Origin of the sequence: Paenibacillus sp. 1182 (assembly GCF_017833915.1) — a bacterium.
Lineage (GTDB): Bacteria > Bacillota > Bacilli > Paenibacillales > Paenibacillaceae > Paenibacillus > Paenibacillus polymyxa_D.
This window is the reverse complement of record NZ_JAFICR010000010.1, coordinates 1-57,671: the sequence shown is the minus strand read 5'-3', so window position 1 is coordinate 57,671 and position 57,671 is coordinate 1. Positions and strand designations below refer to the sequence as shown.

Annotated in this window: 60 protein-coding genes and 2 tRNA genes (1 of these 62 running past the window's edge); 47 read left to right on the top strand and 15 right to left on the bottom strand. The window is 44.2% G+C overall.

Annotated features, from left to right (window positions below; all coding sequences use genetic code 11):
* The 3 genes from pelA to JOD82_RS19560 form a co-directional block, all read left to right on the top strand.
* On the top strand, window positions 1-182 hold the 3' portion of the coding sequence (gene pelA, locus JOD82_RS19570; protein WP_029516619.1) for a pectate lyase. It extends 1,108 nt beyond the left edge of the window; the window shows 182 of its 1,290 coding nt (coding positions 1,109-1,290); its start codon lies beyond the left edge, outside the window; its stop codon occupies window positions 180-182.
* Window positions 183-316: 134 nt separating this feature from the next.
* Window positions 317-835, top strand: a complete 519-nt coding sequence (locus JOD82_RS19565) for an acyl-CoA thioesterase (protein ID WP_029516620.1) — start codon at window positions 317-319, stop codon at window positions 833-835.
* Window positions 832-1,230, top strand: a complete 399-nt coding sequence (locus JOD82_RS19560) for an FxsA family protein (RefSeq protein WP_013309596.1) — start codon at window positions 832-834, stop codon at window positions 1,228-1,230. The genes JOD82_RS19565 and JOD82_RS19560 overlap by 4 nt, the downstream gene beginning before the upstream one ends.
* Before the next feature lie 29 nt (window positions 1,231-1,259).
* On the opposite strand, the gene ytvI is transcribed toward JOD82_RS19560, so the two are convergent.
* Entirely contained in the window at window positions 1,260-2,378 is a 1,119-nt protein-coding gene (gene ytvI, locus JOD82_RS19555; RefSeq protein WP_039269897.1) for a sporulation integral membrane protein YtvI, read from the bottom strand.
* 345 nt (window positions 2,379-2,723) lie between these two features.
* Here ytvI and citZ point away from each other — a divergent pair, with 345 nt between their 5' ends.
* The 15 genes from citZ to JOD82_RS19480 all read left to right on the top strand — a co-directional run bounded on the left by citZ (window position 2,724) and on the right by JOD82_RS19480 (window position 19,511).
* Window positions 2,724-3,836 (top strand): citrate synthase, encoded by a 1,113-nt coding sequence (gene citZ, locus JOD82_RS19550; RefSeq protein WP_029516623.1) that lies wholly within the window; start codon window positions 2,724-2,726, stop codon window positions 3,834-3,836.
* Window positions 3,837-3,987: 151 nt separating this feature from the next.
* Entirely contained in the window at window positions 3,988-5,283 is a 1,296-nt protein-coding gene (gene icd, locus JOD82_RS19545) for an NADP-dependent isocitrate dehydrogenase (protein WP_029516624.1), read from the top strand.
* A 16-nt stretch (window positions 5,284-5,299) separates the two neighbouring features.
* Window positions 5,300-6,241, top strand: coding sequence for a malate dehydrogenase (mdh, locus tag JOD82_RS19540; RefSeq protein WP_028542892.1), 942 nt, complete (start codon window positions 5,300-5,302; stop codon window positions 6,239-6,241).
* Window positions 6,242-6,555: 314 nt separating this feature from the next.
* Window positions 6,556-6,972 carry a hypothetical protein gene (locus tag JOD82_RS19535; protein ID WP_023987918.1) on the top strand — a complete coding sequence of 139 codons (417 nt, stop codon included), beginning with the start codon at window positions 6,556-6,558 and terminating at the stop codon, window positions 6,970-6,972.
* Window positions 6,973-7,185: 213 nt separating this feature from the next.
* Window positions 7,186-8,055, top strand: a complete 870-nt coding sequence (locus JOD82_RS19530) for an SDR family oxidoreductase (RefSeq protein WP_029516625.1) — start codon at window positions 7,186-7,188, stop codon at window positions 8,053-8,055.
* Between the two features lie 119 nt (window positions 8,056-8,174).
* Complete coding sequence (gene pnpS / locus JOD82_RS19525) at window positions 8,175-9,977, top strand: two-component system histidine kinase PnpS (RefSeq protein ID WP_029516626.1); 1,803 nt, start codon at window positions 8,175-8,177, stop codon at window positions 9,975-9,977.
* Window positions 9,978-10,105: 128 nt separating this feature from the next.
* Complete coding sequence (locus JOD82_RS19520; protein ID WP_013309604.1) at window positions 10,106-10,837, top strand: response regulator transcription factor; 732 nt, start codon at window positions 10,106-10,108, stop codon at window positions 10,835-10,837.
* A gap of 159 nt (window positions 10,838-10,996) precedes the next feature.
* Window positions 10,997-12,121 (top strand): methyl-accepting chemotaxis protein, encoded by a 1,125-nt coding sequence (locus JOD82_RS19515; RefSeq protein ID WP_029516627.1) that lies wholly within the window; start codon window positions 10,997-10,999, stop codon window positions 12,119-12,121.
* Between the two features lie 127 nt (window positions 12,122-12,248).
* A complete protein-coding gene (gene pstB / locus JOD82_RS19510; RefSeq protein ID WP_029516628.1) occupies window positions 12,249-13,007 on the top strand; it encodes a phosphate ABC transporter ATP-binding protein PstB in 759 nt (252 codons plus the stop codon).
* A gap of 39 nt (window positions 13,008-13,046) precedes the next feature.
* Window positions 13,047-13,706, top strand: a complete 660-nt coding sequence (gene phoU, locus JOD82_RS19505) for a phosphate signaling complex protein PhoU (RefSeq protein ID WP_209949833.1) — start codon at window positions 13,047-13,049, stop codon at window positions 13,704-13,706.
* A gap of 177 nt (window positions 13,707-13,883) precedes the next feature.
* Window positions 13,884-16,538 (top strand): DNA polymerase I, encoded by a 2,655-nt coding sequence (gene polA / locus JOD82_RS19500; RefSeq protein ID WP_209949832.1) that lies wholly within the window; start codon window positions 13,884-13,886, stop codon window positions 16,536-16,538.
* Window positions 16,539-16,609: 71 nt separating this feature from the next.
* Window positions 16,610-17,440, top strand: a complete 831-nt coding sequence (gene mutM, locus JOD82_RS19495; RefSeq protein ID WP_069011196.1) for a DNA-formamidopyrimidine glycosylase — start codon at window positions 16,610-16,612, stop codon at window positions 17,438-17,440.
* Between the two features lie 111 nt (window positions 17,441-17,551).
* The gene (locus JOD82_RS19490; protein ID WP_209949831.1) at window positions 17,552-18,343 is read left to right on the top strand and encodes an MntP/YtaF family protein; all 792 of its coding nucleotides are present in this window, start codon (window positions 17,552-17,554) and stop codon (window positions 18,341-18,343) included.
* 11 nt (window positions 18,344-18,354) lie between these two features.
* The gene (coaE, locus tag JOD82_RS19485) at window positions 18,355-18,951 is read left to right on the top strand and encodes a dephospho-CoA kinase (protein ID WP_165145299.1); all 597 of its coding nucleotides are present in this window, start codon (window positions 18,355-18,357) and stop codon (window positions 18,949-18,951) included.
* A complete protein-coding gene (locus JOD82_RS19480; protein WP_029516633.1) occupies window positions 18,948-19,511 on the top strand; it encodes a lytic transglycosylase domain-containing protein in 564 nt (187 codons plus the stop codon). The genes coaE and JOD82_RS19480 overlap by 4 nt, the downstream gene beginning before the upstream one ends.
* Before the next feature lie 116 nt (window positions 19,512-19,627).
* Here JOD82_RS19480 and JOD82_RS19475 read toward each other — a convergent pair whose 3' ends face one another.
* Window positions 19,628-19,852, bottom strand: coding sequence for an alpha/beta-type small acid-soluble spore protein (locus JOD82_RS19475; protein WP_025685069.1), 225 nt, complete (start codon window positions 19,850-19,852; stop codon window positions 19,628-19,630).
* 105 nt (window positions 19,853-19,957) lie between these two features.
* Between JOD82_RS19475 and nrdR the strand changes: the two genes are divergently transcribed.
* From nrdR to JOD82_RS19460, 3 genes are all read left to right on the top strand, one after another.
* Window positions 19,958-20,425, top strand: coding sequence for a transcriptional regulator NrdR (nrdR, locus tag JOD82_RS19470; RefSeq protein WP_013309614.1), 468 nt, complete (start codon window positions 19,958-19,960; stop codon window positions 20,423-20,425).
* Window positions 20,426-20,554: 129 nt separating this feature from the next.
* Window positions 20,555-20,630, top strand: a tRNA-Ala gene (locus JOD82_RS19465).
* A 12-nt stretch (window positions 20,631-20,642) separates the two neighbouring features.
* Window positions 20,643-20,715, top strand: a tRNA-Lys gene (locus JOD82_RS19460).
* Window positions 20,716-21,058: 343 nt separating this feature from the next.
* On the opposite strand, the gene JOD82_RS19455 is transcribed toward JOD82_RS19460, so the two are convergent.
* Genes JOD82_RS19455 through JOD82_RS29305 form a run of 4 tightly spaced genes read right to left on the bottom strand, consistent with a single transcriptional unit; the run spans window position 21,059 to window position 23,487 of the window.
* The gene (locus tag JOD82_RS19455) at window positions 21,059-22,063 is read right to left on the bottom strand and encodes an alpha/beta hydrolase family protein (protein ID WP_209949830.1); all 1,005 of its coding nucleotides are present in this window, start codon (window positions 22,061-22,063) and stop codon (window positions 21,059-21,061) included.
* Entirely contained in the window at window positions 22,060-22,710 is a 651-nt protein-coding gene (locus JOD82_RS19450; RefSeq protein ID WP_209949829.1) for a GNAT family N-acetyltransferase, read from the bottom strand. The genes JOD82_RS19455 and JOD82_RS19450 overlap by 4 nt, the downstream gene beginning before the upstream one ends.
* A 17-nt stretch (window positions 22,711-22,727) precedes the next feature.
* Window positions 22,728-23,360, bottom strand: a complete 633-nt coding sequence (locus tag JOD82_RS19445; protein WP_245249095.1) for a MerR family transcriptional regulator — start codon at window positions 23,358-23,360, stop codon at window positions 22,728-22,730.
* A gap of 16 nt (window positions 23,361-23,376) precedes the next feature.
* Entirely contained in the window at window positions 23,377-23,487 is a 111-nt protein-coding gene (locus JOD82_RS29305) for a MerR family transcriptional regulator (protein WP_245249094.1), read from the bottom strand.
* Window positions 23,488-23,715: 228 nt separating this feature from the next.
* Here JOD82_RS29305 and JOD82_RS19440 point away from each other — a divergent pair, with 228 nt between their 5' ends.
* From JOD82_RS19440 to JOD82_RS29295, 3 genes are all read left to right on the top strand, one after another.
* A complete protein-coding gene (locus tag JOD82_RS19440) occupies window positions 23,716-24,594 on the top strand; it encodes a radical SAM/SPASM domain-containing protein (protein ID WP_049816948.1) in 879 nt (292 codons plus the stop codon).
* A gap of 356 nt (window positions 24,595-24,950) precedes the next feature.
* The gene (locus tag JOD82_RS29300; RefSeq protein WP_245249093.1) at window positions 24,951-25,289 is read left to right on the top strand and encodes a hypothetical protein; all 339 of its coding nucleotides are present in this window, start codon (window positions 24,951-24,953) and stop codon (window positions 25,287-25,289) included.
* Window positions 25,290-25,299: 10 nt separating this feature from the next.
* Window positions 25,300-25,860, top strand: a complete 561-nt coding sequence (locus JOD82_RS29295; RefSeq protein ID WP_245249092.1) for an ABC transporter substrate-binding protein — start codon at window positions 25,300-25,302, stop codon at window positions 25,858-25,860.
* Window positions 25,861-25,987: 127 nt separating this feature from the next.
* On the opposite strand, the gene JOD82_RS19430 is transcribed toward JOD82_RS29295, so the two are convergent.
* The 4 genes from JOD82_RS19430 to JOD82_RS19415 form a co-directional block, all read right to left on the bottom strand.
* Complete coding sequence (locus tag JOD82_RS19430; RefSeq protein ID WP_069012187.1) at window positions 25,988-27,124, bottom strand: hypothetical protein; 1,137 nt, start codon at window positions 27,122-27,124, stop codon at window positions 25,988-25,990.
* A 111-nt stretch (window positions 27,125-27,235) separates the two neighbouring features.
* Entirely contained in the window at window positions 27,236-27,625 is a 390-nt protein-coding gene (locus JOD82_RS19425; RefSeq protein ID WP_245249091.1) for a DUF4183 domain-containing protein, read from the bottom strand.
* Between the two features lie 88 nt (window positions 27,626-27,713).
* Window positions 27,714-28,526, bottom strand: a complete 813-nt coding sequence (locus tag JOD82_RS19420; protein WP_069012186.1) for a DNA alkylation repair protein — start codon at window positions 28,524-28,526, stop codon at window positions 27,714-27,716.
* Window positions 28,527-28,602: 76 nt separating this feature from the next.
* Window positions 28,603-29,277, bottom strand: coding sequence for a Crp/Fnr family transcriptional regulator (locus JOD82_RS19415; RefSeq protein WP_209949828.1), 675 nt, complete (start codon window positions 29,275-29,277; stop codon window positions 28,603-28,605).
* A 201-nt stretch (window positions 29,278-29,478) separates the two neighbouring features.
* On the opposite strand from JOD82_RS19415, the gene JOD82_RS19410 reads away from it, so the two are divergent.
* The 4 genes from JOD82_RS19410 to JOD82_RS19395 all read left to right on the top strand — a co-directional run bounded on the left by JOD82_RS19410 (window position 29,479) and on the right by JOD82_RS19395 (window position 34,625).
* The gene (locus JOD82_RS19410) at window positions 29,479-30,561 is read left to right on the top strand and encodes an ankyrin repeat domain-containing protein (protein WP_209949827.1); all 1,083 of its coding nucleotides are present in this window, start codon (window positions 29,479-29,481) and stop codon (window positions 30,559-30,561) included.
* A gap of 407 nt (window positions 30,562-30,968) precedes the next feature.
* A complete protein-coding gene (locus tag JOD82_RS19405; protein ID WP_209949826.1) occupies window positions 30,969-31,715 on the top strand; it encodes a DeoR/GlpR family DNA-binding transcription regulator in 747 nt (248 codons plus the stop codon).
* 2 nt (window positions 31,716-31,717) lie between these two features.
* A complete protein-coding gene (pfkB, locus tag JOD82_RS19400) occupies window positions 31,718-32,629 on the top strand; it encodes a 1-phosphofructokinase (protein ID WP_039269926.1) in 912 nt (303 codons plus the stop codon).
* Between the two features lie 67 nt (window positions 32,630-32,696).
* A complete protein-coding gene (locus tag JOD82_RS19395; RefSeq protein WP_209949825.1) occupies window positions 32,697-34,625 on the top strand; it encodes a PTS fructose transporter subunit IIABC in 1,929 nt (642 codons plus the stop codon).
* 150 nt (window positions 34,626-34,775) lie between these two features.
* On the opposite strand, the gene JOD82_RS19390 is transcribed toward JOD82_RS19395, so the two are convergent.
* Window positions 34,776-35,651, bottom strand: coding sequence for a LysR family transcriptional regulator (locus tag JOD82_RS19390; protein ID WP_209949824.1), 876 nt, complete (start codon window positions 35,649-35,651; stop codon window positions 34,776-34,778).
* A gap of 111 nt (window positions 35,652-35,762) precedes the next feature.
* Here JOD82_RS19390 and JOD82_RS19385 point away from each other — a divergent pair, with 111 nt between their 5' ends.
* The 10 genes from JOD82_RS19385 (at window position 35,763) to JOD82_RS19340 (ending at window position 45,042) form a co-directional block, all read left to right on the top strand.
* Entirely contained in the window at window positions 35,763-36,149 is a 387-nt protein-coding gene (locus JOD82_RS19385; protein WP_209949823.1) for a tautomerase family protein, read from the top strand.
* Window positions 36,146-36,481 carry a carboxymuconolactone decarboxylase family protein gene (locus JOD82_RS19380; RefSeq protein WP_069012182.1) on the top strand — a complete coding sequence of 112 codons (336 nt, stop codon included), beginning with the start codon at window positions 36,146-36,148 and terminating at the stop codon, window positions 36,479-36,481. Before JOD82_RS19385 ends, JOD82_RS19380 begins: the two co-directional genes overlap by 4 nt.
* A gap of 247 nt (window positions 36,482-36,728) precedes the next feature.
* A complete protein-coding gene (gene licT, locus JOD82_RS19375) occupies window positions 36,729-37,586 on the top strand; it encodes a BglG family transcription antiterminator LicT (protein ID WP_209949822.1) in 858 nt (285 codons plus the stop codon).
* 184 nt (window positions 37,587-37,770) lie between these two features.
* Window positions 37,771-39,651 (top strand): beta-glucoside-specific PTS transporter subunit IIABC, encoded by a 1,881-nt coding sequence (locus JOD82_RS19370; RefSeq protein WP_029516651.1) that lies wholly within the window; start codon window positions 37,771-37,773, stop codon window positions 39,649-39,651.
* A 74-nt stretch (window positions 39,652-39,725) separates the two neighbouring features.
* The gene (locus tag JOD82_RS19365; RefSeq protein WP_209949821.1) at window positions 39,726-41,135 is read left to right on the top strand and encodes a glycoside hydrolase family 1 protein; all 1,410 of its coding nucleotides are present in this window, start codon (window positions 39,726-39,728) and stop codon (window positions 41,133-41,135) included.
* A 138-nt stretch (window positions 41,136-41,273) separates the two neighbouring features.
* Window positions 41,274-42,176, top strand: a complete 903-nt coding sequence (locus tag JOD82_RS19360; protein WP_029516653.1) for a LysR family transcriptional regulator — start codon at window positions 41,274-41,276, stop codon at window positions 42,174-42,176.
* 123 nt (window positions 42,177-42,299) lie between these two features.
* Window positions 42,300-43,439, top strand: coding sequence for a 5-methyltetrahydropteroyltriglutamate--homocysteine S-methyltransferase (locus tag JOD82_RS19355; protein ID WP_025719664.1), 1,140 nt, complete (start codon window positions 42,300-42,302; stop codon window positions 43,437-43,439).
* A gap of 208 nt (window positions 43,440-43,647) precedes the next feature.
* The gene (locus tag JOD82_RS19350; RefSeq protein ID WP_039269943.1) at window positions 43,648-43,902 is read left to right on the top strand and encodes a YciI family protein; all 255 of its coding nucleotides are present in this window, start codon (window positions 43,648-43,650) and stop codon (window positions 43,900-43,902) included.
* Between the two features lie 371 nt (window positions 43,903-44,273).
* Entirely contained in the window at window positions 44,274-44,372 is a 99-nt protein-coding gene (locus tag JOD82_RS19345) for a hypothetical protein (protein ID WP_014599622.1), read from the top strand.
* Window positions 44,373-44,595: 223 nt separating this feature from the next.
* Window positions 44,596-45,042 (top strand): DUF6386 family protein, encoded by a 447-nt coding sequence (locus tag JOD82_RS19340; RefSeq protein ID WP_245249090.1) that lies wholly within the window; start codon window positions 44,596-44,598, stop codon window positions 45,040-45,042.
* Window positions 45,043-45,173: 131 nt separating this feature from the next.
* Here the strand turns inward: JOD82_RS19340 and JOD82_RS19335 are convergent, their stop codons facing one another.
* On the bottom strand, window positions 45,174-46,304 hold the full coding sequence (locus tag JOD82_RS19335; RefSeq protein WP_209949819.1) for a phosphodiester glycosidase family protein: 1,131 nt from the start codon (window positions 46,302-46,304) through the stop codon (window positions 45,174-45,176).
* 133 nt (window positions 46,305-46,437) lie between these two features.
* On the opposite strand from JOD82_RS19335, the gene JOD82_RS19330 reads away from it, so the two are divergent.
* From JOD82_RS19330 to nspC, 7 genes are all read left to right on the top strand, one after another.
* Complete coding sequence (locus JOD82_RS19330) at window positions 46,438-46,911, top strand: DUF7716 domain-containing protein (RefSeq protein ID WP_209949818.1); 474 nt, start codon at window positions 46,438-46,440, stop codon at window positions 46,909-46,911.
* A gap of 50 nt (window positions 46,912-46,961) precedes the next feature.
* Window positions 46,962-48,275: a WD40 repeat domain-containing protein gene (locus JOD82_RS19325; RefSeq protein WP_209949817.1), complete on the top strand. Its 1,314-nt coding sequence runs from the start codon at window positions 46,962-46,964 to the stop codon at window positions 48,273-48,275.
* 155 nt (window positions 48,276-48,430) lie between these two features.
* Window positions 48,431-49,054 carry an SMI1/KNR4 family protein gene (locus JOD82_RS19320; protein WP_209949816.1) on the top strand — a complete coding sequence of 208 codons (624 nt, stop codon included), beginning with the start codon at window positions 48,431-48,433 and terminating at the stop codon, window positions 49,052-49,054.
* 180 nt (window positions 49,055-49,234) lie between these two features.
* Complete coding sequence (gene htpG, locus JOD82_RS19315; protein WP_029516662.1) at window positions 49,235-51,115, top strand: molecular chaperone HtpG; 1,881 nt, start codon at window positions 49,235-49,237, stop codon at window positions 51,113-51,115.
* A gap of 157 nt (window positions 51,116-51,272) precedes the next feature.
* A complete protein-coding gene (locus JOD82_RS19310) occupies window positions 51,273-51,542 on the top strand; it encodes a bacteriocin immunity protein (RefSeq protein ID WP_209949815.1) in 270 nt (89 codons plus the stop codon).
* Window positions 51,543-51,856: 314 nt separating this feature from the next.
* Window positions 51,857-53,056 (top strand): saccharopine dehydrogenase family protein, encoded by a 1,200-nt coding sequence (locus JOD82_RS19305; protein WP_209949814.1) that lies wholly within the window; start codon window positions 51,857-51,859, stop codon window positions 53,054-53,056.
* 8 nt (window positions 53,057-53,064) lie between these two features.
* On the top strand, window positions 53,065-54,204 hold the full coding sequence (gene nspC, locus JOD82_RS19300; protein ID WP_209949813.1) for a carboxynorspermidine decarboxylase: 1,140 nt from the start codon (window positions 53,065-53,067) through the stop codon (window positions 54,202-54,204).
* Window positions 54,205-54,311: 107 nt separating this feature from the next.
* Here nspC and JOD82_RS19295 read toward each other — a convergent pair whose 3' ends face one another.
* Entirely contained in the window at window positions 54,312-54,806 is a 495-nt protein-coding gene (locus JOD82_RS19295) for a hypothetical protein (protein ID WP_069012171.1), read from the bottom strand.
* A 321-nt stretch (window positions 54,807-55,127) separates the two neighbouring features.
* Window positions 55,128-55,646 (bottom strand): hypothetical protein, encoded by a 519-nt coding sequence (locus JOD82_RS19290; protein ID WP_209949812.1) that lies wholly within the window; start codon window positions 55,644-55,646, stop codon window positions 55,128-55,130.
* 297 nt (window positions 55,647-55,943) lie between these two features.
* On the opposite strand from JOD82_RS19290, the gene JOD82_RS19285 reads away from it, so the two are divergent.
* Window positions 55,944-56,459 carry a hypothetical protein gene (locus tag JOD82_RS19285; protein WP_209949811.1) on the top strand — a complete coding sequence of 172 codons (516 nt, stop codon included), beginning with the start codon at window positions 55,944-55,946 and terminating at the stop codon, window positions 56,457-56,459.
* Window positions 56,460-56,529: 70 nt separating this feature from the next.
* On the top strand, window positions 56,530-57,048 hold the full coding sequence (locus JOD82_RS19280) for a GNAT family N-acetyltransferase (RefSeq protein WP_209949810.1): 519 nt from the start codon (window positions 56,530-56,532) through the stop codon (window positions 57,046-57,048).
* Between the two features lie 14 nt (window positions 57,049-57,062).
* Here the strand turns inward: JOD82_RS19280 and JOD82_RS19275 are convergent, their stop codons facing one another.
* On the bottom strand, window positions 57,063-57,503 hold the full coding sequence (locus JOD82_RS19275) for an N-acetyltransferase (protein WP_209949809.1): 441 nt from the start codon (window positions 57,501-57,503) through the stop codon (window positions 57,063-57,065).
* Window positions 57,504-57,671 lie beyond the last annotated feature (168 nt).

Below are 57,671 nucleotides of genomic sequence, written 5' to 3'. Positions count from 1 at the left end.
ATAATGTGGAAGACAATAAATACTTCTTTTCAGACCGGGATGGCAAAAAGTATACCGACATCATGAAAATTAGTGAGGAAAGACGACTCGGTTACGCCTGGGCGGGAAGCCAAGCTAAGAGCTTGCTTAAGCTGGCTTCGGATAGCGGATATTATAAACTGTCCAAGCCGTTGCCACAATAATAAAGGCATTATTATATATGATTTGCGAGGGAGGACCGGTCGGTCTGCCCTCTTTTTGTTCCCGGGCTGTAAATATGGTTTAATGGAGAGAGGGCAAAATAGAGATAAAGATGCACAAAGATAGGAGAGCTTGTATGACTCAAGAGGAGAAACAAACGGAATTACGCTGGTATGGCGCACCGCTACGTGTCCGTTATCAGGAAAGCGACCAGATGGGGGTCGTATATCATGCAAATTATTTGAACTGGTTTGAGATCGGGCGTACCGAAATGATCCGACAGACGGGTTTTAACTATCGGAGCATGGAGGAACGTGGAGTTTTGCTGCCAGTTATTGAAATCAATGCGAAATATGCGAGTCCTGCTCGATATGATGATTTAATTACCGTTTATACCGCAATTACCGACTTCTCCAGACTGCGTCTAAACTATATCTATGAGGTTCGGCGGGTAACGGATGATGAGCATCAAAGGTATCTGGGAAAGGTATGGACCCAGGCAGACACGCTGCCGGGAGAGCTGCTCGTCACTGGGATGACACGTCACGTATGGGTGAACACCGAATGGAAGCCCGTTCGACTGGACCAGGCGCTACCTGAGCTGTACACTGCATTAAGGTTTGCTTTTACAGGCGGGGAGGGACAGAAGTCATGATGATGCGTAAACGTCTGTGGCTGTTGCTGCTGCTCATTCCTTTGGCGGAGCTATACGGGTTTATATGGGTAAGTCACTGGATTGGAGCAGGCAAAACGATTTTACTCATCATTCTGACGACGCTAATCGGGGCTGCCATGATGCAATTTGAAGGTCGTAAGGTGATTGCCGATGCGAAAAATGAAATGAATCGGGGACAAATGCCCGGCCGTAAAATGCTGGATGGATTATGTGTCTTTTTTGGTGGGAGTTTGCTGCTTATCCCCGGATTTTTAACAGATATTATTGGTTTTACGTTGGTGTTCCCTTTAACACGAGCGTTGTACCGACGTTTTTTATTAAAGTGGCTGGAGAAAAAAATGAAAAACGGCAGTATTACGTTTCGGCGGTTTTGACGTGAGCTGCCGTTTTTCCTATCCATGATCTAGCGGACTCTTCCTGCGAGAATATAATTGCGCAAGTCCTGAATGACATTCGCACGATTCAGTGCATCAACGACAATGAGTGATACAGGTCCGATAATGAGTCCTAAAACGCCAAATAGCTTGAGCCCGATGAACATACCGATAAGGGTGGGAAGCGGGTTTAAGCCCACGCTGCTGGCCAGCACCTTAGGCTCCACGATCTGTCGTCCAATCAACAGGATGATATAAAGGATCGACAATCCTACCCCTAGCGCCAAATTACCAGACATATACGCATACAGTATCCACGGAATCATCACAATGCCAACCCCCAAATAAGGTAGCAAGTCCACCAGCCCGATCATTAAACCGATGGTAAAGGCGGATTCCACACGCAATATGAACAGCCCAACAATGACCGTTAATGCCGTAATGGAGATGATAATAAACTGTGCACGCAAATAGCCGTACAGTGCTTTACGTAGATCGTGCCATATATCCGACAATGGCTTGCGAATCGTATCAGGAACCGTGTTTGCGAGCATCCGACTATGTCGGTCCCAATCCTTACTAATAAAAAAAGCTGCTAATACAATAACCATTAGAACTGCTCCCATATTAGGCAGAGAGGTCAGCAAGTTCAAAACCCCATTAAAAAATTGAGCGACTAGCGTAGTGACAGCCGAACTGACGGTTTGAGTTGTTTTATCAATATTACTGTTAATGGTATGTTGGTAATCCGGATTATCCCGGATAAAATGGTTAATTTCAATAATTACATTTTGAATCAAATCGCTTTGTGTCCAATCGATAAACAGGCTTTTAAAACGCTCAATATGCCCGTCAAAAGTCATGGCCAACTTTATAACTTCTCGGACTATGCGGGTGATTGCTGCAGATAGGATAATTGCAATTCCACCTAAATATACAAATAATGAGAACGTGACAGCCGTCCAACGTGGCATACGGGCTTTGTTACGCAGAAAACCAACCAGTGGATTCATGGCATAAGCCACAAGCCAGGCGAATAGGAAAGGATAGACGAGAGGGAAAAGCACATATATGCCCAATAACAGAGCTACAATCACGATTGCCACCCATAGAGCACGAAATATGCGATTCAGGATTAACCGGCTCAAGCTCTCACGACTCCTTTCTTTTACGATAGTATTTCATAAAATAAATGCTCTACTATACATATGCGGGAAAGGGGGGAGACAAGACCTGTGTAAAAAAGTGCAAATGAATCAATATTTTTTGTAAGGGGTTTCAAAAATTTATTTATGGAAGCGATAAAACATTTGAATGTGTTGGAATAGCCCTCAATGTTCACATAAACGACAAAATCCAGTATAGTGAAAGAAGGTTTAAATATTGACATATGGCGTTAACATTACTCGGCTATTTAAAAGGCATATCTTACTTTTGAAAATGTTTACATTGCAAGTCCGTTCACAATGTTTTTACAAAGGAGAGATGTAACGATGACAGCGACTAAAGGTCTGGAAGGGATCGTAGCGACCACTTCCTCCATAAGCTCTATCGTAGATGGCGTTCTCACGTACCGGGGTTATAACATTGATGATTTGGCTGTTAACGCCGATTTTGAAGAGGTAGCTTATTTGTTGTGGTTTGGGAAATTACCTGATAAAGAGCAATTGCAGGAGCTTCGCAACCAGTTAAGCGAATACGCTGCTATTCCGGATGAAATTGTTACTCAATTAAAGTTATATCCGAAAGATTTGAGCACGATGGCTGCCTTGAGATCAGCCGTATCGTCTCTCGCTTTGTATGACCCAGAGGCGGATGATATGTCGAGAGAGTCTAATGTGACCAAAACCGTCAAGCTTCAGGCGCAATTGCCTACCATTGTGGCAGCTATAGCACGTATACGCGAGGGCTTGGAGCCGATTGCGCCTAAAAAAGGTATTTCTATCGCTGAAAACTTTTTGTATCAGCTGACTGGCAAGGATCCAGAGGAGACGGCTATTAAAGCGTTCAATCAGGCTCTCGTGCTGCACGCCGATCATGAATTAAATGCCTCTACCTTTGCTGCGCGTGTAACGGTAGCCACATTGTCGGATATTTATTCCGGAATCACGTCTGCAATTGGAGCTTTAAAAGGACCACTGCATGGTGGAGCCAATGAGGCTGTGGCCAAAACGCTGGAGGAGATTGGTGGTTTGGATCAGTTGGACTCCTATATCCAGGCGAAACTGGATAATCGCGAAAAAATTATGGGCTTTGGACACCGAGTCTATAAAAACGGTGATCCGCGTGCCAAGCACTTGCACAAAATGTCCCGCGAGCTGGGGGAAATGAACGGCGACACAACGTTGTTTGATATGTCAGTTCGAATTGAGGAAATTGTAACAGGACAAAAAGGCTTGAAGCCCAATGTGGATTTTTATTCTGCCTCTGTGTATACCCAACTGGGTATCAAGAGAGACCTGTTTACACCTATTTTTGCTATGAGTCGTGTATCCGGTTGGACAGCGCACATTTTAGAGCAGTATGAAAATAATCGCCTGATTCGTCCTCGCGCCGAATATACAGGTCCAATGGATCAAAAATACGTATCACCAGAGTTGCGCTAACCCCTTGTCGAAGGAAGATTGAGGTTGTATACCCTGAATTTAAAAAATAAGGTACAATAGAGGGGACGACGAGAGATGTACGTTTTTGTCTGTGATAAAGATCATGTCTTTCGTCCTGTACCCATTCATATCTGAGGAGGAAAAGGAACTTATGGCGAAATTTGAAAAGTTTGAGCTCCCAACTGAAGGCGAAAAAATTACGATTGATAACGGTCAACTACAGGTTCCGAACCATCCGGTAATTCCGTTTATCGAAGGTGACGGCACGGGTCGCGATATCTGGAAAGCCTCCAAGCGCGTACTGGACGCAGCTGTAGAAAAAGCATATAACGGCAGCAAAAAGATTGCCTGGTATGAAGTATTCGCTGGTGAGAAAGCTTTCAATACATACGGCGAATGGCTCCCTAACGATACTTTGGAAGCCATCCGTGAGTATATTGTAGCCATTAAAGGTCCGCTTACGACACCTATTGGCGGTGGTATCCGTTCGTTGAATGTGGCATTGCGTCAGGAACTGGATTTATACGTATGTCTGCGTCCTGTTCGTTATTTTAACGGTGTTCCTTCTCCAGTGAAACGTCCTGAATTGGTAGATATGGTTATTTTCCGTGAGAACACAGAAGATATTTACGCGGGGATCGAGTATGCTGAAGGGTCCGAAGACGTGAAAAAGGTTATTCAGTTCCTCCAGCAAGAGCTGGGTGTGAACAAAATCCGTTTCCCTGAAACCTCTGGTATTGGCATTAAGCCAGTTTCTTCCGAGGGTTCAAAGCGTCTGGTACGGGCAGCCATTCAGTATGCAGTTGACCACGGACGCAAGAGTGTAACGCTTGTACACAAAGGTAACATTATGAAATTTACCGAGGGTGCCTTCAAAAACTGGGGTTATGAAGTGGCTGAGGAAGAATTTGCAGATAAAGTATTTACTTGGGCCCAATATGACGTAATCAAGGAAAAAGACGGTGAGGATGCGGCTAATGCAGCTCAAAAAGCAGCTGAAGATGCAGGCAAAATCATTATCAAGGATGCGATTGCTGATATCGCACTTCAGCAAGTACTGACTCGTCCTTCTGAATTTGATGTGATTGCTACGCTCAACCTGAACGGGGACTATCTGTCCGATGCTCTTGCTGCCCAAGTTGGTGGAATTGGTATTGCGCCAGGTGCGAACATTAACTATGTAACAGGGCATGCTATCTTTGAAGCTACACATGGTACAGCACCAAAATACGCCGACAAAGATGTAGTGAACCCTGGTTCCGTCATTCTGTCGGGCGTAATGTTGCTTGAACACTTGGGTTGGAAAGAAGCGGCTGACCTGATTTACAAAGGGCTGGAGACGTCCATTAATAAGAAGATTGTAACTTATGACTTTGCTCGTCTGATGGATGGTGCTACACAAGTGAAATGCTCCGAGTTCGCAGATACCATTATTAGTAACCTGTAAGGAAGGGGAATACCACTTGTCCATTCAACGTAAAAAAATATCCATTGTTGGCGCCGGTTTTACCGGTGCCACTACCGCATTGCTGCTGGCTCAAAAGGAGCTAGGTGATATCGTACTGATCGATATTCCGCAACTAGAGAATCCGACCAAAGGCAAGGCGCTTGATATTTTGGAGGCCGGTCCGGTACAGGGATTTGACAGTCAGATCACGGGCACTTCCAATTACGAGGATGCAGCTAACTCAGATATCGTCATTATTACAGCTGGGATTGCACGCAAGCCGGGTATGAGCCGTGATGATTTGGTAAATACGAACGCAGGAATTGTAAAATCCGTTTGTGAGAACGTGAAGAAGTATGCGCCAGATTCTATTGTTATTATTCTGAGCAATCCGGTAGATGCTATGACCTATACTGCCTACCAAACGCTGGGTTTCCCGAAAAATCGGGTTATTGGCCAATCCGGTGTGCTGGATACAGCGCGATATTGTACCTTTATTGCACAAGAGCTTAACGTTTCCGTCGAAGACGTGCGCGGCTTCGTTATGGGGGGCCACGGTGATGATATGGTGCCCCTGGTACGCTATTCCAGTGTTGGGGGTATACCTATCGAAACTCTGATTTCGCAGGAACGTATCGAAGCGATCGTACAACGTACACGCGGCGGTGGCGGAGAGATCGTCAACCTGTTGGGTAATGGTAGCGCATATTATGCTCCGGCAGCTTCGCTTGCACAGATGACGGAAGCGATTGTAAAAGACAAAAAACGGATTATCCCAGTCATCGCCTATCTGGAGGGAGAGTACGGCTATCAGGATTTATTCCTTGGCGTACCGACACTTCTTGGTGGCAATGGCATCGAAAAAGTGTTCGAGTTGGAATTGACAGCCGAAGAAAAAGCAGCGCTCGATCAATCCGCGGAGTCGGTCCGCAGTGTGATTAAAATAGTTACCGTTTAGATTCAATTTTCTACTAAAACGGTGACTATTACCTGAAGAGGTGTCCCTAAGCCATAGTCATGGCCGCGGGACACCTCTTTTACTCATAAACAGAATATAGGGAATCTATTCGTTTTCTTCCTTATTCCTTTGCTTTGACTCACTTCCCCGGTATAATAGAGTTCATATGCATTGATAGTTACATGAGGACTTTGCAAAATCCTGACATAGAAAAGCATGTCCCAAAACACTGAAAAGATGGTAGACATTCGTTGGAATATGATCGTTCTATGGAAAAAAAGTTTGTAAGAAAACAAAGAAGTGGAGGTTGTAAAATGTTTTTTATTCACATTATTGGATCACTGGCGATGGGTTTTTATTTATTGCTCCCCTTCGTGGTGGGCAAAATCGACAAATTGGCTCCTAGCGTGCAGGAAGGAACGATATCGGCTGTTCAGCTATTGAACCGTTTGGCTCAATTTGCGCTGATCTTAGTGCTTGTTAGCGGTATCTATATGATTTTTCCCTGGGGTTCTTATTCGGTAGCATGGATTGTTGTCGTTTTGCTGTTGTTTCTCGCCATTTCTGGTATTGCGGGAGCCATGGGTAAGCCGTTACGGCTGTCGCTGGAAGCGATTCGTAGCCAACAGCCTATTACGCAATATGCTGGCAAAATGCGAATGTTCAGTACGCTGCTTGCTGTCTTCCTGATTTTAATTACGTTTTTAATGGTATACAGCCATATTATTTAATTATGCATTTAGTGAGAGTCTATAATCGAATGATGACAAATGCTAAATTGAAAAACGGTCTGTGCTGAATAAGCATAGGCCGTTTTTTTTGCGCTCAAATCACTACATTGTTCTTTTTTCGTTTAACGAATAACTTTGTGTGGTAATTCAGGAGTAGAGTGGATGCAAATGTTGCATCCTAAAAAATATCTGATTTTGAAGGGAGAATGTACAATGTCTAAAAGTAATCAACCTCAGCAAACTTTGCCCCCACAGCATCAGGACCAGCAACCGGGGATTGAGTCCAAAATGTCGCCTGCACCCCAATTTGAAAAACCAACTTACAAAGCCGCTGGCAAGCTAACAGGTAAAGTTGCACTTATTACTGGTGGGGACAGTGGAATTGGTCGGGCTGTAGCTGTCACGTATGCCAAAGAAGGTGCGGACGTAGCCATCATCTACTTGAATGAGCATAAGGATGCGGAAGAAACAAAACGTCAGGTGGAACAGGAGGGACGCAAATGCGTGTTGATTCCTGGCGATATCGGAGATGATCAATTTGCCAAAAAAGCGGTTCAACAGACAGTTAACGAACTGGGCAAGCTCGACATCGTTGTGAACAATGCAGCGGAGCAGCATCCACAGCAAAAGCTGGAGGATATCACCAAAGAACAGTTAGAGCGCACGTTCCGAACGAATATTTTCGGTATGTTCTTCTTGACGCAAGCAGCATTGCCGCATTTGAAGAAAGGGAGCACGATCGTCAACACCACATCGATTACCGCGTATGCTGGGAACAAGACACTCATTGATTATTCATCGACCAAAGGGGCAATCACATCCTTTACACGTTCCCTTTCACTCAATTTGGCGGATCAAGGCATTCGGGTGAACGCTGTAGCACCAGGGCCGATCTGGACACCGTTAATCCCGTCTACATTTGATGCTAAGACGGTCAGCGAGTTTGGAGGAGCGCAGCCAATGAAGCGTCCGGGTCAGCCGGAAGAATTGGCGCCAGCCTATGTGTACCTTGCTTCAGATGATTCTTCTTATGTAAGCGGACAGGTTATTCATATCAATGGCGGTGAAGTTATAAACGGATAAAAGGACAAGGAAAAGGTTAGGGCTGTGTTATGCCCTAGCCTTTTTTCTTTTCACAGTGGAACATAATGAAGGTAGCCTGTAGAATGAGACTTAACTTACATAAAGGATGGGCATATTTTATGAAATCGTTTCGTTTCAGGCTTACCCTGATCATGCTGATTTTGATTGGCGTATCTGTCCTTGCTGCTGGAATCACGATGGGACAAATTTTTAAAAATTCGAATATGAAGGTGCTAGAGGAGAACATGGGACGGGAGATCGACCTGCTTCGAGCTACATTCCCTTTTGTTAATGCAGATGCCCTGTCCAGCACGGATTATGTCTCTTATTATTCTCAAAAGGCGAAAGAAATTGCTCGTCTGACGGAATCGCGGGTGACCTTCATTCGCAAGGACGGGACGGTGGTTGGAGATTCGTTAAGCGATCCGCGTAAGATGGAAAATCACGCATCTCGTGAAGAAATTCAGCAAGCTTCAACAGAGAAGATTGGACGCACGATTCGTTACAGCGAAACCTTGCAGCGGAACATGCTATACGTTGCAGAGCCTGTTGTATCGGATAAGGGTTTTGACGGATATATCCGTTTGTCCATGAGTCTGAAAGCGGTGGAGGAGGGAGTGCAGCGCGGCTGGACGGCCATCGGGATTGGTCTAGTGTTGCTGTTTATTGCTGCTGGACTGGTGAGCTATCGTATTGCTCGCAGTCTCACCTCGCCCATTGAACATATTACTGGGGTAGCCAACCGTATATCAGGACTGGATTATGACGCAAGGGTTGGTGTGCAGCGCCGGGACGAGGTAGGGCAACTGGGTGAAGCCATTAATCGTATGGCTGATAGTCTCCAAAACCAAATGAAAACGATACGTGACAATGAGGATCTGCTCCAGAGTGTCATGAGTAATATGACAGGCGGAATTCTAATGATTGATGCAAATGAGTGTATTGCGCTTGTAAACCGTGAGTCTGAGCGAATGCTTGGTGTCGTGGGTAAACGGGTGACAGACAAGCCGTATCATGAGCTGAAGAAGCATTATGAGCTCACAAAGCTAATTGAGGGCAGTATACAAAGCCGAGAAAGGCTGCATGGTGAGGTTCATTTGTACAATCCCGAGGAGAGACTCGTGTTGCTGGACGGTGTTCCGATGTATGAGGATGAGGGCGGATACCGGGGGATGCTGTTCCTTTTACAGGATATTACGGCTATTCGACGGTTGGAAAATATGCGGAGCGAATTTGTGGCTAACGTTTCTCATGAGCTAAAAACGCCGATTGCCGCAGTCAAGGGTTTTGCCGAGACCTTGCTCGGTGGCGGGGTTAAAGATGAGGAGACGGCCCGTTCATTTTTGCAAATTATATATGATGAAAGCGAACGATTGAATCGGTTGATCGGTGATATTCTGGAGCTGTCCAAAATCGAGTCCAAGCGTTCCCCTCTGGAATGCTCGCCGGTGCACGTTTCGTCGTTCATAGAATCATTGCTGGAAAAACTGAACAATGTAGCTGCCAAAAAAAGAATTTCACTACACATGGATATCCCGGATGAGCTGTTTATGGAGGCAGATGAAGATAAGCTTCAGCAGATTTTCCTGAACCTTTTGTCTAATGGCATCAACTATACACTTGATGGTGGCAAGGTAAAGATTAAGGTTCTAACGATACAGCGGGAGAATGACACCGAAAAGGTCGTATTTACAGTCAGTGATACAGGTATTGGAATTCCGAAGAAGGACCTGCCACGTATCTTTGAGCGCTTTTACCGGGTGGACAAAGGTCGCTCGCGTAACTCTGGCGGAACGGGGCTGGGATTGTCGATCGTCAAACACTTGGTCGATTTGCATCATGGCACCCTTTCGGTGGAAAGTGAGCTTGGATTGGGTACCACATTTACAGTTGAATTACCGCTATTGCAACAGGAAGAATGAACTAGACCATTTTTTACATTCTGTTAACAATGCCGTGATAAAATAAACGGGTGTCGCATGAGTATGGAAAAAGTTTCAGGATTTTGACCAATGCGCCTTTAACAGGTAAACAGGAGATGAAGTTATTTATGGGACAACGCTTACTGGTTATTGAGGATGAACCAACGCTTGCCAGATTGCTATCCTACAATTTGATACAAGAAGGCTTCGAAGTGGATACGGAGGATCATGGCAGTGCCGGGTTTGAGAAAGCCTCCAGAGAGTCCTACGATTTGATCCTGCTGGATTTGATGCTGCCGGGAATGAACGGACTGGACATTCTGAGCAGACTTCGCCATCAGGGGCTGACGACGCCTATTATTATCTTAACGGCCAAAAACGGTGAAGCCGAGGTTGTCCAAGGGCTGAAGTCGGGTGCGGATGATTACATCACGAAGCCTTTTGGCGTTTCTGAGCTGTTGGCCCGCGTGACGGCTGTGCTGCGAAGAACTTCCGGTGGGGATGAAGGAGTGTTGTCTGATCAGAAAGATAGCTCCAAAATTCAATTGGGCGAGCTGGAGATTTACCCTGAAAAATATGAAGTCATTCTTGGAGGTCAGTCCATCAGCCTCAGACCCAAGGAATTTGAGGTGCTTCTTTATTTGTCCCGCAAGCCGGGTGTGGTCCTGACCCGGGATGATCTGATGAATGCTGTTTGGGGTTTTGACTATATTGGCGGGCAACGGACCGTGGATGTGCACGTCAGCTCCTTACGTAAAAAGCTGGAGCTTGATCCCGACTCGGTTCATATCGATTCGATCCGTGGAGTGGGGTACAAGCTGGTTGTAAATAAAAAAAGAAGCGCTTCTCATTTATTATAAATGAGGAGCGTTTTTCTTTATTCAGCGCAGTGTCCGGGGACCTTTGTGTCCATTTTGTGATTTTACATTTCATTAACAAAACTAGACGCTAGAATCAACAAATGACCGATATGATGTTCCCGTCACTCCAAGTAGTTAAAAAAAGGGGACTTCAGAACGATGATAACGGAACCAAAGACCCAGCCGAGCTCCACTGCCGTGATTGAACGTGAAGCATACAAGTCGATTACTACCTATGTGCCATGCCGGGAGGTTCCGATCATTGGTACGGATATGTCTTGTAAAGAACTGTTAGCCCTTATGAAAACACAGGAAGATATTCCTTGTGTCATTGTTGTGGATAAAAATGATCTTCCATTGGGCATTATTATGAGAGATGCGTACAATCGCCATTTTACGGGCAGATTTGCTGCGGCGTTGTTCTATGACAAGCCTGCGGCCCTATTTGCCGACCCCGATACATTAATTGTGGATCTGAAAAGCCAGGCATCGGACATTGTGGAACTGGCGATGCTGCGGGAAGATCAGCGTTTTTACGACTGTGTGTTGATTAAGGAAGGAACACGGTTACTCGGTGTACTCACGATTCGTGATATCCTGTCCGTCGTGCAGCGAATGCAAAGAGAAGCGGACGAAGAGCGGGGAGATGTGATTCGGCATAGCTATGACGGAGTCCAGCGTATTCAGCTGACTGTGCTGGATGCAGCTAAAGAGGCCGATGACAGTGTGCGGCTAACCCGCTCAATGAGTGAATTATCCCGTCGTGGCAAAGTAGAACTGGAGGATGTTTTGCTCTCCTATCGTGCGGTTACGGAGCAAATGAAACGCCAGCATGAGCAAATGACGGCGTTGACGCAATCGCTGAATGACATTGCGGGCATGGCTTCATCCATTCGTGCACTGGCAGATCACAGTGGATTGCTGGCGATCAACGCGTCCATTGAAGCGGCACATGCTGGCGAACATGGACGAGGCTTCCAGATTGTGTCTCAGGAGGTGCGGAATATGTCACTCCAGACGAAAGCTTTTTCCACACAGATTACAGGCTTACTCACCCATATCGAGCAAATGCTGCGTGACACCGCTGAACTGACGGATACGAGTATGCAGCAGATTCATACAGGCTCTCAATATATATCTGCCGGAACACAAACTTTTGCCAAACTACTGCAGGCTGTCGATGAAATTGAAGCTAAAAACAGTGAAATGTCCCGTTCCGCAGAGGAAGCAGCTTTGAATGCAGCCGAAATTGCGCAGGAGCTTGAGCTCATGCTAAGTTCTTGATCATTTTACATAACGTTAACAAATCCACCACACTAAATTTACACACAGCTTATATAATCTTCATATTGTGCAAATCAGGTGCAATGCTTGAGGATCATAACTGCAACACGAAGGAGATCATAAATCCATGAATGATTCCGTAATCCGGATTGATAAGCTGAATTTATATTATGAGAAATTTCACGCGCTGAAACATATAAACCTCGATATTCCTGAAAAAACGGTAACTGCCTTTATCGGCCCGTCCGGCTGCGGCAAATCGACCCTGCTGCGTACGCTAAACCGGATGAATGACATGATACCGGGAACACGTATTGAAGGCACCGTGAGTATCGCAGGTCAGGATATATACGGCGATACTATGGAAGTAGAAACTCTGCGGAAGCAGGTGGGAATGGTTTTTCAACAGCCTAACCCGTTTCCCAAATCGATTTATGATAACGTGGCTTACGGCCCGCGTCTGCATGGAGTTCGGCAAAAGGACAAGTTGGACGAATTGGTCGAGCAAAGCCTGCGGCAGGCGGCACTCTGGGAAGAGGTCAAGGACTTTTTGAAGCGTTCAGCTCTGAGCTTGTCCGGTGGACAACAGCAGCGGTTGTGCATTGCCCGGGCGCTTGCTGTACAACCAGATATTTTGCTTATGGACGAGGCGACATCTGCGCTGGATCCGATCTCCACGATGAAAATTGAAGAACTGGTTCAGGAATTGCGAGACACGTATACCATTGTCATGGTGACGCATAACATGCATCAGGCAGCGCGTGTGTCTGGTAGAACTGCGTTCTTTTTGAATGGTGTTGTGGTGGAAGCGGCGGACACACAGACGATGTTTTCCACGCCGCAAGATTCACGTACGGAAGATTATATTTCAGGGCGATTTGGCTAAAGCCTACCAGATGAATATGCCAGAAGGGGTGACTTCGAAATGATACGTAGAAAAGGTTTTGATGAAGGGTTAGACGAACTGAGAGCCGTACTGCGCGAAATGGGTGCACACGTTTCGAAGGCGCTCGATCAGGCCATTGAATGTTTGCAGACCAAAAATACAGAATTGGCTCAGCAGGTGGTCAAAAATGATGCATCCCTCAATACGCTGGAAGAGAATATTCTTGATATGGGTTCCAAGCTCATTATTACCCAGCAGCCGGTAGCGAAGGATTTGCGCCGGATCATTGTTGCATTTAAAATTTCCAGTGATCTGGAACGAATGGGCGATTTGGCGCTTGATATTGCCAAGGTGACACTTCGCTTGGAAGGGCAGCAGATCATTAAGCCGCTGGTGGATATTCCGCACATGGCTGCCATTGTTAAAGAAATGATAGATGATGCGATCAAATCCTATTTGGATGAAAACACAGATCTGGCCTACAAAATGGCCAAAGAGGATGATCGTGTGGATTCCATGTATAGCCACATGATCAGCGATCTGTACGCCTTTATGGTAGAAAAGCCGGCAGAGGCTTCACAAGCTATGCTGCAGTTGCTTGTAGGACGATACATTGAACGAATTGGTGACCATGCTACGAATATCGGTGAAAGCACTGTATATCTCGTGACAGGGGAGAGACCAGATTTGAACCAGTAGAGCTTTCAGGTATATAGCGGTTGTTTCTGACCCAGACTTGTCTTTGAGCAAAAGGCAAATTTGGTTAGGAAGCAGCCGTTTTTTTCTGAAAAAGGAGTCTTGTATGTTAAGATAGGAAGAGGAATGCGTAAAACGTAAGAACGTTACGAATGCATTGATGAACTTGCGAGGTGCTAAATGGATAAACTCATGCTTATAGATGGTAACAGTATCATTTACCGGGCGTTTTTTGCTATGCCACCGTTAACGAATTCGAGCGGGCAACAGACGAACGCGGTATACGGATTTACGACGATGTTATTGCGGCTCTTAGAGGAGCACAAACCAACACATATGCTGGTTGCCTTCGATGCCGGTAAAATAACGTTTCGCCATAAGGGATACGAGGATTACAAAGGTGGACGGGAGAAAACCCCGCCAGAGCTGTCCCAGCAATTTCCGTTGCTGAAAGAGCTATTGACCGCTTTCGGCATTGCCCAGTTTGAATTGGATGGCTATGAGGCGGACGATATTATAGGGACCCTGTCCAAGACAGCGGACGAAGCCGGCTTCAATGTGCTGGTCGTGACCGGGGACAAGGATATGCTTCAATTGGCTTCAGACCATGTCACAGTCGGCTTGACTCGCAAAGGGGTTACTGAGGTGGAGACGTATGGACCTGAGCAAATTCAGGAACGATATGGGCTGAAGCCGCTGCAAATTATTGATCTTAAGGGCCTGATGGGCGATACGTCGGACAATATTCCTGGTATTCCCGGCGTAGGTGAAAAAACAGCGCTCAAGCTGCTGCATCAATACGGTTCAGTCGAAGAAGTGCTGGCGCACACGAATGAGCTGAAGGGCAAAATGAAAGAACGCGTTGAGACACATGCTGACGATGCGCGAATGAGCAAAGATTTGGCGACCATTTATCGGGATGTAACGTTGGACAAGCAGCTGGAAGATGTGGCCTTCGGCGGGCTGCAAGCAGAAACAGCCGGGCCAGCTCTGGCGAAGCTGGAGTTCAAGTCCTTGCTGGAACGTTTATCTTTTTCAGGTGAGGTTGGCAGTACTGGGGTAGACGTAGAGGAAGCCGCGGCTGACGTAACAGTGCTGGATGAGCAGCGGATTAGCGAATTGGTAGAAGTGTTGGATCATGTGGATGTGCTGCATGTTGAGACGCATGGCGATAATCCGCATCATGCTGACATCGTAGGTCTGATATTTGCCGCAACGGGACAGCAGTTTTTTATGACACTGGATGTACTGCAAAGCGATACAGCTACACCTATTCGCGAATGGCTTGCTGACCCTGAACGCAAAAAACGCGGTCATGATCTGCATCGTACGGATTTGGCTTTACACTGGCATGGAATTGAGTTTGCAGGTGCCGAGTTTGATGTGCAATTGGCAGGGTACTTGCTGGACCCAACTGATGCAAACCAGACATTGAGCGGATTGGCAGCCAAATATGGCTTGTCTTCGATCCGTCCTGACGAAGAAGTGTTCGGCAAAGGAGCTAAATATAAAGTTCCTGACGTGGACGTGCTGTCTGATCATGTGGCGCGTAAGGCAGCGGTGATTGAAGCTTTGGTGCCTGTGCAGCAGGCTGAGCTGGAGAAAACGGAAATGCACAAGCTGTTTCATGAGCTGGAGATGCCGTTGTCCCGCATTTTAGCGGATATGGAGAAGCAGGGCATTTTGGTGAACGTAGAAGAACTGCGTGCTTTGGGTAAAGAATTTGAAGCCCAGATCGCAACGTTGGTGAACGAGATCTACAGCATTGCCGGAGTAGAGTTCAATCTGAATTCGCCTAAGCAGTTGGGTGAGATTTTGTTTGATAAACTGGGTTTACCTGTCATTAAAAAGACGAAAACGGGGTACTCGACCGATGCGGAGGTACTGGAAAAGCTGGCCCCCTATCATGATATTGTACAAAACATTTTGCAGTACCGTACCATTGCCAAACTCCAATCGACGTATGTTGAAGGATTGCTTAAAGAAATTTCGGAGAAAACGGGTAAGGTGCATACGTATTTCCGGCAGACAGTTGCAGCAACTGGACGCTTGAGCAGTCAATTTCCGAATTTGCAAAACATTCCGATTCGTCTTGAAGAAGGTCGCAAAATCCGCAAAGTATTTGTTCCGTCCGAACCGGGCTGGTCTATTTTGGCGGCAGACTACTCACAGATTGAGCTGCGGGTGCTGGCTGATATTTCGGATGATGAACGTTTGAAGGAAGCCTTTGTCCACGATATGGACATTCACACCAAGACCGCATCCGATGTGTTCGGTGTAGCAGCGGAAGATGTGGACTCCAATATGCGGCGTTCTGCGAAGGCAGTCAACTTTGGGATTGTCTACGGGATCAGTGATTATGGTCTGTCACAAAATTTGAATATTACGCGGAAGGAAGCGGCTCGCTTTATCGACCAGTATTTTGATGTGTTCCAAGGCGTTCGCCGTTACATGGCTGATATTGTAAAGGATGCGAAGCGGGACGGCTACGTAAAAACGCTGTTGGAACGCAGACGCTATTTGCCGGAGATTAACGCCAGCAATTTCAACCTGCGTTCATTCGCCGAGCGTACAGCGATGAATACGCCGATTCAAGGCACCGCAGCCGATATTATCAAGTTGGCGATGGTACAGATGGATAAAGCGCTACGTGAACGTAATCTTCGTAGCAGAATGCTGCTCCAAGTACATGATGAGCTTGTATTCGAGGTTCCGCCTGAGGAAATGGAAACGATGAAAGAGCTTGTCCCGGCTACCATGGAAGCTGCATTAAAGCTGGCTGTGCCGCTCAAAGCCGAAGTAAGCTATGGCAGCAATTGGTATGAGGCCAAATAAGATATTTCAATGAGTAGATAGTCCCAATTTGACGCTGCTTCCGTTATAATATAGGGTGAGGTGAAGACATCATGCCGGAATTACCGGAAGTAGAAACCATTAAACGAACGCTAAACGAGCTTATCGTTGATAAACATATAGATCATGTCACTGTGAATCTGCCGCGGATCATTCAACGGCCCGATGATATCCACGCTTTTGCGATGGAATTGGCCGATCACCGGATTACAGGGGTGGAGAGACGCGGAAAGTTTCTGCGGATTTTGCTGGACGGGCTGGTGCTGGTCTCCCATCTTCGAATGGAAGGACGATATGGATTATATTCACAACATGATCCTGTGGAAAAGCATACCCATGTCATCTTTCATTTTAAAGATGGTACGGAGTTGCGTTATCAGGATGTGCGCCAGTTTGGCACGATGCACTTATTTCCAGCAGGACAGGATTTGCTGGAAAAGCCGCTGAACAAACTTGGTCTGGAACCGATGGACGAGGCCTTTACACCAGAAATGCTGCGTGCCGCTGTTGGAACTCGTTCGACTTCGATCAAGGCAGCGCTGTTAAACCAGTCATATGTGGTGGGCATCGGGAATATCTATGTAGATGAATCGTTGTTTAAGGCGGGGATTCATCCAGCACAGCCAGCCAAAAGCCTAACGGATAGCCAATTTCATGTCTTGCATGAGGCGATTGTCTCCACGCTAGGTGCGTCCATTCAGGTTGGAGGCTCGTCCATTAAATCGTTCGTGAATGGACAGGGCGAAGCGGGCGACTTCCAGCATCAATTGCAAATCTATGGACGTAACGCGAAGCCTTGCATCAACTGTGGTACATTGATCGAAAAATCTGTCGTAGCCGGACGGGGCACACATCATTGTCCGGTCTGCCAGCCTCTGCGCTAAACAAGCACAGTCACCCCAAGCCCATCCCTCTCATATATTGTTCCAAGTACCAATACTGCGGAGGGTTTCGGTTGTTATAAGGCCCTGCCTTCGCAATGGGAGGGAATTGGAGTGGCTAATCATTGGGGAGCCCTGCTGTTACTGGCATTTGCGCTAAGTTTGGACAGTTTCGGAGTCGGTGTTACATATGGTCTGCGCAAAATGAAAATTCCACTGTTGTCGATTGCTATCATCTCCGTATGTTCAGGTTTGGTGATCGGCATATCCATGCAATTGGGCGCATTACTATCTCGTGTCCTGTCTCCTGTATATACGACCGTTTTCGGTGCTGTCATCCTGATCTGTATTGGCTGTTACTCTTTGATTCAAGCTCTGCACCGCAAAGAGGATTTGCCAGAGGATTCAGTGGAGCCCACTCGGGGTCTGCTTCTTACAAAACAGACTGATCCGGCGAGCAGATCTGTTCTTGGGGAGAAGGAGGGTGTAGAGAATGCTGATACCGAGTCTTTCCCCAGCTCAAGAAAAGATCTGTCGGCAGAAGCTTCTGTGGAGCAGCAGGAACGAACAGTATTTTCTCTGGAGTTTCGCAAATGGGGGCTTGTTATTCGGATTCTTCGAAGCCCGTCTGCTGCGGATATGGACCGTTCCGGCAGTATATCTGCTACCGAAGCGGTTTGGCTGGGTATTGCATTATCGGTCGATGCGTTCGGAGCGGGACTCGGGGCAGCTATGCTTGGTTTTCAGCCACTGTCTACTGCGCTGGCTATTACGTTATTCAGTGGAACATTTTTGATTACAGGGATGAAGGCAGGCTTTTTTCTATCAGCATTTCGATTTATGAAGGCGCTGGGTGTATTGCCGGCATTATTACTGATTATGATGGGCATATTGAAGCTGTTATGAGGTGAAAGAGCATGAATATCGGATTAACCGGAGGTATTGCTACCGGAAAAAGCACCGTGTCGGCTCTTTTGGTCGCCAAAGGTGCGCTGCTGATCGACGCAGATGCCATTGCCCGGGAAGTGATGCTTCCGGGGCATCCGGTGTTGGCGGCGGTCATTCAGCATTTTGGACAAGCTATAGTGAACAGTGACGGAACTCTGCTTCGCAAAAAACTGGGGGAGATTGTATTCGGAGACCCTGCCCAGCGGCAGGCACTTAACGATATTACACATCCTGCTATTCGTGAGGAAATGCGTATGCGCATGGAAGCATTTGAACGGGAACAGCCGGACAAGCTTGTTTTGGCAGATATTCCGTTACTGTACGAGTCGGGGCTTGAGAGCTTGTACGAGGAAATTATGGTTGTGTACGTACCACGTGATATTCAGCTCCAGCGTCTGGTGCTCAGAGACGGTCTGACGGAGGAGCAAGCTGGACTTCGGCTGTCCGCACAAATGGATATTGAGCAAAAGAAAAGCTTGGCCGATATCGTTATTGATAATAGTGGAACACAGACTGAGACGAAGCGACAAATTGATCAATTTTGGCAGCGGAAGGGACTTGCATGAATATTTTGCGAAAGAAAAGAGTCCTGCTCATTTTGTTTGTCGGGTTTGTCCTGATTCTATTCCTTAATTCAAATTGGATGTCCTGGTTCTATCCAATTCAATATAAGGATGAGATTCGGCAGTATTCACAGACGTATGAAGTAGACCCATTTTTGGTGGCGTCTATTATCCGTGTAGAAACCAATTTTAAAACCAGTAAGCAGTCGCATAAGGGGGCGCTAGGGCTGATGCAGATTATGCCGAATACGGCAAATTGGATTATGGACAGCGCCCAGATTCAAAAGGTTCCGCTGGACAGCGTCAAGCACGAGCCTGGCACCAATATTGAGCTGGGAACCTGGTATTTGCATAACCTATCCATAAAGTTTCAGGATAATCCTGTAGCAATCGTAGCTGCTTACAATGCAGGGCCGGGTAAAGTTCAAGAGTGGCTGGATAAGGGAGTGTGGGATGGAAAGGAAGAGTCCATCAAGCAAATCCCTTTTGGTGAGACACGACATTATGTACAGCGGGTCATTTATTACTACAGGCAATACACGAAAATTTATAATGATTTTTAATTCAAAGTTAATGACATGATGAGCTTTTCGCTTTAAAATGAAAAAAGCGTTGGACAGGCTGTTTTTACCAGCCCATCCAGACACTTTTTCTTGTTATTTTTGCATTATTACCGCGATTATTGGTATTGACCTGCCAATTGTTGTTCGGCGATCGTTACGAGGCGTTTTGTGATGTAGCCCCCGATCGAACCGTTCTCATAGGAAGTCATGTTACCTTGGTATCCATCTTGAGGAATGCTGATACCCAACTCTTGAGCGATTTCAAATTTCATTTGCTCCAGAGCGCCGGAGGATCTGCTGACTACCAGATTGTTGGAGTTGCCATTGTTTCCTTGTGCCATTGTTGTTCACCTCCTCGCGATATGGTAAACATATTATGATCTGTTTTGACAAAATTATTACTAAAAGTCTTCGGAAATTTATTGGAAAAAGAAAGTGGTGAGATTATGAAATGTCCGTATTGTGCCTACAATGGCACGAAAGTGCTGGATTCGCGACCTGCGAATGATAACAAGTCCATCCGTCGCCGCCGTGAATGTGAGCAGTGTGCCAGGCGTTTTACCACCTTTGAAATGGTGGAGGAAACCCCTCTCATGGTCATCAAAAAAGACGGCAGCCGTGAAGAGTTTAGTCGTGATAAAATGCTGCGCGGTCTCATTCGAGCCTGCGAGAAGCGTCCAGTATCCGTCGAGCAACTGGATATGATCGTATCCCAGGTGGAGAACGCTATCCGCAACACAGCAGCCACAGAAGTGGATAGCCAGCAGATTGGTGAGCTGGTCATGGAACAGCTTTACCCAGTGGATGAAGTCGCCTACGTACGTTTTGCGTCCGTCTATCGTCAGTTTAAAGACATCAATATGTTTATGAAGGAACTGAAAACACTGTTATCTAAAGATACAGCCAGCGACTGATCGCTGACTGTATCTTTTCTGGGCCATGAAGGGAGAAAATTATATTTTTTTATAAAAGTATTGACACAGGGTTAAATATTTTATATGATATAGAAGTCGCTTGAAACATTGATAAAACTTGCTTATGATGGGGCCTTAGCTCAGCTGGGAGAGCGCATCGCTGGCAGCGATGAGGTCAGGGGTTCGATCCCCCTAGGCTCCACCAAAATTTTATTATGGACTCTTAGCTCAGTTGGTAGAGCAGTTGACTCTTAATCAATTGGTCCAGGGTTCGAGTCCCTGAGAGTCCATCTTTTTAGAAAAAACGGCAGAGATGCCGTTTTTTTGTCGTTTATAGATCTATTCCCAGTCTAACCGGGAACAGTTATGGGTGGAATGAGCGCGTAACTGACTGCACAGAAACCAGATCCTACAGGAAATAGACGTCTTTTTTGAATTGCAACCCATTATTCACGAGTGCAAGGACTAGTTATTTGCAGACATGGGCTGCCCATTGACGAACTCTCAGAACAATGCGGACTGTCTGTAGACCGCATTAAGAAAATCGTATACTCAAAAAAAATGTACCCTTTTATCTTTCGATGGATTTTTTATCAGCATATTCAAAAGAAGTATGAAAAAAAACGTCATTGTTTAACGATCACTGACATAATTGGCAAGAATTTTGAGATACTCGTCATTCACCAATTTTCTTGGGGCGAATACGGCTGTTAAAAAAGTTAGAGATTTTGAACGCGCGATTTTTTCATCCATCATGGAGTGGTCGGCTTCAGGTAAATGAATCACGGACAGTAGCTCTGCGGGGATTTTCTGGCGATAGACTCGCTCGGTATCCTTTACATCAACATTAATATCTTTTCCAGCCAGAACCAAGAGTACAGGAGAATGGAAGTGACTTAATTCTTCGGTGGAATCAGACAGAAAATTTTTGCGTATAAAGCTCCATCTTTCCTTGGAAATCATATCGTCAGGATCAGCTATGCTTAGATATTCTTCATAAGAAGCCTGTTTTTTCAGTAACTGTAGAATCTTTTGATCGTAGTTCAATGTCTTTTGAATTTCTTGCGGAGTAACTCCTTCTCGCTCCAGTTCTTTTCTGGTATTAAATTGTCCTTGGGAAATCCAGTTCACGGCAGGCGATACAAGGATGCTGAATGCAATATCATGCTCCTCTTTAACGATCTTCGGAATGACCCATCCTGCTTGACTGGCTCCCCATAGGCCGATTTTTTGCTTATCAATCATAGGTAAGCTTCTTGCCCAGTCTATTGCATATCGGATCTCCTGTGCGCGGTCCTCCATGCTTTGGGCGAGCCAGTTGCCAGGAGCGCTGTTAATACCGGGCTTATTCAGTGACAAGGAGGCATAACCCTTGGAAGCGAACTTTTCCCACAGTGGTTTGTATCCATCATCATAGGTGTCATTAATAGGACCATCCCCATGGACAAAAACAACCAATCCAACCTTTCCCGAGTAGTTCTTAGGCAAAGTTAATGTACCTGTTAACAGCCCTTTAGGTGTCGTGATTTGTATTTTTTCTTCTGTCATCTTGTAGGAATTTTGATATAGAACAATGAGTACCAAGGCAACAGCCAGAGCTGCCGCAATACCAAAAGTAAGCTTGAGTGTTTTTTTCAATGATGCTCTCTCCTCGAATGCAGGTTCTCTTTCCAACTCATCAGATGCCATACAGGCTCCTTGAACCAAAAATGCCGTAACCCATTATATTTGGATTGTTTTACTTCAAACGCCAGTTGGTGATACAAACGGATAGCCCCTTGGTTCTTATGCGCTACGTGAAGCGTCAATGCATGAAAACCAGATTCAACCGAAAATTGCTGTGCGAAAGCTACAAGATGGCGTCCTATTCCCTGATTACGATGACTTGAACGAATCGCCAAATGATCAATGTAACACTCATTTGCAGCGGGGGTATACTCTAGCGCATGCATACCTGCCAAAAATTTAAATACATTGAAACAACCAAACTGTTTTAGCAGCGGAGTCAAAGAAATGGGGTTTTTTTCAGGAAGTGAAGAGTAGGAGGGTTTCCATTTAAGGGAAAGAACACCGATAAATTCTTCGTTTTCTTTAGCTACAAATTGTTTCATAGATGTAGAATAAGGATTTTGAACCCAAACCTGCATTAACAACTGCTGTATAGCTTGATCCTTTAGTGTAACAAGAGATTGGAATTTTGCTTTAAACGATTCGACTAAAAGACTGCAAACAGCTTCATGGTCTTGTTTTTGGTATGCAACAATGTCAAAAGATTTTGCACTCATGTAACACCCTCCAAGATTTATTCTACTTTGACTTGAATTTCATATTGTAGCTTGTTGTTGTCGAACATCGAAAGATAAGATGTTTCTACTAGAATGATCTTGCTTTGGCAGTTATATTGGTGATGAGCTACATATCGTTCCATTTGTTTGATTTCATAATCAATCTCAGGTTCTTCAATGACGGAAAGATGCTTATAAAGATAGTTGCCTTCTTCCAGAATATAGTCAGCCACATCCGCCGTTTCATAACACAGCTTCAACTGTCCAGCATCAGACAAGTAATGCAGGTCATTTTCAAATAATCGAGGTGGGGCAGGGCGGTGTTCAAATAGGTTTCCGGCAGTGAACTCTTGACCATTCTCCAATGCAAACCATAGCTTTAAATGACGGGGACCTAATCGTTTGACTTGATACTCATCGCCCTGCTGGGTCCGATTATTATATTCTTCTAACACTTTGTGAATAAATTGTTCATGCATCTTTAAGTTAGCTATTTCAGCTTGTACTTTTTGCAACGAATGCTCTAAAAGCTGGTTATAATCATCGGCAGCATAGGAAGTCATACATTCTTGAATCTGACCGACAGGGACATTTAATTTACGTAGTAATAAAATATGCGATAGCTGATAAATCTCATGAAGCCCGTACATCCGATATTGATTTTCTTCAGTATGTGAGTGATGGATAGAGGATTCCCTTTTCTTCAAAATATCGCAGTTGATGTACAGATACATTCATAAGCTGAGCAAGCTGGCTGATCGTAATGTGTTCTTTCAATGAGAGGACTCCTTACTGATATTTGAATAACTCCACTATAAACCTTAGGTCAGACCTAGGGTCAATAGAAAATATCAAACCAATCTTGGATAGGCGTAGGTGTCGAGCATTTGATGCCCACACCAAGGGGGAGACTGGAGAGTTTACCTGTCGGTGATAACCCGTTATAATCATAAGATTAGTGAGCATAAACAAGATGCTCAGGATGAAGGTTAGAATGGGGAAATCATGTTGAAAACTTTTAAAAAGGTATACATTGAGATAACGAGCATTTGCAATCTCGCATGCAGCTTTTGTCCTCAAACACAGCGTGTCAAAAAATTTATTGATCCGGAAGTCTTTCGAAATGTGCTTGATCAGGTCAAACCACATACAGATTATATCTATTTGCATGTAAAAGGAGAGCCGTTGCTCCATCCGAAAATTGATCTTTTACTGGAAAGTGCTCATGAGAAAGGCTTAAAGGTCAATATTACCACTAATGGTACCTTGCTGCCGAAGACCGAACATAAGCTGCTTGGGCAACCAGCGCTGCGTCAGATGAACTTCTCTCTCCATAGTTTTGACGGACATGAAGGCTCCGTGGATCGAGAAGGATATTTGGGTAATATCTTCACGTTTGTAAGAGAAGCGGTGAAACACAATGTCATTATTTCGTTCCGTCTCTGGAACTTGACTGAAGATAATTTGACTAATGTGCAGCGTCAGCGCAACCGGGAAACACTTGAACGACTGGAGCAAGAGTTTGGACTGGACTATCGGATTGAGGAAAAGGTGATACCGGGTAGTGGGGTCAAAATTGCACCAAACGTTTATTTGAATCAGGACCACGAATTTGAATGGCCGAGCCTCAGTGCCCCGGAAGATGACGGAAAAGGCTTTTGCCATGCACTCCGTAGCCAAGCAGCGATATTGGTGGATGGAACGGTGGTCCCTTGCTGTCTGGATGGAGAAGGTGTCATTAATTTAGGTAACGTGCATGAGCAATCTTTTTCCGACATTGTGGAAGGGGAGCGTGCAAACCGTCTGTACTTCGGGTTCTCCAAAAGAGAAGCGGTAGAAGAGTTATGCCGAAAATGCGGGTACCGCAAACGATTTGGAACATAGCCATACAGGTAGAGCTTTAATCGACAGTAGAATGAATCGCAAGAAAGATAGCCCTTTTGCAGGGCTTTTTTACTTATATTTTGATATATACATACATAATTAATGGTTTTAAACTATTCAGAGGAAGTTGGATATATTCGATTGCTTGTGAGATACGATCACATTTTGCTGTGGAATCATGTTTTTATACAGGTGATGGATGTTCGTCATAGGAAGATCGAAAAAGGAGAGGAGCTTCGAGCCTATCGACTTCCTGCCAGTGCGTTCTTATATGCCGTGCGTGGAAGCGCACGGGTACGGTTGGATACAGTATTCACAGGATAGAGCGTTTCCATGTACTGCATGGCGGAAAAGGAATGTGCCTGAGTATCCTAGCGGAGGATGTGCTTGAATATTACATCATTTTGTACAGGACGACGTTGGCCCTGCCTGATCGCAAAGAGATAGCACAATTGCTGGAAAAGGAAAATCCCTTTCAGAATCAGTATGCTTTCGCACCACATTACCCGCTGTCCCTGTACGAGAGAGTGAAGCTGTTGGAGCAAGAATGGCGTGGAGCTTCTGGACTTGGCAAACTGCATGTTAAAGCCTTGTTTCATCAATTTGTATACGAGTTGTTGCAGCAGTTGTATTGGCAGGGCATCGAACCTCTTAAGCCCGACCTTGTATCGCAGGCTCATGCACGGAAGAGTTAAAATAACGGCCATGATGATTATGCTGTGTTTATCATTGATGCTGGGAGCTTGCTCGGCTCCGACGAATACAAATGGAAGTTCGCAAACGAAGGCTAATCATACAGCGACAACATCCAACAGCGATGGACAAGCGGCAGTGCAAGCACTGGATAAATTCCGTAGAATCAGTGAAATCCTTGGCAAGCAGAAAGAAGCCGAGCAGTGGATTACTGAATACGAGAAGAAAGCTGCAGAGGCCAGAATGAAAATTCAAGGTATCGTTAAGGACGGAGAGACGGTTTCAATTGTACAAGTCGCCAATAAATCGATATATGTTTTGGCAGCGAAAGGCGGCAATTACGGAAGTCCGACCATTTATCAGATGCTAAAGCTGCCACCTACCAAGAAGGCATTGAATATGAAAGAAGGATTTGAAAATATTTCACTTGAGGTTTTACCCGAGTATATGGGAGATCACATCTTTGTATACGGTTCAGAAGATGAAGGGGCTAATCAGATTCTGCATAGTGAGCTATGGAAAGGCCTTCAGCTGGATACCATAGTTAATCTCTTATTAGCCCACAAAAAATAAAAGGATGTACAAGTAACATCTCCTATCTAAACAAGGGGAAGCTTTTAGAATTTCAAGCTGTGATAGTCATATAGACAAAATCCGCTTAACACAAAGATTCCTAAGTGTTTGGCGGATTTTATCATGTCTATATTTCTTCTTCTCTGTATGTTTTGGTGTATCTTTGAAATTCAGATTTTTGATTATCGTAATAATCAGCTCTCGTCCAAAAAATAATTTGAGAGAATGAGTCGGAATGTTCCAAATAAGTGATTAGATATACAATTTTTACTTTATCACTCTCTACCCATACTTCGTATTGCAAGCCTTGATTCCCGTTTATATTGACCTTTACTGGTCCTGTCGAAATAATCCCTTTTCCAGACCTTTTGAGTACTAATTGAGCTGAAAACTCAGCGTAATCTTTTAATGTGATCATTGAGGATTTCTCATACGGCAGTTCAGATTTCCAATCCTTGATGATCGTCATGTATGCATCGTTTTTTTCATACCAAGCTTGAATTAGCGCATCTGGATTAAGAATTAAACCAGTCTTCCATATATAAGGGAGACGAATTTGTTGCGTGGCATCTTCACTTTTAAATGTTTTCAAAATAGTTGTTGAGCGAAGGTCTGGCTTAACTTGTGAGTCGCTTAAGACTTTCAAGGAGCTGGCTATAGTTGCAAATTCGTGATGTTGTTCTACTGCAGAGCCTCCCCTTGAATAGATTAATACTTGAAGATAGTGCTGCTTACTCTCTAACATGGCACTGAAGTAATAGACCTGTTGGCCATTGTATTTCCCGCTATAATCGGCTGTTCTGGCGGTTGTGGAATCAATCTGGATTGGGGTAGTATCCACAGCCTTAAAGTTTTCTAGGCCCAATGCGGAGATTTCTTCACGTTGCTGTACGAATTCGTCGAGCGTCATATTATTTGCAAAAGCTGACTTGGGGACACGGAAAACCAGACCTACATTCTTTTTTTCTTTGTCACAAACACTAAGCACCGAATCCAGTTGTCCCTGTTTAAATTTACGCCAGCCAGCGGGAATGGTAAGAGCCACAAGATCCTTATCCGAGGTAACGGTATGAGGCAGCGACTCTGTGACGGGTAGAACAGGCTGACTTTCTTTGTCTACAACTGTTGTACTATGAGTCGCATTGTCTACATCAGAATTTGTTTGGACTGCAGTTGCAGCATTTTTTGAGGTGCAGCTGGTAAGCATGAGCACTGCGATCAGTGCAATAACATAAAATCGGAAATGCGCAAAATTGAATTTCATGGAAATAACTCCCTCTGTTTCATATTTACAAAGGAAATTTTACCCTTTTATAAAATTATAAAAAAGAGGCGTTTGTCCTGTTTTACGTAGCTCAGTCGCTTATGGTAGTCGTTACTGAACATTGTTGACAGAGGTTGAGGAGGCACTAGAGTTGAAATTAATAACTTCAACGACTACTGTCGCGCCAACAATCAGGCCTGTATTTATAATTAGGTTTGTAGCAGAAAGCGTTGTTAAGCCGCCTCGCTGCAACGTCCCATTTACAAATACATTGTAGTATCCGCTACTGGTCGGAACAACAAGACTGTTTGTCGCGACTGAAGTACCACTATCATTCATGAAATATTGTGCTGGGATAGTGGTCACTCCACCAAATATATTACCAAGCACGACAATAGCTGTGTAACGATTAACCACTGGAGTGACATTGATACTTGTTGTGATAGCAATGTTTCCAGATACGATACTGTCTGCTTCCAGATAGATTTGAATAATAGACATAGGAATTCCTCATTCCTAATACTCCAGATAAATATCATAGTTTATGTGAATATTCTAGATATGGATTGGATGGGGAGGAGTCTTCTAATTATTTCTCTTTGTTCAAGCTTCTTTGGGCCCGGGTTACTATTCGCTTCGTTTCTTTAGTATCCGAAGCCATCAGCCATGCATTACAAACTTGAAGAACCCATTCCGGGCTGGTTTTGCTGGCATCATTCAACCAATTGCCAACGGAGTCCTGGACATATTTGACCGGATCGGACTGAACAGCCTCCAAGAGCGGAAGAGCCAACTCGGGATGTTCTTTTAGTTCAGGGATGTGCTTGGCCCAAACGCCTTGTGGTCGGGTTAATTCAATGGCAAAACGACGTATGTTAGCATCCTCATCTCGCACCCAACTGTCTAACAGGGCAAGCCCTTCAAGCAGTTGCAAGGATATGGATTCTCTCACGGCCATCCAGGCTATTTCACGTACTCCGAAATGGGAATCCGCTGCAAAGGGGCGAATGCCAGCCAATTTTTCCTCTACACTTAAACAGGGATCAACCCCGATGATGTAGGCAGCCCAGCAGCGAATGCTGTCTGAAAGATGCGAGGCCATCGCATCAAAGATGCGAATACGTTCTTCTATCGCTTGTTGCTCAAACACATGAAGCCACGCTCGCGCGATTGCGGGTATCATTTTCATGATCTTCTTTTCCTTCAGCTCATTCAATTCGGTCAGGAAGACATCGGATGATTGCTGCAAGCCAAATTCATCAAGAGTATTTTGTAATAGTACAACATGATCGACAGCCAGCCATTCGGTGAGATTCACCGTCTGAAGCCGCCCTTGCTGTAGCAGCTGAAGCACATCACTAGGAATATCTGACCCTTTGCGAGCACCTTTTCGTTGTAACATTTCATCCACTCCATATCGTAAATTGTCTGATAGGTATACGATACTTTTTTGGGTTGGAGTATAGATGTAATGTAGTTTACAACTTCACTAACTTTTCGCGATGGATGTAAATCGTCTTAAAGCCGGTTTTAATGACCTTTTCTTTGACAAGCTCCTGAAGAGCAGCTGTTACAGCCTCACGGGTGGCCCCGACCAGATTCGCAATTTCTTGATGAGAGAGAGGGAAATTGATTTTGCAATACTCATCACGGCTTTGGAGGGCGAACTGATCGGACAATTTCAGAAGAATATACAAAATTTTATCCTGTAAATTTCCCAAAGCTAAATGCTGGGCCAGACTGCTCATTCCTGAAATTCGGTCACTTAACACCTTGATCATGTTCATCATGAACCTGGGATGTTCTATTAAAAAATGCTCGAATCGGTCTTTGTCCATACGGCAGATATCGCATTCTTCTATCGTTTCTATATACATCTCCCTTGTTCCTAGTGAAATCATATCCATTTCACCAAATACATTTCCCTCGCGGAGGATATCCAAAGTAAATTGCTTCCCGTCAGCATTTAGCTTATATAGACGTACTTTGCCCTTTTTCACAAAATAAAGTCCCTCGGAAAAGGTCTCTGGAGTTTGTATAAAGTTTCTTTTCGGTATAGTCGTAATGGAGGTCATTTGATCCATTTCAATTAAATCTTCTAATGAGAGACTATGAAGCAAATTAAATTGGGACAAATATTGAATGCTATTCATATGTTCTCCTTTTCGGTTGCACAGGGTATACAGAATCATAATACAATTATAGCTTCTATAAGGTATTTTGACCTCTATTACTCACTTGTTTGCATTAAAAGTGAGCAAATAAACTGGGAAGTCAGGCGGATTTATGTAAAGGGGAGATTGGTATAAAATAGATTTGCATGATAATAGATACATAAAGAGTGAGGGTATACAATGATCCAATTAAAAGATATTGGCAAATTTGACGTTCTTCCCGAAATCGCAATGCATATTGTAGAAGGCAATATATCGGCATTACGCCAAGCGCTGACCGAAGGCTGGGATATAGAACAAGAATTTAAACTCAGCAAACATACGACGTTAAGTCCATTAGACCTTGCGCTTATTTCTCAGCGAATGGACGTGTTAAAGCTGTTGGTGGAGCAGGGAGTTCAACTCAATGCAAAAGATCGCCCTGCATTTTTAACAGCTGTTCGCTACTGCTCAGAAGAGATTGTCCGCTATGTGGTGGCCCATGGTGCCAAGCTGGATGGCAAAAATCATGTCAAATCCGGTGCCTATGAGCAAGCCTACTACGGTAACAAAAGCAATATGCTGCTTATCCATGAGCTGGGCCTCGATATGAAGCAATATGCTGGAGCAACACTCCGCAACGCAGTTAGTAAGCATGACCTAAAAACAGTAGCATTACTATTGGAACATGGCGTAGATATTAATTTCAATGCCCCTACTATGGTATATCCTTATAAAGCCACGCCTTTGACAGTGGCGGCACGCAACAACGATTTTGCGATGGTGAAGTATTTGGTTCAGCAAGGCGCTGATGTGACGCTGGCAGAAAAAGATGGAGAACGGGCATATACAATTGCACTAAGTAATAAAAACGTAGAAATGGCTGAGTATTTAAAGTCTGTAGAGCCTCCGGCATTTCATAATCTGGAAAATAAACGACATGCTTTGAAAAGCTACAAGCTTCCGAAGGATTTAATAGCCTTTCTGACAGGGAATCAACTCCGTGTGAACCTGCCAGAAAATGATCTCGATATTCAATTTGTTGAGTTCTTTTCAATTATCGATACGGTTGAGATGAAGGTAGGTCGGCAAAAGCTGTTGCGTCTGTCTCTAAACGTAGATAATTACTCGGATATTATATTGGTGTGGAATCCGAAGCAGAAGTGCCTGGGTTATTATGACGAGGAGCATGAGGAATATGCGGATGTGTGCAGCTTTGCTGAGTTTCTTGCACAGCCGGAAGATTACCTGGAGAAGATTATTGAGGGTGAATATTTATCATAACGAGGTGAGCCATGGATGCGGTATGCACGCAGTCATGGCTCTTGTTATTTTAAAATACAGCGCTAGTGTACACAGGTGCCTAATGCTCATCAGGAATGGTTACGTATGAGCTGAATGAGGTTTCAGGGAAATTGGGACGAATTGTGCGCATAATGGTAAAATAGTACTGATGGAAGCTTTAGAACGTTTTTGAACGTTTACTGCTGAATTCCTATGTAAGAAGAATGAATTTACATAAAAGTAGATGAATTTTCTTTAAAATGTAAACGCAATCATGTCGATTAGAGCGGGAATTCACCATTTTGTAAAAAAATGAAGTTGGAATGAATTTTTTTGAATCTTTTTGGAGAAAAATGATTGTTTTTTATCAGGTTTGTGGTACGATATAAACAGTTGGGGGAATGAAGATGCTGACGGAGGAAAGATACAAGTTAATAATACAGCGCTTACAAGAACGTGGTGTTGTAAAGTTGCAGGAATTGGCTGATCTGTTGGGAGCTTCTGAATCAACAATTCGGCGCGATTTGATAGATCTTGAGGGCCGTCAGTTGCTAAAACGGATTCATGGTGGGGCAACCTTACTGAATCAGAAAAGTCAGGAACCTGGCATGGAAGAAAAAACATTCAAAAACGTTCAACAAAAAAATGCAGTTGCCCGTATAGCAGCCAAAGAAATTTTGGATGGCGAATGTATTTATCTGGATGCGGGAACAACAACGATGGCGATGATTCCTTACATTGAAGCTAAAGACGTGACGGTCGTGACGAATGGACTATCCCACGTAGAAGCACTGGTAAGTAAAAGAATCAGAAGCTATCTACTGGGAGGGATGATGAAAATTCATACCAAAGCCGTAATTGGCAGTATTGCCCTACAAAATTTGGACAATTTTCGATTCGACAAGTGCTTTCTAGGAACGAACGGGGTGGATATGGAAATGGGGTATACGACTCCTGATCCTGAAGAGGCGCTAATCAAGCGGCGAGCCCATCAGTTGTCAGGCAAAACGTATGTGTTGGCCGATTCCAGCAAAATTGGAGAAGTAACCTTCGCCAAACTGTTCGAGCTCAAGGAAGCTATACTTATTACTGAATCGATGCCAGAACGCTCACGCCGATCCATCGCTCAGAAAACTAAGATAATCGAGGGATAACAATGATATATACAGTAACGCTGAACCCTTCCATTGATTATATCGTGGAAGTTGACGATTTGAAGCTTGGTGATTTGAACCGGATGAAACGTGATTTAAAATTGCCAGGTGGTAAAGGAATTAATGTATCACGTGTACTAAACCAGCTGGGAGCAGATAGTACGGCGATCGGCTTTCTAGGAGGATTCACAGGCAGGTTTATCGACGATACATTGCGGGAAGAATCCATTAAAACTGATTTTGTAATGATCGAAGATGACACACGGATTAACATTAAACTCAAGCATGGCGATGAAACGGAAATTAACGGTTTGGGACCTGTGATTCGTGAGCAAGAGGCCGATGCGTTGGTGCAAAAGCTGGCCGGACTCCAGAAAAATGACATTGTCGTCTTGTCGGGAAGTATCCCGCCGTCACTTGGAGGAGACTTCTATGATCGGCTGATTAGCGTATGCCAGCAAACTGGGGCTGAATTCGTCATCGACACCACAGGTGAGGCGCTGATGAAGGCACTGGTTCATAAACCGCTGCTCATCAAGCCAAATCACCACGAGTTGGCTGAGTTGTTTGGCGTAACTATTCATTCAAAGGAGGAGATCGTCACTTACGGTCGTAAGCTGCTGGAAGCAGGTGCAAAAAATGTACTGATTTCCATGGCAGGAGAAGGGGCTTTGTTCATTACGGCAGATGAAGTGTATCACGCAAATGTACCAGCAGGAACGGTTAAAAATTCTGTAGGCGCAGGTGATTCAATGATTGCTGGATTCGTGGGTACGCTGGCTCTTCATGGCGATCCGATCGAAGCATTCCGTGCAGGAGTGGCATCCGGAAGCGCAACTGCGTTTTCCGATGATCTGGCTACTAGAGAGAAAATTGAACAATTACGGCCGCAAGTCACGATTTCAAAACGGTAATCCGGCTGCATCATGAGCTTATTATGCGTGTATCGACACGCTGACCGAACTTAGGAGAGTGTGAAAAATGAGAATAACAGACCTGATGATTAAAGAAACGATGATCATGGACCTGCAGGCGACGACAAAAGACGAAGCGATTGAGGAACTCATTGCTAGCCTTGAAGCAAGTGGACGTATTAATGACCGTGCTTTGTTTAAAGAAATGATTTACAAACGTGAAGCAGAGTCCAGCACTGGAATCGGCGGCGGCATTGCGATGCCGCATGCCAAGACCAAAGCTGTGAATGAAGCGACTGTCGTTTTCGCCAAAAGCAGTAAAGGCGTAGAATTCGAATCGTTGGACGGTGAGCCGGCAAAAGTGTTCTTTATGATTGCGGCTCCAGAGGGAGCAGCAAATACGCATCTTCGCACACTGGCAGCCCTTTCCCGGCTCTTAATTGATACCGATTTTATCGGGAACCTTATGAAAACGCAAACACCGGATGAAGTATCTGTGCTGTTTGATACCAAGCAGGCGGAAGAAGAAGCTGCCAAAAAAGCAAAAGAGGCTAAGAAAGAGGCTGCCAAAGCGCAGCAAACGCCAGACGTTATCATTGGCAATCCGAATTCTGACGAGTTTGTGGTTGCAGTGACCGCTTGTCCTACAGGCATTGCACACACGTTTATGGCTGAAGATGCTCTTATTAAGAAAGCGAAAGAAATGGGTGTAAATATCCGTGTAGAGACGAATGGCTCGGAAGGCGCACAAAACGTACTGACAGCGGATGAAATTCGTCGTGCCAAAGGAGTAATCGTCGCAGCTGACAAGAAGGTTGAAATGGCCAGATTTGACGGTAAACCTGTATTACAAAGACCGGTAAGTGACGGTATTCGTAAATCTGAGGAACTGATCCGCAAAGCGCTGAACGGCGATGCGCCAATTTATCGTAGTGAAGGTAATGGCAGCGCTGAAGAGTCAAAAGCGGAGAAGAGCAGCGTAGGCAGTAAAATCTACAAGGATTTAATGAACGGTATTTCTCATATGCTGCCATTCGTTGTAGGCGGGGGGATCTTGCTAGCCATTTCCTTCTTGATTGAACAGGTAGCGGGAGAAGATAATGTATTCTTCCAACTGTTACAAACGATTGGCGGCGGAACAGGTGCGTTCCACTTCCTGATTCCGATACTGGCCGGATTTATCGCGATGAGTATTGGAGACCGCCCGGCACTGATGCCAGGTATGGTTGGGGGTCTGATGGCTGTAAACTCCAATGCAGGTTTCCTTGGCGGTCTGGCAGCAGGTTTCCTGGCTGGTTATGTGGTGATCTTCCTGCGTAAAGCTTTTGCAGGTCTACCAAAAACGCTGGATGGTTTAAAACCAATCTTGTTATACCCGGTATTCGGACTCCTAATTACAGGCGCGATTATGTTCTACCTGTTTGATCCAATTTTCGGTGGTATTAATACGTGGCTTGTCAACGTTCTGAACAATTTAGGAACAGGTAATGCAGTTATTTTGGGTCTGATCCTGGGCGGAATGATGTCGATTGACATGGGTGGACCTTTCAACAAAGCAGCTTACGCATTTTCGATCGGTGTCTTTACTTCCAGTGGTAACACGAACGGAGCTATGATGGCGGCTGTTATGGCGGGCGGCATGGTACCTCCGCTGGCAATCGCATTAGCTTCGACGTTCTTCAAAAATAAGTTTACTGAGCAAGAGCGCAAGTCTGGCTTGACGAACTATGTACTTGGATTGTCCTTCATTACGGAAGGAGCCATTCCATTCGCAGCTGCTGATCCTCTGCGTGTCTTAACCTCTTGTATTGTGGGTTCAGCGATTGCTGGTGGTCTGACGCAGTTCTGGCAAATCAATCTTCCAGCTCCACATGGCGGAATTTTTGTAGCAGCTCTTGCCAATCATGCTTTGCTGTTCTTGCTTGCAGTGGTGATTGGTTCCGTAATTTCCGCGCTCATTCTGGGACTGTGGAAAAAACCGCTTGAAGCGAAATAACGGTTATAATAGGAGTATAAAAATAAAGAGAGGGCCACATTTTCTTAGACCTTCAAAATAGTAAAGCCGCTAAACACCAGGTTTCTGAGTGTTTAGCGGCTTTCTCTTTATGCAAAGATGATATAACTTATTAGTAGTCTTGCATAGATGCTATAGCCTGCAAAGCTCCTTAACCAGCTGTATAAATAGCTTTCGGGCCGAAGACATATACTGCTGGTGATGGTTGTTTTGTAATAGCCCAATGGCAATATTAGGGTCTGTTAACTGGAGGGGGACGGTGACCAGTTCCTTCGACAAAGGCATTGACGATAGAACCACTCCAACTGAAGGAATCGTTTTTACGAACGTGGGGATCGACGAGATTTGACTGACAGTATAAAAAAACGGCATCGACGGGAAGTGTGAAAGCTCTTTCTCCAGTCGTATATGGTACAAGCAGTTCTTACCTCCGACGATAAGCGGATACGCGTACAGATCTTCGAGCTGAAGCTCACTTTTTGCCGCGAAGGGATGATTACGGGACACAATAAAGGCGATGTGTTCGTGATATATGGATTCAAAGTGTAAGGAAGGAATGGAGTGAGGTTCCCCAGAGATAGCAAAATCCAGCTTACCATCCACCAAAGCATGTGCGAGTGCATCCGTGTTTCCAACTGTAAAATGACACGTAATATTCGGTTTATGCTCTCGAAACTGCTGCAGAGCCAAGGGGAGTAAGGTAGCCGCTACCGTTTCAAGCACACCGATATGGAGCGTGCCGATCTCCTCCTTTTTCAGCGACTTCGCCTGGTCCATTACAAAATTCCAATGCTGAATAAGTCCGTCTATCTCCTCGGCATATAGTTTGCCCGGGGACGTTAACTCCGCATCCCAGCCCCTTTTAAAAAGTTGAAATCCCAGCTCTTTTTCAAGCCTCTGGATTTGGTTCGTGACTGTAGACTGAGCGTAGTTTAATTTGACAGCAGCTTTTGAAAACGTTCCTTCTTCGATTATGGTACGAAATGTAGTTAATTCTCTCAGATCCACGCTTGCTCATCTCCATCGATGAAATTGAATATATTTATGATTATTTTCAATTATACAGATGAAGGGTAGAGGAGTACAATCATCTTATCCCAACGGATAGGAGAGATGAACATGCCATTTGTACGAGTTGGCTACATGGAGCAACAATACACAGAGCAAGAGCTGCCTGACATTAGCCGCTGTATCATGAATGCTTTGATCGAACATTTTCAGGTCCCGCCCAAGGATTACTTTCAGGTTTTTCATGCCCATAGGCCAAGCGAGTTTTATTATAGTCCCGATTATTTGAATGTACCCAGAACTGACAAGTTGCTGTACATCCAAATTACGATGGGATCGGGTAGAACTACGGAACAAAAAAAGGATTTTTACCAAAGATTAGCCGAACTCATCTCTATTGAATGTAAAGTCCGACCGGAGGATGTTTTTGTGACACTGGTAGAGACTGAATTAGAGGATTGGTCCTTTGGCAATGGACTTGCCCAGATGATTGTATGAAGCATAAATTAATCAAATCGAGTGTTCGGGAAACGATAGGTGATTTTGCACCCGCTTTTGTAACCTATACGGAGGATGTTCTTTTTGGAGATGTATGGAGAAGAAGTGAGTTGTCTCTTAGGGAACGGAGTTTTATTACAGTTGCTGCTCTGGTGGCGGGTGAGCATGTGAATCAACTTCCTTATCATCTGAACCTGGCCAAGGAAAACGGGATTTCGGAGGAAGAACTGGTTGAAGTCATTACACAGCTTGCCTTTTATGTAGGATGGCCCCGGGCAGCCTCAGCCATTCAGGTTGCCAAAGAGGTGTTTTGCAAAGAGCAAGAAAGTTAAGCATGAACCTAAAAAACTGCTAAGCACAAAGGATTCAGAGTGTTTGGCGGTTTTTTGGCATGATTGTATTGTTATTCTGCATTGAAAGCGGTATAGTAAGAGTAATTGAATGAGGGGTGAAGTGCCCTTCGGGATTGTTACTGGTGAGCAGGCGATACCCAAATAATGACTAATTGATTTAGTCGTTATTTGGTTTTTTTTTTGTTATTACAAACTTTGTCATTACATCAATGAGGTGAGCAGATAAATGATCATCCGGCAAATTTTTAACAACAATGTTATCCGAGTCGAAAATCAGGTGGGTCATGAATTTGTTGTCATAGGGAATGGTCTAGGCTTTAAAAAGAAAAATGGCCAGAGGGTCGATGAGGACAAAATAGAAAAAACCTTTGTATTAAAGTCCGATAAAATTCCACAAAAATTAATAGATCTTATTGGGGAAACATCTGTAGAGTATTTAAAGGTGGCGGATGAAATTGTAGGCAGCGCAAAAAAGGAAATGGGAGATATTTTTAGTGACAATATCTATATTTCTCTGATCGACCATATTCAATTTGCCATCTCTCGATACAGAAAATCCGTAGGACTTAAAAATTCACTGTTATGGCAAATTAAAAAATTTTACAAAAAAGAATTTATGATCGGAATGAATGCATTGGACATCATCCATGCTCAATTTGGCATCCAAATGGATGAGCATGAAGCAAGCTTTATTGCTATGCATTTTGTAAATGCAAGACAAGACGGTCAGGGAATGAAACAAACGGTTGAGATTACCGAGATTATTGATGACATTTTCAACATTGTAACCGATTACTACGAGATTACACTGGATGAAACTTCGTTCAATTATTCCCGGTTTATTCCTCATTTGCAGTACTTTGCCCAACGATTGCTGAGCAATGAACAAGAACAACTAGCTTCAGGGGATAATTTCTTGTATGACCAAGTCAAAGATAAATACGAGAAGGCTTTTCAATGCACCCAATTAATCAATCAATATTTAGAGTTAAAGCATGAAAGTGCTATGTCGATTGATGAAAAAGTGTATTTGACGATTCATATACAGCGTGTAACCTCCAGAAATGATATAGCTAGTTCTTAGAAAAAAAAGCTTGCAAACGATTTCTAAGTGATTTATAGTAGGCTCACAACTTAAATATAAGGATTGTTACTGGTTAAGCAGGCGATACCTAAATGAATGGCAGTGATCATTTTCTTCGATCATACAGGCCTTTCGTTTAGGTATTTTTTTGTTTCCAGGCAATCTGCCCAAGAGGAGAATGAACATGGACCATAAGAAAATGGGCGAAGACATCGTACGTCTCGTTGGAGGAGAAGAAAATATCAATGGGCTTGTCCATTGTGCTACACGACTCCGATTTGACCTGAAGGATTCACGAAAAGCCGAAAGAGAAGCGCTTGAGAAGCATGAGGGAATCATTACCGTTGTTGAAAGCGGAGGACAATTCCAAGTTGTTATTGGCAGCCATGTTGCCTATGTATATGCAGAGATCATGAAAAACAGGGATTTTGGATCGAATTCCCCTGCAGCCAGTGAATCCAGTGGGAAAAAAACATCGGTCATATCCACAATCTTTGAAGTCATTTCCGGTAGTTTCTCCCCATTGATTCCAGCGATGGCGGGCTCGGGAATGATAAAAGCACTCCTGACGGTTTTGACCTTGCTAGGATGGATGTCTGCAACAAGTGATACTTATATGATCCTGTCTGCTGCAGGGAATGCTGTGTTTTACTTCTTGCCGATTTTACTAGGGATTACGCTTGGTATAAAGCTGAAGGCGAATCCTTATGTAGCTGGTGTGATCGGTGCGGCTCTCATGGAACCCAACTTTACGGGGCTGATGGACAAAGGCTCTGATGTATCGTTTTTAGGAATACCGGTGGTCATGATGAACTACTCCGCCAGTGTTTTCCCGATTTTTATATCCATTAGCATCTATGCGTTGGTAGATAAGTTTTTGAAGAAGATCATTCTTAAGGATTTACAGCTATTTTTAGTTCCGATGCTGGCTTTAATGATTATGGTTCCGCTATCTGCGATGGCTTTTGGACCTTTCGGTACAGGGGTAGGAGATTGGATTTCTTCAGGTGTGACATGGTTAATCGGTGTAAGTGGCATTTTGTCAGGGATTGTTCTTGGCGGTTTTATGACCTTTATGGTCGTCTTCGGACTTCACTGGGGTTTTACCCCGATCACGATTCAAAATATCGGTGTTGGCGGTGATCCGATTGAGGCGATGGCTGCAGCAGCTGTATTTGCTCAAATTGGGGTCGCATTTGGTATCTTCCTGAAGGCGAGAAAAGATAAAACACTTAGAACTCTTGCCGGTTCCACGAGTATTACAGGATTGCTGGCTGGTGTGACAGAGCCGATTGTGTATGGTCTGGTGCTTCGCTATAAACGTGTCATTCCGATTGTCATTATCGCAGGTGCTCTAGGCGGTGCCATCAATGGACATTTTGGAGTGAAAATGACGGCGTATGTGTTTCACAACATTTTTGCGATTCCAGTGTATACGCCAACCTTGTTATACGTGATTGCCATTGCCTGCTCATTCGCGGCAGCAACCGCACTAACCCTTATTTTTGGGTATGAAAGCAAGGTGAAGGAGGAGACCCCAGAAACAGTTGAATCCGTGAAAACAGCAGAACCAGAACCTGTTGTTACAGCAACCAAGGCTGTTGACATCAAGAAAGAAACGATCTACAGCCCGATCACAGGCAAGACGATACCATTGAGCCAAGTGAATGATTCGGCATTTTCTACAGGGGCGATGGGAAAAGGCTTAGCCATTGAGCCGTCTGTCGGTGAGGTCGTAGCGCCTATAGATGGAGTTGTAACCTCGCTGTTTCCCACAGGACACGCCATCGGCTTGACTTCAAAGGCGGGTACGGAGATATTAATTCATATCGGAATTAACACCGTTGCGCTGAAAGGGAAGCATTTTAATCCAGTGGTTAAAGAAGGCGACAGCGTGAAACAGGGCGATTTGCTAATCCAGTTTGACAGAGAGCAGATTATTGAAGCAGGATACGAAATCGTGACCCCTGTCATCGTCACGCTTACAAAAAATAAAGTGGATGTGTTTGAGACAAATCAGGAGCAAATTCAAAAAAATGAAGTATTGCTAACGTTGGTTGTGTGATACAGGAAAGCCTATCATCACATTCATGAATTGCAAAATCAGAAGGATATAACGATAACTGGAGGGACTATAGCATGAAACATAATCAATTGAAGGCATTTCCTGAAAATTTTTTCTGGGGAGGTTCCACTTCCGCTTATCAAGTAGAGGGTGCATGGGACGAAGATGGAAAAGGACCTTCTGTCATTGACATGGCTAATCACGTCGAAGGGGTCACTGATTTTAAGGTAACCAGTGATCATTACCATATGTTCAAAGAAGACGTAGCCCTGATGGCTGAAATGGGCTTTAAAGCATATCGTTTCTCGATTGCTTGGACACGTATTTATCCCCTGGGGGCAGGTGAAGTGAATCAGAAGGGAATCGCGTTTTACAGCTTATTAATTGACGAACTAATTAAATACGGGATTGAACCGATTGTTACCATGTATCATTTTGATCTGCCTTATGCTCTTGAACAACAAGGCGGTTGGTCGAAAAGGGAGACGATTGATGCCTTCGAACAGTATGCCAAAACATTGTTTGAGAACTTTGGAGACAGGGTGAAATATTGGTTAACCATTAATGAGCAGAACATGCTGATTCTCCATCCCGGTTCTATTGGCACATTAGATACAAGTCTGGAAAATCCGCAAAAGGTACTGTACCAACAAAATCATCATATGTTAGTCGCACAGGCGAAGGCGATGGTATTGTGCCACGAGATGCTGCCTGACGCGAAAATTGGACCAGCACCGAATATTGGGGTTATCTATCCAGCCAGTTCCAAGCCTGAAGATACGCTGGCGGCGGACAACTATGCAGCCATTCGCAACTGGCTCTATCTGGATATGGCTGTGTTTGGCCGATACAACCATATTGCCTGGAGCTATTTGGTCGAGAAAGGCTATGAGCCTGTCATTGAAGAAGGGGATATGGATATATTAGCGAAGGGGAACCCGGACTTTATCGCATTTAATTATTATACCTCTCAAACCGTAGGAGAAAGTTTAGATGACGGGAATGATTTTTCACATACAGGAGATCAGCATGAAATTGTGGGTGAACCCGGAGCATATCGAGGTTCCGTCAACCCCAACCTGCAAACGACGGAGTTTGGTTGGGAGATTGATCCGGTCGGTTTTAGATCCACGTTACGCCAAATTTATTCTCGCTACCACTTGCCTTTGATTGTGACAGAGAATGGCTTGGGCGCTTTTGACAAGCTTGAAGAAGGGGATGTAGTGAATGATCCTTACCGCATTGACTTTTTCAACAAACATATCGAGCAGATTCAACTGGCTATTACAGATGGTGTAGAAGTGTTCGGCTTCTGTCCGTGGTCTGCAATTGATCTGGTGAGTACCCATCAAGGCTCCAGCAAGCGTTACGGGTTTATCTATGTGGATCGTGAGGAGTTTGATCTCAAGGATCTGCGTCGTATTCGTAAACAAAGCTTTTATTGGTATCAAAAGCTGATTGCCACAAACGGTGAAATTCGTTAATTAAAGTATCGTAATTAGAGCACCTCCCTAAATGGATTTTCATTTAGGGAGGTGTTTATTCATTTGAGCAACAACTATCCCTTTTCCAGAAGTGTGATTATATAATAGAAGAAACACAAACGGAAAGGACATCATGCATTGACCCTACAACAATTAAAATATGTCATTGAGGTTGCCAATCGAGGCTCCATGAATGAAGCGGCAAAGCGGTTGTTCATTTCCCAGCCCAGTCTGTCGAACGCGATTCGTGATCTGGAGGAAGAAATTCATATCACCATTTTTGAGCGTACCAATAAGGGGATTTCTTTGTCCAAGGAAGGCGTGGAATTCCTCGGTTATGCACGTCAGGTCGTTGAGCAGGCGGAGCTGCTGGAAAGTCGCTATCTGGATGCCAAGCCTACACCACAGCATTTTGCTGTGTCCACGCAGCATTACGCTTTTGCCGTAAATGCATTTGTGAATCTGGTGAATCAATATGGTCAAGAAGAGTATGAATTGGCTTTGCGAGAGACCAAAACCCATGAAATCATACAGGATGTCAAAAGCCTGCGCAGTGAGATCGGAATCCTGTATCTGAACGAATTTAACGCCAAGGTCATTAACAAGCTGCTAAAAGATGCGAATCTACAATTCAACAGCCTGTTTACGGCCAAGCCACATATTTTTATCAGTGCCAATAATCCGCTATCCCAACAGTCCATCGTGACCATTGACCAGCTTTATCCGTATCCGTATTTGTCCTTTGAGCAAGGGGAGTACAATTCCTTTCACTTTTCCGAGGAGATTCTCAGTACGTTATCGCATCCCAAAAGCATTCGCGTCCATGATCGGGCGACCCTTTTTAATCTGCTCATTGGCTTGAACGGCTATACCATTTCTACCGGGGTGATCAGTGCGGATCTGAACGGTAACGACATTATTTCCGTCCCTCTGGAATGTGATGAGTCTATTAATGTGGGATGGATTTGCCATAAAAACGCTGCGCTCTCCAAGCTGGCCACCGTCTATGTAGAAGCGCTGCATGAGGCGATAGGGGAATAAAAGGTTGGGTATAGCCTTAGGCTATAACTAGCTATAGTTTATTAGAGTTACCTTATAACTGAAAATGTATGTTATCTTTCTTACAAGAACTTCACTATAGAAGCGAAAAAGGAGATAACCCTAATGAGCAGCATCCTTGATAATGCATCCCAACGTAAAGTGACCCCTTTTAGACATGATATGGTCGGCAGCTTTTTGCGCCCGCAAGCGATTAAAGACGCCAGAATTCAATTTCAAAATAATGAAATCTCTGCGGACGAGCTGAGAAAGATAGAAGATAACGAAATTATCAAGCTAGTGGAAAAGCAAAAATCCGTAGGACTTCAAGCCGTGACGGACGGTGAATTCAGACGCTCCTGGTGGCATCTTGATTTTATGTGGGGTCTGGACGGTGTGGAAAAGGTACAGCTTTCGAACGGCTACCAATTCCAAGGTGTGGAAACAAGAGCGGAAACCGCACGCTTGTCCGGTAAAATCGGACATTCCCGTCATCCTTTCATTGAAGATTTCAAATTCCTGAAGCAAGTAGCAGGTGAGGATGCGATCGCACGCCAAACGATTCCGGCACCTGCACAGTTCCTGGCCGAGCTATTGCGCGGAGAGAATAAAGAAACAACCGATACGTATTACAGCAATCTGGATGAACTGGTGACGGATATCGCCAAAGCCTACAAATCCGTGATTCAAGCGTTGTACAATGAGGGTTGCCGCAGCTTGCAACTGGATGATTGCACATGGGGTATGCTCTGTGATAAAAACTATTGGGAAGCTAGACAGCATGCGGGTGAAAATGTGGAAGATACCAAAAAGCTGTTCGCCCGTGTGAATCAGGAAACGGTGAAGGATCTTCCAGCCGATTTGGTCGTTACGACCCATGTATGCCGTGGTAACTACCATTCCACCTGGGCATCTTCTGGCGGCTATGAGCCTGTAGCTGAAACCCTGTTCGGCATCGACAACATCGACGGCTACTATCTCGAATTCGATACCGACCGTGCAGGCGATTTCACACCGCTTAAGCATCTGAAAGATCAAAAGCAGGTCGTACTGGGTCTCGTTTCCTCCAAAACGGGTGAACTGGAAGACAAGCAGACGGTCATTAACCGCATTAAGGAAGCAACTCAATTCGTCGACATCAACCACATCTGCCTCAGCCCACAATGCGGATTCGCCTCGACAGAAGAGGGCAATATTCTGACAGAAGAGCAGCAGTGGAAAAAGCTTGCCTTCATTAAAGAGATTGCGGACGAGATTTGGAAGTAAGGTTTGGTTTAGGAAAATAAATTGGAGAGTTTCAAAACACGCCTTTTGTGGGCGTGTTTTAGTTTGAGAATCCGCTAAAATTGACCAAATTCCCTTATAGTTGCATTTCATCTTTGAGGGCTTTTATTACAATAGCAAACGCTGTAATATCTTCTTAAAGGAACGCCAGATATTTTTTTATTACAAGGGAAATATGGAGGGGAAATCAGTGAATTACTTTTTATTAATTACTACACGAACAAACAAGTTCAATACAGATGATATCGAAGGGCACTATGACCATCTGGAAAAGTTAAAAAAAGAAGGTTTTCTTGAAAAATATGGTCCATTTAGTGATGGAACGGGAGGAGCCTATTTAATAAAAGCAGCGTCACTTGAGGAGGCGACAAAGATTGGAAATTTAGATCCGCTCATTCAAAATGGCTCTTCTACATTGACAATAAAGGAATGGCTGTTGCGTTAAATTCCATCTAAGAAGGTCACGACAAAAAACGATATGCCTTTTGGTATTAAATAGAAAGTGAGGACTATGATTTTCTGAAAATGAAAAGCATGGTCCTTACTTTATTTTCCAAGAGGTTGCTCTCACAATTTTTGAGAATCTTCTTAGTTGATAATCTCCCGTATCACATTCCTCGCTAAACAGGCTGCTGCGAAGAACGGACGACATTCTCTGCCAGTTGTCATCCAGAGTCATTAGCGATCTATCTCAAACGTATCAGTCCATTTTCTGAGTAGCCCTTCTATGGCAAATAAACTTGCCGATTCGCCCTGTCGTTATCCGCTTTTCTACATACGATAAGAGTAAGCTTTAATGCAAGGAGGGATTCAGACATGGGTGAAGTAGGTTACGGTGGAGCATGGACATCCACAGGAGCAATTTTGGTATTGTTCATTTTGCTGGTGATTATTACTAAGTCTTTTCTGATCTAACAGCAGGTTAGCATCACTTAAATCCACAAATCGGCCTTCTTTCACGACATCGTGAGGGAGGGCTTTTTATGCAGAATGGGTGTTAGTCCAACATGTTGTCTGGCCCTGCAAGCATTGTTATACTTTACATACAGGGAGATTTTCCCTCAAATATATGGCAATACGGATAGCGTATGACGCGGAAAAACAGAAATTCGCTGACCGAAATCAGGAGGATCGCATGATGAATACGGCAAGCAGTCCATTTCAATTTACAACAGATACGGCGACTCTTTGCCTATTTGATACGCAAGCTCTTAAGCATCGTTTGGACGATGATCCGGATTGGTGGTCCATTGAAGAGGACGAGCTGGGCGAGTTGAACAAAGGAAATGTAGCTTTTTTGAATCTGGGAGCGGACGGGACGTATGAGGTTGTGATGACAGATCATATTGACAAGCCTACTGTGCGGCTGTTTTTGAAGGTTCCCTCAGGCAACCTATTTATTGGAGCAGGGGAGGAAGCCACAAGTGGTGGGCTGGAGCCTGAGTGTGTATGGGGAGGGATGTTCCTTTCTTTGCAACCGGGACTTTATGAATGCATGGCAAGCAGAGAAGACAACCGTATTTACCTTTCTATAAAAAAAGGAAGCGAAGGCAGCAATAGCTTTACAGGTCTGATTCGATTGTAGATTGCAGGATCAATACGTGACGGTCATACATGCCGCTTGAACAGGTGGAAGCAGGAACAACCGAAGCTAGAGGAAATGGAAAAAGGCTATCCCCACGGCTTACAGATCCGTGAAGACAGCCCTTTATCCGTCTATTGATACTTTACAATAATGGCATTGCTGATTTGGCGGCCGGGTGTGGTGAGATAGGAGCCGTTGTAATACAGCCCGCTGGAAGCACCGCCGTCCAGATTCATGGCCTGATAAGCGCCGGCCTGCTTCATCATTTGGGCGAGTTGCGGTATAGTCGCTCCGCTTGTGGTCAGGAGGATCAGCTTATGATCCCGACTCATTCCGAGTGCGCTGCGGGCGCCGCCGCCTGTTAATATTTTAGGGTCCTTGAAGCCTTCGGCTTTGACATTTAGGGAAACCTGACCGTTCGTAACCAGACGAGGCCCGGCTTGAAGGGCACCTTTAACACTGCCTTGGCTTAACCGTTGTTCGAAGGCGGAACCCGACATTAGCTCGGATAAATGGTTAGCATCGTAGGTGAAGACCGTTCGTTGGTCGCCAGAGCTTTTTTTCAACATCTTTCCGTGACTGACCAGATAGCCGTAAGGCGTCTTGTAGGAGCTTTTGGTATAGGCGTCAAAGAATGTGCCATTAATGGCTACAACCGCTTGATTGCGTTTGGCGAGACTGCTTAAGTCTTCCACTTTACCAATGGTATCGCCTGCTAGAGCCACCTCTAGGCTTACCTTGGGATGGAGCATAGAGACGGTGACCACCTTAGCGGAAAAGGTACGAGACCCGACCTTGAAGCTTTTATGAGCCGTTGTAATGGGGGGAGTATTTCCGGGTAGCTTACCAGTAAGTACCGGAAGCGTGACGGACGTTGTACCCTGCTTAATGCTTACAGCTGAGGTTTCCTTTTGCCATGAGACTTGCAGGTTTAGATATTGGCTGATGAACTGCAAGGGTACATAGGTCGAACCATTATCGGTAAAAGGAGCATTTTGCAAACGGACCGTCTGATCATTCACTTTGGCGGTAGATTGTCCGGTGAATAATGTGATCCGGGTATTGCCTTGCGCGATTTCTATTTTTTTGTCCGCGGCAGTCATGTTGAGTGTGATCCCTTCATAGCTGTTCAGGAGACGGAGCGGGATGAAGGAGTGGTTACTTTGATCCACATAGACCAGCATAGGTGCTGGGGCAGCAGCGTAGATCGGGGTTACAAGTAATAGCAAGGACAGGATAACAAGTGCGGTGATTCTTTTCATGAATAGATCAATCTCCTTATGTAGTCTTGACACTTTACGAGGTGCTTGTAGTTATATCGGATTTTGTGAGTTGTAAATGTATGTTATACGAATGTTGAGTGTTTAACTGATATAGGAAGCGGGGTGGCTGGGGATGAGCAGGTATGAGACGAGACTTGAGGATTACCGTCGCAGAGAGAGCCCGTCTTATCGTGTGTTTGAAGGATTGCAGGAATTGGTGCATAGCGTGGGGCAACTGCATAATAACTGGTTATATGTGAATGTAGATCAATGGGATCAGGACCCTGTTCACACACCGATTTATTATTGGGATGAGCATTGGCTAGAGGAATGTGCAGAGGAGGGTACAGCCGTAACCAACGAACATGACGAGTCTATTCCCAAGTGGGTGCCAGATCGTCAGGTTCAAACCTGGTTTGAGTTGGCGACCTTCGAAAGTATTGTGGAAGTCCTTAAGGCTGCTGGACAGCCAGTGACGCTTCAGATGGTGATTATAGCGGTAAAATACTATGACAAGCACGATGCCTATCTGGACTATGAAGAGGTGAAGGCAGTGACAGACCTGTGGTCTGTGCTGACAAAGGTGAGAAACCACCTAGCAGAATGAACAAGCCTGTAGATCAAACGGGGCATACATACACTGGATGGGGGAAGCGAATGAGTTGGTTGGATCATGAAATGGCAGCAAAGTGGCGACAGGAAGGAAAAAGGTATGCTGCAGATGTGAATGAATTTGTCAGAATCGGTATGGAAAGCCAGTGGCAGCAGGAGCAGCCAGAGCCAAAGCAAGACGAACGCTCCAAACTGGCTGAAGATATTTTTCGTATGATTCAGGACGCAAATCAGGCAGAGGAAACAGAGCAGTTACGTCGGGAAATTCCGGCTGCATCCTGGCCGCTTACAGCAGCGTTTGAGGAGGCTTTGCAAGCCGTTAGGCCGATAGCTTTTATGAATGGAGGCAATGAAGTCATTCTACATGCGGGCAATCCTCGGGAATGTGGAATGATCTATGTGGCGGGAAAAGATAGAATCTTGCAAATCCCCGGACTGCATCGAGTAGGCTGTTCGCCAGACGGGACTTATTTTGCGTTGGTGGATGGACAGGGGATTCGTATTGTTCGTCAACCGGACTTAAATCTGCAAGGAGAAGAGACAGCACATTTTCAGTGGAAGGATATACAAGGACGCTTAAAAGCATCCATTCCTGATTTGGAGTGCTTGGGAGATGAAGAGCATCCAGAGGATATATTAGATGAAGTGATTCCGTTTGGCGATGGACAGCGAGTTCTGCTGGTATGCGGTTACGGCGTTTATTTGTTGGCTGGTGATCAGGTGGATTTGATCCATCCCAAGACGTCTGAACGAAGAGAACTAGAGCTGGAAGACACGATTGTGGATATGGCCCATGGAGCTGTGTCGAGGGATGGACGCTGGATCGCTTACGGTAGCCAGATGAGTGAGCATATGCTTATGGATCTGTCCGATAAGACGGTGCATACATTGGAGCCAAATTCTAGTTATCCGCATTATGCTGTATTTTCCAAAGATGATTTGAATGTCTGGTACAATGCCTGTCATTTCTACAACGGCGCCACCATTCAAGTGTCGATTGCTGAGGTGGATCAGGGTCTTGCTCAGAATAAGGAAGAGTGGCCGATGATAAATGAAGAAATGCGAGTATACGCTGCAACAGCACTGACGCAAGGGTCTATTTTGGGTGATGCCTACGGTTATCTCCGTCTGATTGACAGGGAGGGGCGTGAACTTTGGCGCTATTTTGTCGGCAGTACGATATCCGGGCTGGCAGTTACACCCGATGAAGGCATGTTGGCGGTTGGAACGTACGGCGGTATGCTACATTTGATTGATTTGCAGAGCAGCACGAAGGACGAATATAGCATTGGCACCGCTCTAATTCACGAGACAGAATGTTGGATGATCTGGCGTAACTATGAGCCGTTGCGCTGGTAATACTAATATTCCGCAAATGGTGATAAAAGCAAGTTCTGATAAGCTGAACTTAAAAAGTGCAGTAACACATGAATACAATGCTTTTTTCATATAGAGAGCATTTGGCATAAACCCATGATGCAAAATGCGAATAGAGAGGAAAGAGGTGTGAGAACATGGACAAGAAAGCGGATATTCGTACATCTATGAAGGAACTATTTGCACAGATGGATGAAGCCTTTTTTATGGATGTGGAAGAAAATGTACCGATTGAAATGCGTGATGGGAATGTCGACGAGGAGGGATGGATCAAATGGAAGCCTCTCCCTTCACAGATTACTGAACAGGAAATTCGGGAGATGGAGGAAAAATACCATTTTGAGCTGCCGCCCCTGCTAAGGAGTTTTATCATGTCCTACCATTATGTATCTTTACAATTCGATAATGAGTCCATTCCGGGAGTGTACTGGAGCGATTGTACATTTGTTGAGTTCCCGCGTCTGACTGTAGGTCAGGGCTTAAAAGCATTTTATGATTTGCTCGATCAGTGGTCACCTCTGCTGTCAGCAGGCTACATTCCTTTTGCAATAGCAGAGGACGACCAAGGTCCCGTTTGTTTAAATATAGGCAGCAGACATAAGGACGGCGATTATCCTATTGTTTGGTTCTTTCATGAGGACCTACAGCATTTGGGTGAGGATGAGCTGCGGATCAGGAGTAATCTGCTTCCCCATGTACAAGGGCTGTTTCCCTCCTCTGTCGAAATGTTTAACGTGATGTTTAAACACATTAGACACTAGCGATTTCCTAAAATGTAATTTTACTGCTCAGCCAACCGAGATATTGACATAAAAAATGAGGAATGTTATAAAAAAGGTAGGCTAGCACTCGAAAGATGGGAGTGCTAACAAAGTAGAATCGTTTGCATAGCTCATATCTGCTGGCCTTACATAGGTTTACATCTGAAAGGAGATATCCGAATGGAGAAAAAACAGTTTCAGGCTGAGTCCAAGCGTCTGCTCGAAATGATGATTAACTCGATTTACACGCAAAAGGAAATTTTTCTAAGAGAGCTGATCTCCAATGCAAGTGATGCGATTGACAAAATTTATTATAAAGCATTGACGGATGATCAACTGGTCTTTGACAAAGAAAATTATTATATCAAAGTAACTGCCAATAAGGATAATAGAACGCTAACCCTGCGTGATACCGGGATTGGTATGACTAAGGAAGAACTAGAAAATAACCTGGGTGTTATTGCTAAAAGCGGCTCACTGGCATTCAAAAATGAAAATGAATCCAAGGATGGTCATGACATCATCGGTCAATTCGGCGTCGGCTTCTATTCAGCTTTCATGGTAGCAGATGTGGTTACAGTGACTACCAAGGCTTTGGGAAGCGATACTGCATATAAATGGGAATCCACAGGTGCGGACGGGTATACCATTGAGGCAGCTGAGAAGGACGAGGTCGGAACCGAGATTGTTCTGAAAATCAAAGCAAACACCGAAGATGAGTCCTACGACGAATATTTGGACGAGTATCGTTTAAAAGCACTGATTAAAAAATACTCCGACTTTATCCGCTATCCGATTAAAATGGATATTACAGGCAAGCGGTTGAAAGAGGGAAGCGACAACGAGTTTGAGGATTACGAGGAAGAACAGCGTATCAACAGCATGGTTCCGATCTGGAGAAAAAACAAAAGCGAGCTGACCGACGAGGATTATCAAAATTTCTATGCGGAAAAACGCTATGGCTACGACAAGCCGCTCCAGCATATCCATGTCAGCGCGGACGGCGCGGTAGTGTACCAAGCTATTCTGTTTATTCCTGAGAATATCCCGTTTGATTTCTACTCCAAGGAATATGAAAAAGGGCTGGAGTTGTATGCCAACGGTGTGCTGATTATGGAAAAATCCCCTGATCTGCTGCCGGATTATTTTAGCTTTGTCAAAGGTATGGTTGACTCCGAAAGCTTGTCACTCAACATTTCCAGAGAAATGCTGCAGCATGACCGTCAGCTGAAGCTGATTGCCAAAAATATCGAAAGCAAAATCAAAGGCCAATTGCTGACCTTGCTCAAAAATGACCGGGAGAAATATGATCAATTCTACAAATCATTTGGCAGACAATTGAAATTTGGTGTCTACAACGATTACGGCAGACATAAAGAAACTCTGCAGGATCTGCTCATGTTCTACTCTTCTACAGAGAAAAAGCAGGTTACTTTGGACGAATACGTATCACGTATGCCAGAAGATCAAAAGTATATCTATTATGCTTCCGGCGAGTCCAACGAGCGTATTGAAAAACTGCCGCAAACCGAAATGGTGGCCGACAAAGGCTACGAAATTCTGTACTTCACTGATGATATTGATGAGTTCGCTATTAAAATGCTCTTAAGCTACAAAGAGAAAGAATTCAAATCTGTATCAAGCGGCGATCTGGGCATTGAGCCTGACGAAACTGAGAAAGAAACAGAAGCAGAACAAAACGACAACAAAGAGCTGTTCGAGTACATGAAGGGCTTGCTGGAAGGCAAGGTATCCAGTGTTAAAGCCTCTAAGCGCTTGAAGACACATCCGGTATGTCTGTCCGCAGACGGCGAGGTGACGATTGAGATGGAAAAAATCTTGAACGCCATGCCTAATAACGCTGATGTCAAAGCGAATAAAGTGCTGGAAATTAACGTAAACCATGCGGTGTTCAACTCTTTGAAAGAAGCTTTTGCCGAGGATAAGGAGAAAGTAAACCTCTATACGGCATTACTGTATAATCAGGCTTTGCTGATCGAAGGCTTGCCGCTGCAAGATCCGGTTGAATTCACGAACGATATTTGCAAAATCATGGTTTAACAAGCTTTATTACTATATAGAGCCGTTCCCGTACTGGGAGCGGCTTTATTTATCATAAACGTTTCCTAAAGCTTCATGATAGACCATATAGCGCTTACAGAAGAAGGGATGGGCCCACACATTGCCGATCATACTCAATACAAAGGAGGGCAATTATATGAGTCTGGATCAAGCCAACCAGGAACTCCAAAATTTAGACCGTTTAGAACGAAGTGAGCTTATACAGTTAGTAGAAAAAATCATCAGAGATGAGGGAACAGAAGAGGAAATCGACAGTATGCTGACCATAGTGATGCAAAATACGCCTCATCCGGGGATCAGTGATTTGATCTACTGGGATGACCGTGACTTGAGTGCGGCAGAGATCGTAGATGAGGCATTACGCTATCAGCCCATCATTTTACCACCCCATGAATCTTCTCCATAGGATGTGGAGGGGTGGTCTTTTGTTTAGAAATAAGATAGTATAAATTCTTTAGGGCTATGAGCATTATATTCAAAAAAACTTCCGTTAAACGTGTGCTGACTTCCCTGGGGTGTATGGGGTAATAGTTGTTTTCTGTTCACTTTACGGAGTTTTATGCCTAATTTTGGGTTTTGTAAAGTTTTTGTGACATGCTCCTGTGAATTTTGACACAGCAAATTATCGTTTTTCTTGATTATTTGGTGGGATGTCTTTATAATCATTTTGTTTGCAAGAATGATTAGCGATTAGCGTATGGAATAAGGAGGTTTTTTATTTTGGGAAAAGCATTGATTATTGGCGCCGGTGGCGTGGCCAGCGTTGTGGTGCATAAATGTTGCCAAAACCCAGATGTATTTGAAGAAATTTGTATCGCAAGCAGAACTGTTGAGAAATGCGATGCGCTTAAAGAGAAGCTGGGTGGAGGTCGTACGAAGATTCAAACGGCTCAGCTTGATGCTGACAACACCGACATGGTCATTGACTTGATTCGAAGCTTTCAACCGGATGTAGTTATCAATGTGGCTCTCCCTTATCAGGATTTGACGATAATGGATGCTTGCCTTGAGACAGGTGTTCATTACGTTGATACGGCGAACTATGAACCGCCGGATACGCCGAAGTTTGAATACAGCTGGCAATGGGCCTACAAAGAAAGATTCGAAAAAGCAGGAATTACAGCTCTGCTGGGCAGCGGTTTTGATCCAGGCGTGACTGGAGTATTTACGGCTTATGCTCAAAAGCACTACTTTGATGAAATTCATACGATTGATATTGTGGATGCGAATGCAGGGGACCACGGATATCCTTTTGCAACTAATTTTAATCCGGAAATCAATATTCGTGAAATTACGGCGAAGGGCCGTTACTTTGAAAACGGAGAATGGATTGAAACTGAGCCACTTTCTGAGAAAAAGGTATACGACCTTCCTGAAATTGGACCGAAAAATATATATCTTTTGTACCATGAAGAACTGGAATCTCTTGCAGTGAATATTAAAGGCGTGAAAAAAATCCGCTTCTGGATGACGTTCTCGGACAATTATCTGAATCATTTGAACGTACTTCAAAACGTAGGCATGACTTCGATCGAGCCTATTGATTACGAAGGACAACAAATCATTCCACTGCAATTCCTGAAAGCTATTTTGCCGGACCCGGCTTCTCTGGGACCAAGAACAAAAGGCAAAACAAACATTGGCTGCATCATCCAAGGTATGAAAGATGGAAAGCCGAAAACCTATTATGTTTACAACGTTTGTGATCATGAGGAATGTTATGCAGAGGTTGGCTCCCAAGCCATTTCTTACACCACTGGTGTTCCTGCCATGATCGGTGCAATGCTTATTATCAAAGGTATCTGGAAAAAACCAGGCGTTTACAACGTTGAGGAATTTGATCCAGATCCATTTATGGAAGCCCTAAATAAACACGGATTGCCATGGCAAGAGAACTTTACGCCAACGTTGCTTGATTGAGGTCTGCGATGAATATTGATATTACAGGACTTCCATCACCTTGTTATCTTGTTGACGAAAGACTTCTTGTCAAAAACCTTGAGGTTTTAAATTCCGTTCAAGAACGGACAGGCTGCAGTATTTTGCTCGCTCTTAAGGGATTTTCGATGTTTTCGACCTTTCCTCTGGTTGGCAAATACCTAAAAGGGGTAACCTCCAGTTCGTTGTTCGAGGCTAGACTTGGTCGCGAAAAAATGGACAAGGAAGTTCACGTATACGCACCTGCTTATGTTGACAGTGAATTTGATGAGCTATTGGAGTATGTTGACCATATTGTTTTCAACTCCTTTGATCAACTGAAACGCTACAAAAGCAGAGTGCAAGGCGTAACTTCCAAAAAAATCGACATCGGCATTCGGGTGAATCCGGAATATTCGGAAATCGAAACGCCGTTGTATGATCCTTGCTACAACAACTCCAGAATGGGTGTGACTCTGGCTAACTTTAGACCTGAGGATCTGGATGGCGTGGACGGTATTCATTTTCATACGATGTGTGAACAGAATTCAGATACGCTAGAGCGCACCATTAAAGTCGTGGATGAGAAATTCGGGCCATACATTAAGAACATGAAATGGCTCAATTTCGGCGGCGGTCACCATATTACCAGAGAAGACTATGATCTGGACACGCTGGTACGCTGTATTCAATATTTTCAGGATAAATATGGTGTGCAGGTTTATCTGGAGCCGGGCGAAGCTATTGCTTTGAATACTGGATATCTGGTGGCTACTGTATTGGATACGATGAAGAACGGAATGGATATTGCCATTCTGGATACTTCGGCTGAATGTCATATGCCTGATGTGCTGGCTATGCCTTACCGCCCGAATATCATTGATGCAGGCAAACCTGGTGAGTATGCACATACTTATAGACTTGGTGGGCTTACGTGCTTGGCCGGAGATGTAATTGGTGACTATTCCTTTAAAGAGCCATTGAAGCCGGGAGACAAGCTTGTATTCTGCGACATGGTCCATTACACCATGGTCAAAAACCACATGTTCAACGGAGTCAACCTGCCAGCCATCGCCAGCTACAACGACGAAGAAGGCATTAAGGTAATCCGTCAGTTTTCCTACGAGGACTTTAGCTCTCGTTTGTCGTAAGAAATAGATGTGATTAAATGACTGTACCGAAGAATGAATGAACTACAAAAGCCTCGCCCCTTGAGATAGGGGCGAGGCTTTTTGTATAGGAAACTGAATTAGTATCTTTATTCCTCAATTTTGGCGGAAATCTTGTACCAGAACAATTGACCGATTTCGTAGCCTGGCACTCCCACTTCTAAGTAGTACTCTTTGCCAGCCTCAAGTTTTTTACCTAAAGTATTCTGTCCTTCTTCTGTTGTTTTAATCATATGACCATCGCTATCTGTTAGAGTCAAATTTAACCATGCATTAGGATACTTATCCCCTTCAATTTTAAAATCAACCCACTTGGTCTGAAAAGCTTTAAATTTATACATATCGTAAGTATCATAGTCTCTTCCTTCAATGAGTTCCCCTATGGTTCCGTATATATCACTACCTAGCCAAACTTCGCTGGCCTTATCATACCAATTGTTAGGCTCCCTGTCAGTTCCATTACCGAAGAGTTGGTTGGTTTCCTTTGCAACTGGTACAGAATCTGCTTCTGCAGCTAAAGCGACACTGGCAGTAGTACTCAACATAAGTGTAAGACCTAATGAAGCTAATAATGTTTTTTTCATGAATAAGAGCCCTCACTTTTTTTGGTTTACATTCATTTAAGTATACATATTAATTTTAGGTTGTTATTCTATATCATTCACTAAATAATCATATACACAAAAGAAATAATAATATGTGAGTATAATTGTTATAAGATGGTGATTGTTTCCATCATGCAGAGGTACAAACGAGCCATAAGACGAAGAAGATATGAACGTAACTGTCAGTTCTTCTACGACGATATAGCTACATTTGTCGTAAGATAATAGGTGTTCAAAGATGTAAAACATAGTCCCTGTAAAAAGGATTACGTTTTTGATATGCTCCATTGGCTGTTTAGTTTATTTAATCGTAGAAGAAACTCTATAGTCGAACAATTGACCAACATCAGCATCAGTTGCTTCTACTAACAAGTAGTAAGTTTCTCCAGCTTTAAGATTTAAACCTAAACGGTATTGACGTTCTTCTGCACTTCTTTTCACGCTTCCATTACTGTCAGCCACACTAAGCCTCATCCATGCTTTGGGATATATCTCTCCTTGAATATTAAATTCGTAGAATCCAGACTGAGAAGCTGTAAACTTATAATAATCGACAAAGTCATAATAGCCTGCATATCCTCCAGGGATTTTTCTTCCTAAGCTCCCATAGATATCGATTCCATCTCCTACTGTTATTTCACTGGTAATCTCATCAAACCAGTTATTAGGCTCTGTGTCGGCGTACCAAGAATTAGAAGGCTGGATAGATTCCTTTTGTAATGCGGGTACTGCTTCTTGAGCTTCTTGAGCAGATGCAACGGCGGTGGATGTGCTTAATAGAAGTGCAAGACCTAGTGTAGAAAAAACTGCCTTTTTCATTTAATCATCTCTTCCCTTCTTTTATTTTGGGATTTATACAATGGAATTTGCTAATCCCATCCAGTATTATATAGTTTATTCCAATGAATTGGAATAAAAATGTAACAATAAACAAAAATATATATATTTTTGTCACAATTATGCGTTTTTACAAATTTATCAACTAAACATCAATTAAGAGTTAGCCAACTTACTGTATACTATAAAATCCCGTCTTAATATGCTTTTGTGAAAAGGGGCATCCTATTTTAGGAGTAACACAAGCTATGTTATACTCAACAACTGGGGGTGAGAAAAATGTTCGACCCGACCGTTTTTGATAATTTAAAAGTAGCCATGGAAAATGCAGTTTATGATCTGGATAATTTGGATTCACGTATTGACATTACACAGCGGATCGACAGATTGGAAATGTCCGTGATGTCACGTGAATTTGTTGTCCAATTCAGACTGAGAGAACACCCGAGTGTGACAGCAGAGGTTCAACTAAAGGCGGATTTAAACAACTTGGCTGCGGAAATTTTGGAAATCAAAGATCAAATTCCGGGATGTCTCTTGTTGCTGAGTTTTTACATGGAAATTCGTGAAATTGAGTCACAATGCAACCGGATTGAAAATATACTGACCGAAATTTGGAAGCCCGATCTTCGACCGGTACAAACGCTTAGTCAGATTTACGGAGAGAGGACATCTACATACCAAAACAGGATTGAACTCCGATTTTCCAGACAAATTAACGAAGATCAGATGGAAGACATTCCAGAGCTGTTGGAACACATATTGCTGACGCTTATGGAATTAAACAAGGTCTAAAGGGTTAGGACCGTAATGTAAATAACATTAGTAGACCAACAAGTTAACGTTAGAGGAGTTGAAAGTATAAATGAATGAACTTGAATTCTCTCAAGTATATGCGATTATGGAGGCTTCTTTTCCTGAAACGGAATGCAGGACATTCGAGTCACAGAGGGCTCTTCTTCATCATCCGTGTTATCGTTTACTTACCAAAAAAGACGAACAAGGGCAAACAATAGCTTTTTTGGCGGGCTGGGAGTTTACAGATTTTCGGTTTGTAGAGCATATTGCCGTAGATTCGGCTATACGGGGTGGCGGGTTAGGTAAAGAGCTTATGAGCAAGTTTATTTTACAGTCCGGTAAACCGGTAGTGCTGGAAGTTGAGCCACCAGTGGATGAATGGACTCAGAGAAGAATTGGTTTTTATGAACGTTTGGGGTTTCATCTGAACCATTTTGACTATGTACAGCCCCCTTTAAGAGAAGGACAGGCTGATCTGCGGCTTCAAATTATGAGCTATCCAGGTGTGTTGGCTGAACAGGATTTTGCTCCGTGTAAAGAGATTTTATATACCGAGGTCTATGGGTTAAATAAGAAGACTATATAGCTAAAGGTACTTCATTATCGTTCATGATTTGTCCATACCATTACAAATTCTTTCTCGTCAGTTTCGGCATCCACAGATTCTGCTTGAACGGTAAATCCATTTTTAGTATAAAAGTTAAATGCTTTCGTGTTTGACTGATACACCTTTAATTGAATTTCGTCATGCTGCTTCTTCACCCAATCTAATAGCAGCTTGCCATAGCCTTTCCTTTGAGAATCAACACGTATAAACAGAGCCGCCAAGTATCCATCCAACATGGAAACGAAGCCGCCAATGCTATGATCATCTTGTATGATAACGTAGTTTTGAGCGAGAGGAAGGTACCTGTTTTCCATCTCGGTAACTTGAGATGTCCAATATTGCGGAGCAATAAAATGATGGGCTTCTATGGAAGCATCTAGCCAGATGGCTGCCAACTCGTTGAGCTCTTCCACATTTGCGGGTCTAATCGACATCGTGTCACCTCTTCACAGTACAGTATGTAATCTTATAGATGATGTTGAAATAAAAAAGACCGTCCGAGGACGGTCAGGCTGTCGAGAAAGTCTCGACAGCCTATTTTATGTTAATTTTGTTTAAGACGACACCGCGTTAATGTTGTATAATATAGGTAACTATTGTAG

Excerpts from the sequence above, each read along its gene's own strand:
- JOD82_RS19565 (WP_029516620.1), top strand. The coding sequence starts at position 317 with ATGACTCAAGAGGAGAAACAAACGGAATTACGCTGGTATGGCGCACCG.
- JOD82_RS19560 (WP_013309596.1), top strand. The coding sequence starts at position 832 with ATGATGATGCGTAAACGTCTGTGGCTGTTGCTGCTGCTCATTCCTTTG.
- citZ (WP_029516623.1), top strand. The coding sequence starts at position 2,724 with ATGACAGCGACTAAAGGTCTGGAAGGGATCGTAGCGACCACTTCCTCC.
- icd (WP_029516624.1), top strand. The coding sequence starts at position 3,988 with ATGGCGAAATTTGAAAAGTTTGAGCTCCCAACTGAAGGCGAAAAAATT.
- JOD82_RS19535 (WP_023987918.1), top strand. The coding sequence starts at position 6,556 with ATGTTTTTTATTCACATTATTGGATCACTGGCGATGGGTTTTTATTTA.
- JOD82_RS19530 (WP_029516625.1), top strand. The coding sequence starts at position 7,186 with ATGTCTAAAAGTAATCAACCTCAGCAAACTTTGCCCCCACAGCATCAG.
- pnpS (WP_029516626.1), top strand. The coding sequence starts at position 8,175 with ATGAAATCGTTTCGTTTCAGGCTTACCCTGATCATGCTGATTTTGATT.
- JOD82_RS19520 (WP_013309604.1), top strand. The coding sequence starts at position 10,106 with ATGGGACAACGCTTACTGGTTATTGAGGATGAACCAACGCTTGCCAGA.
- JOD82_RS19515 (WP_029516627.1), top strand. The coding sequence starts at position 10,997 with ATGATAACGGAACCAAAGACCCAGCCGAGCTCCACTGCCGTGATTGAA.
- pstB (WP_029516628.1), top strand. The coding sequence starts at position 12,249 with ATGAATGATTCCGTAATCCGGATTGATAAGCTGAATTTATATTATGAG.
- phoU (WP_209949833.1), top strand. The coding sequence starts at position 13,047 with ATGATACGTAGAAAAGGTTTTGATGAAGGGTTAGACGAACTGAGAGCC.
- polA (WP_209949832.1), top strand. The coding sequence starts at position 13,884 with ATGGATAAACTCATGCTTATAGATGGTAACAGTATCATTTACCGGGCG.
- mutM (WP_069011196.1), top strand. The coding sequence starts at position 16,610 with ATGCCGGAATTACCGGAAGTAGAAACCATTAAACGAACGCTAAACGAG.
- coaE (WP_165145299.1), top strand. The coding sequence starts at position 18,355 with ATGAATATCGGATTAACCGGAGGTATTGCTACCGGAAAAAGCACCGTG.
- JOD82_RS19480 (WP_029516633.1), top strand. The coding sequence starts at position 18,948 with ATGAATATTTTGCGAAAGAAAAGAGTCCTGCTCATTTTGTTTGTCGGG.
- JOD82_RS19475 (WP_025685069.1), bottom strand. The coding sequence starts at position 19,852 with ATGGCACAAGGAAACAATGGCAACTCCAACAATCTGGTAGTCAGCAGA.
- nrdR (WP_013309614.1), top strand. The coding sequence starts at position 19,958 with ATGAAATGTCCGTATTGTGCCTACAATGGCACGAAAGTGCTGGATTCG.
- JOD82_RS19450 (WP_209949829.1), bottom strand. The coding sequence starts at position 22,710 with ATGAGTGCAAAATCTTTTGACATTGTTGCATACCAAAAACAAGACCAT.
- JOD82_RS19445 (WP_245249095.1), bottom strand. The coding sequence starts at position 23,360 with ATGTACGGGCTTCATGAGATTTATCAGCTATCGCATATTTTATTACTA.
- JOD82_RS19440 (WP_049816948.1), top strand. The coding sequence starts at position 23,716 with ATGTTGAAAACTTTTAAAAAGGTATACATTGAGATAACGAGCATTTGC.
- JOD82_RS29300 (WP_245249093.1), top strand. The coding sequence starts at position 24,951 with ATGTGCCTGAGTATCCTAGCGGAGGATGTGCTTGAATATTACATCATT.
- JOD82_RS29295 (WP_245249092.1), top strand. The coding sequence starts at position 25,300 with ATGATGATTATGCTGTGTTTATCATTGATGCTGGGAGCTTGCTCGGCT.
- JOD82_RS19430 (WP_069012187.1), bottom strand. The coding sequence starts at position 27,124 with ATGAAATTCAATTTTGCGCATTTCCGATTTTATGTTATTGCACTGATC.
- JOD82_RS19425 (WP_245249091.1), bottom strand. The coding sequence starts at position 27,625 with ATGTCTATTATTCAAATCTATCTGGAAGCAGACAGTATCGTATCTGGA.
- JOD82_RS19420 (WP_069012186.1), bottom strand. The coding sequence starts at position 28,526 with ATGTTACAACGAAAAGGTGCTCGCAAAGGGTCAGATATTCCTAGTGAT.
- JOD82_RS19415 (WP_209949828.1), bottom strand. The coding sequence starts at position 29,277 with ATGAATAGCATTCAATATTTGTCCCAATTTAATTTGCTTCATAGTCTC.
- JOD82_RS19410 (WP_209949827.1), top strand. The coding sequence starts at position 29,479 with ATGATCCAATTAAAAGATATTGGCAAATTTGACGTTCTTCCCGAAATC.
- JOD82_RS19405 (WP_209949826.1), top strand. The coding sequence starts at position 30,969 with ATGCTGACGGAGGAAAGATACAAGTTAATAATACAGCGCTTACAAGAA.
- pfkB (WP_039269926.1), top strand. The coding sequence starts at position 31,718 with ATGATATATACAGTAACGCTGAACCCTTCCATTGATTATATCGTGGAA.
- JOD82_RS19395 (WP_209949825.1), top strand. The coding sequence starts at position 32,697 with ATGAGAATAACAGACCTGATGATTAAAGAAACGATGATCATGGACCTG.
- JOD82_RS19385 (WP_209949823.1), top strand. The coding sequence starts at position 35,763 with ATGCCATTTGTACGAGTTGGCTACATGGAGCAACAATACACAGAGCAA.
- JOD82_RS19380 (WP_069012182.1), top strand. The coding sequence starts at position 36,146 with ATGAAGCATAAATTAATCAAATCGAGTGTTCGGGAAACGATAGGTGAT.
- licT (WP_209949822.1), top strand. The coding sequence starts at position 36,729 with ATGATCATCCGGCAAATTTTTAACAACAATGTTATCCGAGTCGAAAAT.
- JOD82_RS19370 (WP_029516651.1), top strand. The coding sequence starts at position 37,771 with ATGGACCATAAGAAAATGGGCGAAGACATCGTACGTCTCGTTGGAGGA.
- JOD82_RS19365 (WP_209949821.1), top strand. The coding sequence starts at position 39,726 with ATGAAACATAATCAATTGAAGGCATTTCCTGAAAATTTTTTCTGGGGA.
- JOD82_RS19355 (WP_025719664.1), top strand. The coding sequence starts at position 42,300 with ATGAGCAGCATCCTTGATAATGCATCCCAACGTAAAGTGACCCCTTTT.
- JOD82_RS19345 (WP_014599622.1), top strand. The coding sequence starts at position 44,274 with ATGGGTGAAGTAGGTTACGGTGGAGCATGGACATCCACAGGAGCAATT.
- JOD82_RS19340 (WP_245249090.1), top strand. The coding sequence starts at position 44,596 with ATGAATACGGCAAGCAGTCCATTTCAATTTACAACAGATACGGCGACT.
- JOD82_RS19335 (WP_209949819.1), bottom strand. The coding sequence starts at position 46,304 with ATGAAAAGAATCACCGCACTTGTTATCCTGTCCTTGCTATTACTTGTA.
- JOD82_RS19330 (WP_209949818.1), top strand. The coding sequence starts at position 46,438 with ATGAGCAGGTATGAGACGAGACTTGAGGATTACCGTCGCAGAGAGAGC.
- JOD82_RS19325 (WP_209949817.1), top strand. The coding sequence starts at position 46,962 with ATGAGTTGGTTGGATCATGAAATGGCAGCAAAGTGGCGACAGGAAGGA.
- JOD82_RS19320 (WP_209949816.1), top strand. The coding sequence starts at position 48,431 with ATGGACAAGAAAGCGGATATTCGTACATCTATGAAGGAACTATTTGCA.
- htpG (WP_029516662.1), top strand. The coding sequence starts at position 49,235 with ATGGAGAAAAAACAGTTTCAGGCTGAGTCCAAGCGTCTGCTCGAAATG.
- JOD82_RS19310 (WP_209949815.1), top strand. The coding sequence starts at position 51,273 with ATGAGTCTGGATCAAGCCAACCAGGAACTCCAAAATTTAGACCGTTTA.
- nspC (WP_209949813.1), top strand. The coding sequence starts at position 53,065 with ATGAATATTGATATTACAGGACTTCCATCACCTTGTTATCTTGTTGAC.
- JOD82_RS19295 (WP_069012171.1), bottom strand. The coding sequence starts at position 54,806 with ATGAAAAAAACATTATTAGCTTCATTAGGTCTTACACTTATGTTGAGT.
- JOD82_RS19290 (WP_209949812.1), bottom strand. The coding sequence starts at position 55,646 with ATGAAAAAGGCAGTTTTTTCTACACTAGGTCTTGCACTTCTATTAAGC.
- JOD82_RS19285 (WP_209949811.1), top strand. The coding sequence starts at position 55,944 with ATGTTCGACCCGACCGTTTTTGATAATTTAAAAGTAGCCATGGAAAAT.
- JOD82_RS19280 (WP_209949810.1), top strand. The coding sequence starts at position 56,530 with ATGAATGAACTTGAATTCTCTCAAGTATATGCGATTATGGAGGCTTCT.
- JOD82_RS19275 (WP_209949809.1), bottom strand. The coding sequence starts at position 57,503 with ATGTCGATTAGACCCGCAAATGTGGAAGAGCTCAACGAGTTGGCAGCC.